Below are 57,671 nucleotides of genomic sequence, written 5' to 3' on the forward strand. Positions count from 1 at the left end.
CCGAGAGAAACTCCTCCTTGATCCCGCCAAAACCGTCTCCTTCCAGAGAACCCAATTCTACTTGGTCCACTGTCCGGAAACTTCGAAGCACCTCAGACTGACCTGCGACAACAGCATGTCGACCTTGCTGTCGCTGATGTACAGGTAGTAACTGAACGACATCGCGCCCCCTTCGACGGGCCAATCGTACGCACCGGGTGAAGCCACCACCGATGTGTTGGTGTCTATGGTCGAAAGGGTGACGACCCCTGTCGCCTTCCACGCCGCCGACGGCTGTCCGCTGCACGCCGCGGTCTTGGGCAGCGGCCCGCCCGTCGTCCTGATGCACGGCGGCGGACCTGACCACGAGAGCCTGATCCCCTTGGCCCGGGCCCTGGCGGACGCCTACACGGTCGTCCTGCCCGATGTGCGCGGCTACGGGAGATCCGTCTGCGTCGACCCGACGCGCCACACCTGGAACACCTACGCCGACGACGTCGTCGCGCTGCTCGACCACCTCGACCTCGCCACGGCCGTGGTCGGCGGCACCGGACTCGGCTCCAGCATCACCCTGCGCACCTGCGCCCGCCACCCGTCCAGGGTCCGCGCCGCGCTCCTGCTCAGCGTGGAGAACGTCGAGGACGACAAGACGAAGGCCGCCGAGATCGCGTACCTCGACGCCTTCGCCGCCCGCGTCCGGCTCTCCGGCATCGAGGCCGCGTGGGCGTCGCTCCGCCCCCACCTGGCACCCGTCATCACGACCCTCGTCACCGAGGCGATCCCCCGTTCCACGCCCGCCAGCATCGCCGCCGCGGCCGCCATCGGCCACGACCGGCTGCTCACCAGCATCGACGAACTGGCGGCCGTCGACACGCCCGCGCTGATCGTCCCGGGCATCGACCACCGCCACCCGCCCTCGGTGGCCCGGGCCATGGCCGCCGCCCTCCCCCGCTCGACCCTGGCCGACGCGCTGACGACGACCGTGCGCACCGCGGCGGACCTGGCCACCGCCTTCGCCCCGCCCATCAAGGCTTTCCTCGCCGAGGTACCGACCCCATGACCGATATCCACGACCTCCCGGTGTCCCGTTGGGGGCACATGAGCGCGGAGGGGACGGTGGTGGAGGTGCGGGTCGTGTGCGCCCACCACTTCGGTCTCGGCGTCCAACTGACCACCAACGGCGCCTACGGGCACATCGACGTCCCTCGCGTCTCGGATGGCCGAGTCACGACCGAGGACCTGATCGACCACATCGGACAGATCAGGCGCGCCCTCGTGCTGATGGTGGACCCGGGTAGGCAACCGAAGCTGACGATCCGCCGGTCCGATGTGCCGGAAACCTCCTAGGCCCCTTCGGAATCAGGCTGGCGCCGGGCGGCGGCGGTGTGGTGTCATCTCGGGGTTCGACGCTGGGGATGGGGGCTGGTATGTCCGTTTCGACCTTGCTCACGTGGACGCTCATCGCCGCGCTCGGGGTGATCACGCCGGGGATCGACACCATGCTGGTGCTGCGGCACACGCTGCTCGGCGGTCGCGCCGCGGGCCTGGCGACCGTCGGCGGGATCGCGGCCGGGTGCGTGGTGTGGGGTGCCGCGAGCCTGGCCGGGCTCACCGCGCTGCTGGCGGCCTCCCGCGCGGCCTACGACGCGGTCCGGATCGCGGGCGCGGTGTACCTGGTCTGGTTGGGTGGTCGGGCGATCTGGAGTTCGTTGCCGCGCAACCGAAAGCCGGGTACCGATCTTCCCGCCCCCAGGTCCACCCGTCCCCTCGCCGCGCTGCGGGCGGGCATGGTCACCAACCTGCTCAACCCCAAGGTCGGTGTCTTCTACATCAGCATCCTCCCCCAGTTCCTCCCCACCGGCCCCGCCTCCGCCGCGTGGGGCGCCCTGCTGGTCGCCATCCACATCGGCGTCTCGTTCGTCTGGTTCCCGGTGCTGATCCTGCTGGCCACCAAGGCGAGGGCGCTCCTGCTCCGCGACCGCGTCCGCGCGTGGCTGGACCGCGTCACCGCGACCGTCCTCATCGGAGTGGGAGTCAAGCTCGCGACCGACGCCTGATGCCGGTCGTCCGCTACAACGCCCTCGCCCGCGAAGCCCTCGGTGACCACATCGAGGTCCCCCTGTCCCCAGCGCTCCGGCGACGCCTTCGGGAAGGGGTCGTCCACCTCGGCGACACCACCGTCCTCACCCGCCACCACGGGACTGCCGCCCCGGACCCGGACGACTTGACCGGCTGGGAGTGCTCCGCCAACAGCTTCCACCTCGAGGACCACGTCCCCGTCGAGGTCAGGCGCACCGAGCACTACGAACCCCGGATCTCCGAGGCGGACCAGCTCACCCTCCTCCGCCAGGGCCTGACCTTCGCCATCGAACTCACCCGGCTCATCCACGCCCGGCCGGATCCACCCCCCACCCGGTGCGTCGTCAGCACCAACCACACCTGCGGCACCTTCCGCCTCCACCGGCTCCGCCCACACAACCCGTGGCTGGCCGACGACCTCGATACCTACGTCGAGGAGCGGCTCGTTGTCGTCGACGAGGCCCGGTAGCGGGACAGGTGTGAAACCAGGGCGACAAGGGTGCTGACCAGCACTTTCACCTCCACACCGAGCCACCATGGGCACATGACGACGAACGCCGTGGCAGTCGAGGAGTGGACGATGTTCGACGACGACCTGATGTCGACCCTGTACGACGTCTACGACAACGCCGTGTCGTTCCAGTCGGGGTTCCGCTGGAACAGCCCCGACGGCCGCCCCGTGGGCGACCTCCCCGGCTGGCAGTCGGCCGCCCTCGGCACCCTCCTCGACCGCGGCCTGGTCGCCGTCGAGCCCGGTGACCACCTCGTCCGCCTCACCGACCGGGGCGTCGTCGCCCTCTACAACTCCCCCGAGGTCCCGCTCGCCGCGTGAATCCGGTTGGCGGGGTCTCGCCGGTGCGTGACAATCCTGGGCAGGGCCACCCGGGTGAGGAGCGCCGTGCGGAACGCCGAGGAGCCACCGGTACCGACCGTGGTCAACCAGGTCACCGCCACCACGATCGGGTCGCTCGTCCAGGCCGGTGTCATCACCACCGGTGACGTCCACCTGCACCTGTCCGCCCCCACCCCGCTCCCCCGGCAGCTCCCCTCGAACCCGCGCCAGTTCACCGGCCGCGCCGACGAGCTGGCCCAGCTCGACGCGGCCATGACCGCCGGGACCGGCACCGTCGTGATCTCCGCGCTGGCCGGCGCGGGCGGGATCGGCAAGACCTGGCTCGCCCTGCGCTGGGCGCACCGCAACCTCGACCGGTTCCCCGACGGCCAGCTCTTCGTCGACCTGCGCGGCTTCAGCCCCGACGGCGACGCCATGCCACCCGCCGTCGCGATCCGGGGGTTCATCGACGCCTTCGGGGCCGACGCCGAGCGCGTGCCGATCCACCCGCACGCGCAAGCCGCCCTCTACCGCAGCCTGGTCGCGGGCAAGCGGCTTCTCGTGGTGCTGGACAACGCCGTCGACACCGCCCAGGTCGTCCCGCTGCTGCCGGGCGACGCCTCCTGCACCGTCCTGGTGACCAGCCGGAACCGGCTCCCCGGCCTGGTCGTCGGGCACGGTGCCGCGCACGTCGCGGTCGACGTCATGCCGCCGGACGACGCCCGCGCCCTGCTCGTGTCCCGGATCGGGCCGGGCCGCGCGCACGCGGAGCCCGCCGCCGTCGACGACCTGCTCGGCAGCTGCGGCGGCTACCCGCTGGCGCTGAGCGTCGTCGCGGGCCGCGCCTGCCTGGAGCCGAAGCGGACGCTGACCGGGCTCGCGGCCGAGCTGCGGGAGGCGCGGCTGGACGGCCTCGACGAGGAGGACGCCGCCGCGAGCCTGCCCGCCGTCCTGTCGTGGTCCTACGCCGCGCTGACCACCGAGCAGGCCCGCCTGTTCGCGTTGCTGGGTGTCGCGCCGGGCCCGGACATCGGGCTGCGCGCCGCCGCGAGCCTCGCCGGTACCCCGGTCGCGCGGACCCGGTGGCTGCTGCGCGGGCTGGCTCGCGCGTCGCTGCTCGACGACGGCGGCGACCAGTACCGGATGCACGACCTGGTCCGCCACTACGCGGGCGACCAGGCCTCGCCGTCCGACCGCGAGGACGCGCTCCGTCGCGTGATCGACCACTACCTGCACACGGCAGCCGCGGGTGACCACATCCTCAACCCGCTGCGGCGCCGGATCAGCCTCGCCGCACCGGATCCCGCGTCCTGCGCGGCCCCGCTGGTCGACCCCGCCGAAACGCGCACCTGGTTCGACCGCAACAGGTTCAACCTGTCCGCCGCGCAGGAGTCCGCGGCGGACCTCGGTCTGGACCGCGCCGCGTGGCAGTTGGCGCGGGCGGTGGACACGTTCCACCAGATCCGGGGTCACATGGGCGACAACATCGCGGTCTGGACCGTCGGTCTGGCCGCCGCGACGCGCCTCGGCGACCTCGCCACCCAGGCCAGGGCGCACCGCTCGATCGGCCGGTCGTACTCGGTCTTCGGCGAGCACCGCCCCGCCCTCGACCACCTCCAGCAGGCGTTGCGGATGGCGTATGCGGCAGACGACACGGTCGGCGCCGCCAACACCCACTACCTGCTCGGCGGCGCCTGGATGCGCCTGTCCGACCACGACCGCGCCGCCGGTGAGGTCACCGCGGCACTGGGGATCTACCGCGAGACCGGTGCCGAGTCCGGTATCGCCAACGCCCTGGGCACCCTCGGCCTGATCCACACCAGACGCGGCGACCACGACCAGGCCGAGCGGTTCTGCGCGGCGGCCCTTCCCCTGCACCAGGCCCAGGACCAGAAGGACGGCGAAGCCGATGTCCTCGACTGTCTCGCGCTGATCGCCCACCGCACCGGCGACCACCGCACTGCGATCACCCGGTACGACGAGGCACTGGCGCTGTACCGGTCACTCGACCACACCGTCAGCATCGCGTCCACACTGGACGGAATCGGCCATCCCCACCTGGCGCTGGGCCACCACGACCAAGCCCGCGAAGCCTGGACGGAGTCTCTGCGGACCTACCAACTCCTGAACCGCGCCGCCGACGCCACCCGCGTCGAACTCCAACTGGCCGCCCTGCCCGAGTAGCGGGTCATTCCCGAGCGCGTGGTGGAGCGAGGCTCAGCAGTCCGCACCCGTAGGACTTGGCGCGACCGACCCCCGCCACCACGGCCTCGGCGAACGCCGTCGCGTCGGTCACCACCAGGTGCCCGTCGAACCGCACCGGCTGAACGGTGATCCGCCGCGCCGACTTCCGGCCGACCAGCAGCGGCACGGCGACCGCGACCACGTCCGGATCGCCGTTCCCCGTCACGGGGATGACGAACCCGTGCCGCGCGCCCTGGGCCGCCAGCCACGCGACCGGCTCGCGGTGCGGGACGCGTTTGCGCGCGCCGCGGTCGGCGACGGGCCGGACGCAGCGGGTCGGGTTGGCCAGCAGCCGGAAGGCGAACCGCCTGCCGGGCGCGATCGACTCCAGCACCGGGTCCAACGGCCGGACCTGGGCGGGCGCCAGCAGGTGCCCGTCCGGCAACCCGGTCCATTCCGGACGGGTGCGGCTCTGTACATATTGGACTACCCCGGTCCGGCCTGCCTCCAGCCGCCACAGCACGCCGTGGGACTGCCGGTAGGTCTCCGTCTCGGGCAGCTCCGGGTAGGCAGACATCACGGTGCGGTGCATGTTGTGCACGTCCGCGGCGTCGCGGCGGAACGCCGTCGAGCGCGGGTCGATGGTGAGCTTGGTCAGGAACACGGCTTGCCTCCGGTGATCATGTCGTCGGTCAGCGGCACCGAGCCGACGCGCACGGTCCGCGGGGCGAACCGCCGGTCGCCGTGGGCGAAGCTGATCGGGTGGTCGTGCCGGGTCTCCGCGTTCGGGTCCCCGGGCGGGCACTCGACCACCGTGCGCAGCTCCGCGGGCGCGAGCCGGGTCCGGGACTCCAGCCACCGGTGGTCGGCCAGGACCTCGGCCGCGGCGCGGTCGACGGGCCCGGTGTCGATCAGCAGCGGACTGGCCGGGACGTAGGCGCGGCGGCCGAAGAACAGCGGCCAGCGCGGCTCCTCGACCGCGGCGGCGACCCGGTCCAGCACCGCGGCCCGGCCCTCCAGCACCACCAGGAACAGCGCGTCGGCGAGGTAGTAGCGCTCGCTGACCACCGTCCGGCGACCGGTCCCCTGGGTCGTCGGCACGTTCCCCGCGGTGTGGTAGTCGCGTTCGAGCACGCCTTCGCGGTCGACCCGGACGGCCAGCGCCAGCCGGGCCAGTTCGGCGATGCGCTCGCGGTCGTCGCGCTCGTAGCCGAGCGCCGCGGCCAGCACACCGACCACACCGGACTTGGTGGGCTCCGCGGTGGTGTCCCGGATGATCCCGCGCGAGCGGACACCCCAGGACTGCATCGGCGCGTCGAAGCGCAGCGCCAGCGCCGCCGTGCGCTCGGCCACGCCTCACACCCCCGCGCCCGCGAGCACGGTCGAGGTGAACTCGTCGATCGACGTCACGACCCGGACGCCCGCGGGCTCCCCGAGGTCACCGGACACGGACGCGGCGGTCGCCGAGCGGATCTGGCCCGCGCCGTAGAAACCGCGCAGCTTGCCGAAGTGCTCGACCAACCGCGCGGTCGACGCGGCCATGACGTCGTGGTCCGCCACCGGCCGCAGGAACGCGTTGGCCAGGTTCCACGCGCCGCGCTCGCGCACGACGCCCAGCAGCGTGTCGGGCATCGTGCGGGCGGCCGTGGAGTTCTGCTTCCCACTGGGCACGGCGTTGACGAACGCCGACAACCACGCGGCGGCGGCCCGGCCCGCCAGGTCGACGTCGTCGCCGAGGTTCTCGGTGAGCCGCTTCAGGTCGACGTTGGCGTAGCGGTAGTAGCAGGCGGCGTTGAAGTCGACCGTGCCGATCATGTCCGCCCCCGACTCGCCCCGCGGCTTCAGGTCGTCGACGGCGGTGTAGAAGTCGAACTCGTTGACCACGACGTGCGTGGAGATCGCGTGCGCCACCTGGGATGCGGCGTCGACGTTGAGGTCTTTGATGTCGGCGATCATCCGCCCGAACAACGCGATGTCCGCGGCCCGGGTCGCGTCCAGGATCCGCTGCGTCTCGGCCTGCCCCGCTCTGTCCAGTTTGGCCTTGGTCGATTTACCGGCCCCCTTGGTGGCACCGAGCGCCTTGAGGGCGTCCCAGTTCTCCCGGCAGTACGCGGTGAGGTGCCCGATCGCGGCCTGGCTGACGAACAGCAGGTACTGGGTCAGCCCCTTCTCGTCGACCCCGAACCCGAGCTGCGACAGCGCGGTCCGCACCACGGCCTTGGCCTCGTCCTCGTCCCGTTGCTCGCGGACCAAGGCGTCGGTTGTCTTGTCCAACAAGCGTTTGGTGCGCACCGCCGTCTCCGAGCGGTCAAGCCCGTACTCGGTGAACAGGTCCCGCGCCGCGCGCTTGATGCTCTGGCTCGACACCCGCCCGCGCAGGTGGCCGCCGAACGTGGCGGTCTTGGGCTGACCGGTGTCGTCGCGGTTCAGGTTGCTGACCGGGAACGACTGGAGCAGGTGCAACTCGATGATCACTGGGTGGTCTCCGGGGTGTCGGTGGTCGGTGCCACGTGGTACTCGCGGGCCCACCGCAACCGGATGGCACCCGCCCGGTCGCCGAGGTGGTCCCGACCGAGCAGCACGGTGAGGTCGTCGAGCAGGCGGTGGTAGTTGACCGGGGTGCTGTGCGCGGAAAGCAGCCGAACGGCCTGGCGCAGGTGGTGCGGCAACCCGGCCCGGTCACGGGCGAGGAGCTGAGCGAACCGCCTGCCGACGGACGACCCATCGCCGATCTTCTTGGCCAACTGGCCCATCGAGGCGCCGAGCGTCCCGCGCGCCCCCTTGGTGAGCGGGTGCAGGGCGTACAGAGCACCTACCAGCAACCACACCTCCTGCTCCACCTCGTCATCGGGCGCACCGTTGCGGAACACGATCTCATAGGCCGCGAACTGCCTGCCCGGCACGAAACTGTTGCGCAACAAGGCCAAGTCCCGACGCGACCGCGCGACCAACGTCGAGTTCCGCGATGTCAGACAGTTGCCGAGGCCGTACAGGTGGTTGACGTAACTCTCGCGGGGCTTGGTCACCGCTCCTCCCCTTCGCCTTTGATGAACGCCGCGGCGTCGGCCCGGAACCGCTGCTTCGCGGCGGTGAGGCGGTCGCGGAACTGCTTGTCGTGCCTGCCGAGCACCACCAGCTTCGTCGGCTCGGTCTGCGTTCCCCGCAACCAGCGGTCTGCCGTCTCGGTCGCGGCTTCGGTGACCACGTGGACCCATTGATCGGCCACGGGCGTGTCCGCGCGGCGGTTCACCTCGGCTTCGGCGAGGCCTCGGAGGAAGGTGTCGAACGGTCGGCCCAGGCGCGGCCAGAACGACAGGTCGATCGGGTTCGCCTGGCTGCCACGCAGCTCGCTGCGGAACTCGGACTGCAACGCGCGCAACGCGGAACCGGCGTCGTCGGCCACCATGATGGCCGCCCCCATGAACCCGCTGAACCGCTCGCTTCGCGTCGCGCGCATGAGGGCGACGGGCGCTGACACCTCGTCCTCCAGCCACGCCTCCACGACTGACGCCTTCGAGTCGAGCCGCTGTCCGAAGACCCGCAGGGTGTAGACGGCGCTCCGGTAGATCGCCCCCCGCTCGACCAGAGTGTCGATCTGGTCGAGCGCGGGCGGCCGTTGCCTGCTACGACCTTCCTGCCAGTTGTCCACGGTGAAGAGTTCGACGCTGTGCCGCCAGATCCGGCGCACCGCGTCCAACCGAACCGCGTACATCGGCGCGTCCTGTTTGGGCTTTCCCCTGGGGCCGCGCGGCTTCCGGTACGCCGCCATCTTCTCCTCGTCGGGCCCGCTCGCGGAGAGCCGCGTTCCGGGCGTGAGGACCACGCCATCCACCTTCAACTCCCCGTCAACGCGTGTGGTGGAGAGCAGGACTCTTCGCGACGGCCAAGTGAGCAGGTCCGTCCAGCCTCGTGGTGTGCGTCGGTCGGGGGTCGGTGCCGGGCCAGTCGCCGATTCCCAGACCGGGTGGTCCTCAGCGGTGGTCATCGGTGGAAGCTCGTCAAGGGGCCGGTAGACGATGGCGTTGAGCAGCAACGTCTCCTTCAGCGTCGCCCCTTCCACGAGTACCACACCGAACCCGTTGCAGGGCGCCCGCTCCGACGACTTGTCCTTCTCGTACGGGGTCTTCATCCCCCCGGGGTCGAACGCCTGGGTCGTGACGAGCCACCGCGCGGCTTCCGCCGGTGTGAGCAGCAAGCGGTCGGTGGCCGTTGTGTGGTCGAAGAGCGTCACGTTGTTGCCGACGGCACGGTAGGGGACGAGTTTTCCCGGCGTGGCGGGAGGGAGGCTCGCGAGCGCCGCACACTGCATGAAGGGCAGCTTCGGGTGGAACAGGTCGAACTCGTGCCGCCGCAGGTAATCCCGCACCGGCTCCTCCGCGAACGCGTCGGCGGACCACAGCTCAGCCCACGCGTTCTCGCTCGGCGGCCCGTAGACCCGGTGGAACACGGCGAGGATCAGCCGGTGGAGCGCGGCCGTCATCGTCGGGGCCTCGGCGGCGATCCGGCGGAGTTCGTGCGCGCGAAGGATGACGTCCTCGATGCCGACGAACTCTTGGTCACCGTCGACGGTGACCACCGGGATCCACGGTTCACGCCCCAGGTCGAATCCGGGTTCACTCTCCGGCTCCGCCCCGACTTCCACCACGCGGATCCCGGACACGGGGTCGTAGACCAGCACATGCCCATCGACCGCACACCGGCCGTCCCGCAGAACCAGCACCTTGTGCCGGTGCAGCCACGGAGATCGGCGGAACAACTCCGGCGTCGGGCTGTCCTCGATCGCCCAGACCACCTCGTCCGGCAAATCCACATCGGACACCAACCGCACGGCCGCGGCCAGCAGCTCGGCGACGATGGTGGCATCGGGCGGCCCGGGGTCGGTGAGCACGACCTCGGCGGCCCCACCCACGGGTGTCGCCCAGCCGTCGCGCCCCGTTCGCACCAGCACGACGTCGACGTGCGGATCGGAGTCGTCTCCGCTGCCGGAGTTCATGACTTCCTACCGTTCTCCCTGGTGCGGCTCGTGCTCTTGCTGTTCTTGGTCAGCTCGCTGAGGTGGTTCACGGCATGCGGGAGCGGCAGGTACATCAGTCTTCCGCTGTGCTTTGACCTATCCCGTGCCCGCACCAGCCGCGCCTCGGCCTCCCGCCAGCGCTCCTCCCACCCGACAGGGCACGCGACCGCGTCGTCGTCCCCGTAGAGCGCGTCGACCAGTGCGGGCACCTCGCCGGGCAGGGACAGCGATTCGCGTTCCCGCAGCAACGCCCAGGTGCGCATCATGACCATGGGCTCGTAGACACCGCCGAGGTAGCTGGGGAACCGCGGCCCGTCCGCGGTGTCCTCCACCCCGGCGACGGCCAGCTCGGGCACCCCGCGCACGGCGTGGCGGTGCAGGCGCCCCGCGCGCTGGATGATCCAGTCGATCGGGGCGAGGTCGGTCAGCATCGCGTCGAAGTCCAGATCAAGGCCCTGTTCGAGCACCTGGGTGCCGATCACGATCGCCCGTGGCCTGGTGCCATCCGCACCGAACTTGGCCTTCAACTCGTCCTCAACCACCCGGCGCGCACCCGCGGGGAGCCGCCCGGTGATCACGATCAGCTCCGGCCTCTCGCCCGCGGGCATCGCCTTGACCCGCTCGGCCAACGCGTCGCACGTCTGCTCGACCCGACGGACCAGGTTGTGCACCACCACGGCGCTTCCCCCGTCGGCGACACGGTCCAACGCCCAGTCCACGACCTCGTCGTCCGCCACCCGCTTGAGCTTGATCGTCCGGCCGCTGTTCAGCGCCGACACGCCACTGCCCCGCGACACCACCGCGACCCGGTCCACACGGGTGACGCGCGGGGAGTCGCCACCGTCCGGGATCGGCGGAACTTCGGCGGGTAGGCACCGCGACAACCCGGCCTGCCAAGCCGCTACCAGATCGCGTCGCCGCCCCGCGGGCAAGGTGGCCGACTGGACCACAACCGAGACCCCCAGTCTGCCCAACCAGATCAGCAGCCGATCGAGCAAAGTGGACATATAGGTGTCGTAGGCGTGGGCTTCATCGATCACCACGACCTTGTTGGTCAACGCGGCCAGCCGCACGAACACGTGCCCGGACCGAATGGCCCCCTTCAGCGCCTGGTCAATGGTGCCGACTCCGATCGTCGTCAGCAGGTTCCGCTTCCGGGTGAACCACTCCAGCGCCGCCAGGTCGCCGTCTCCGGGTTCGTCCACACCGACGCCCCTGGGCTCGGTCATGAGTTCGGCGAGGACTTCCTCGGCCCCCGAGTGCGCCAACTGGACGGGGACCGGCCCGGCCAACTCCGCCACTTCCTCCCAGGTCTGCTTGCTGGTCGCCTTGGTCGGCAGGGCGACGTAGATGCCCGAGAGCGCCAACCTCCGCACCATCGCGGCCGCGGCCTGCAACCCGGCTCTGGTCTTGCCCTCGCCGGTGGGTGCCTCGATGAGCAGCATGGTGGGACCGTCGACAGCCCGGGTCAGTTCCTCGACCACCGCCTGCACCGGCCGCGGCTTCGGCGCCCCGGGGAACAGTTCGGCGAAGGTCACCGGTGGCCGCCACGCGGTCAGCCCGAGCCGTTCCACCGTCTTGGCCGCCAACGCCCCGGTGGAGTCGGCGTAGGTCTGGATGTCCGTGGTGTCGTTGTACGGGAAGTTCGAAACATCGGACGCGATCCAGTCGCTGATCGTCGTCACCGCGGCGAGCACCACGGCCGCCACCGGCGAGACACGGACATCCCGCCACGGCACCGTTTCCGGGTGGGGGAGACCGCGCAACCGCACGACATCCCGGACGAGCCCGTCACGCCAGCCCCGCCAAGTCGACTCGCCGTGGTTGTTCACCTCCCTGCGGGCTTGCCGCACGGCCGCGGCGTCCGGGAAGTACCCGTGATGCCCGCCGAGTGCCACCGCGATGTAGTCGGCGGTGCCGAAGTCGGCACCCCACTCGATCAGCGACTCCCGCACCGCCATCGCCGTCACCAACCCGTGCGGCGTATCCCGCCGAGCGACCCCCTTCTGCTTGGCCACCCGCCGAAGATCTTTCTCCGCACCCGCACCGAACCGCGCACCAGCGAGATCCGCGTTGACCGCCTGGAACGCGGGCGAGTACTTGCCGATGTCGTGCAGCCCGCACAGGAGAGCCACCCACCCCTCGGCGTCGCCCAACGGCGCGAACGTGGCGAGCAGTTCATTGCGCGCCTGCGGACCGAGGACGTGAACGAGCACCGCCCCCGCGACGGCCGCCGTATCAAGGACGTGGCAGACAAGAGGATGACACTTCCCAGCGCCCGCTTTACCCCACGCCACCCACACCGGTGGACACCCAGTCATCCGACATTCTCCCGAAACAAGCTCGCATTTCCTCAACCCCGCGTGCGCGGGGAAGACAACCGGCGCCCACGTACCAGCGATAGCGGACCAACTCCGCCCAAGTCGGAGAGCCTTCGAGCCAATCGAGCCGAAACGTAGCGTGTACCGATCAGTTGTGGCAAGGTTCGCTACGAACTAGCGATAGTTTGAAGGAAACACCAAAGAAGCGAGGTCGCCGACGGTGAGTGGACACCCGAAGAGGCCCATGTCGCAGCGGCCCGCGGTGGCGGCCGAGGCGCCTCTACGAAAATCCGTCGAACCGCAGTCAGAACCGCCGAAGGCCGAGAAAAACGACAGCCCTGAGCGCAAACGCTTCGTGCCTTGGGCACTGGTCGGGTTCGGCGTGATGGCACTCGTACTCGCGGGCCGTCATTTCGACACCCTGGTCCGCGAGCCGCTTGGGCTGTGGAGCCGCTGGTTGACGGGCGAGCAGTTGGGCGGTGAGCGGCTGTGGGGCTGGCCGTTGCTCGCTTGGGGACGAACGGGGAAGGCGCTCCAGTTCGTGGCGGGTCTGACCGTCGTACTCGACCTGGTCGGCCCCGACCGCTTGCGCGCGTTCGGCGCCGAGCTGCGCGGGCAGTCGTGGCGGCGGCTCGCCGACAAGCTCGAGGTGCCGGTCATGATGGTCACCGCGGTGACCCTGGTGATGTACTACCTGCTGGTCTTCCTGACCATCTTCGCCCGCGAGGCCATGGCCGGTATCGGTGTCACCCCCGCGCTGCTGTCGGGCCCCGTCGGTGCCGTCCTGGCGTTGCTGGTCGTGCTCGGGGTGGGGTTCCTGCTCTTGAGAGTCGTTCGCAAGCAGGGCGGACAGACCCGCCGCGGCATCATGGCGCACGCCGAGAGGTTGCCCCTGTACCTGGTCGGCGCGGCCCCCATAGCCCTCTGGATCACCGCGACCCGATTCCTGCTGCTGCCTGCCGTCAACGGCCTGGCCAGGGCGTTCGACCGCACCCACCCCGGCTACCCGCTCCGCTGGGCCGCGTTCGCGTTGTTCGTCGTCGGCTTCCAGTTCGATCTGCTCGCGTCGTGAACAACACCCGCCAGGACCTGGTGCGCGAGGATGGCGGGAACACCGGACCCGAGGAGACCACCGTGGCGATCCAGCGGATGGACAACGTGCTCATCGTCGTGGACGACCTGGACGCGGTGGTCTCGTTCTTCGTCGACCTCGGCATGGAGCTGCTGGGCAAGGGCCCGATCGAGGGCCGCTGGGCGGAGCGCGTCATCGGGCTCGACGACGTCCGCCAAGACGTCGCCATGCTGCGCACCCCCGACGGCCACGGCCGCATCGAGCTGGCCAAGTTCCACACCCCGACCGCGATCGCCCCCGAGCCGCGCGTCGCCCCGACGAACACCCTGGGCATCCGGCGCGTCATGTTCGCCGTCGACGACGTCGAGGACACCGTGGCCCGGCTCCGCGCGCACGGCGCCGAGCTCGTCGGGGAGTTGGTGCGGTTCGAGGACAGTTTCCTGCTCTGCTACGTCCGCGGCCCCGAGGGCATCGTCGTCGGACTCGCCGAAGAGCTCGGCTGAGCGGGCGGCACCCGACCCGATCAGCCAATTCGCCACCGACCGGATACGGATACCGCGGGCGCGCGAACTCCGCCGGTCAACGGAAGATCGAAATCTCGCTACCCGCGATCGTGGAGTTCCGCGAACCCAAAACTGAAACCCGCTCACTTCACGCAAGGTCGCGGGAGTCTCGACAACCCCCATCGCAGGTCAGGCACCGACAATGGGTACAGACCATTGGGTAGGCCGCTTTGTTCCCACACCCCATGGAAAGTGGCGACCGCACGGTACTGAATGTTTGTCACGTTGTCACTCTTTTGGCAACTTTCCACTCGAAGGACAACCTCTATAACGATCCGCGCCGTTGTTCGTCACTTTGTCGGGATGACGCCCCACGGTTGTAACGATGGACGCCGAACGGACGATCTTCGCGGTACTCGGTGCTCGGACAAGGGGGCATCCGGTTCTGATGTCAACACCGGAGTGTGGATTGGCGCGGCCCATGTCATCTCGCGAAAACAGGACACGACGACCGATCCGGTGGCTGCTCGCGGTGCTCGTCGCGACCGCGGTCCCGTTGGTCTCCGCCGCGGGCACCGCGGCGCAGGAACCACCGGCCACCGTGCCGGATCTCCGGGTCATCGTCCTGGTCGACGAGTCGGGCAGCATCGGGGACGCGGACCTGGTCGCGGAGCAGGAGGCGGCGCGCACCATCGCGGCCAGCGCGCTGTCGCCGGGGTCGGTCGTCTCGGTCGTCGGGTTCGGCAGTTCCGAGAAGCCGGGGCAGAGCGCGGTGGACGTGGTGTGCCCGCCGACCAAGGTGGATTCGGGCCAGAACCGCGACCTGCTCGCGAAATGCGTGTCGGGGCTGCGCAAGCGCGCCGACTCCGAGGGGGACGGGACCGACCACGTCGCCGCGCTGCAGCAGGCGCTCGACTTCGTGCGCGCCGACGGCCCGGAGAAGAAGGTCGTGTTCCTGCTGACCGACGGGAAGCTGGACGTCTCGTCCAGCCCGTCCTGGGGCAACACCCCGGAGCGGCGCAACCGCGCCGCCGCGGACAAGGTGGGCGACGTGCTCAGCGAGCTCGACCGGGCCGGGGCGCAGGTGTGGCCGCTCGGCTTCGGTTCGGTCGACCTCGGCGCGCTGGCCGGGTTCGCCAAGGGCAAGAGCTGCGCGCCCGCGGTGCCCGACCCGAGGGAACAGGTCGTGTCCGGCCCCGAGGCGATCCAGTCGGCGATCAAGCAGGCGTTCTCGTCGGCCACCTGCGGCAAGTACAACACCTCCGAACGCGGTGACGTGCCCAAGGGCGGCAGCCTCGACCTCACCGTGGACATCCCCGCCGTCGCCAGCGACGCGTCGATCATCGTCTCCAAGCGCGACGCCCGCGTGCAGGTCGAGTACTGGGCGCCCGGCGCGGGCAAACCCGCGCCGCAGGAGGGCGCGGCCAACTTCGTCTTCTCCGGTCAGAGCACCGAAACCGAGTCCGTGCAGATCACCGACCCGAAGCCGGGGCGCTGGACGATCCGGCTGTCCTCGGCCGAGGTCGACGCCCGGGACGTCGTCGCGGCGGTGTTCTTCCAGGCCGCGGTGAAGGCCTACCTCACGGTCACTCCCACCCAGCCCACGGCGGGGCAGACCGTCGAGGCCACGATGCAGGTGCGGGCCCGCGAGGCGGCCATCAACGACCCCGAGGTGTTGCGCGGCCTGGCTTTCGTCGTCACCCTCACCGGGCACGGCTTCCAGCCCGCGCAGATCGCCCTGTCCGACCCCGACGGTGACGGGGCCTTCACGGGGAAGCTCGACGTGCCCGCCGGGGCGGACGGCGAACTCACCTACACCGGCCAGGTCTCCGGCGTCGGCGTCGGCGGCGACACGCGGACGCTGTCCACGAGGGTCCGCGCGGAAGCGGCCCCCGTGCAGGCGCAGATCCTCTACGACGACAACCGCGCCACGGTCGTCCCCGGCGGATCGGTCACCGGGTCCGTCTCGGTCGCCAACAACTCCGGCAAGGTGGCCCAGCTGCGGCTCGAGGTCGTCGACGTCACCGCGGGCACCACGCTCACCGTCGACCCGGCGCAGGTGCGGGCCGACCCGGGCGCAGGCAGGACCGCGTTCACCCTGCGCTTCGGGGCCGACAGCCCGCTCGGCGGCGCCGGTGCCAAGCTGCGCCTGGTCGACACCGCCGACGGCACGGTCGTCACCGAGCGGCTGTTCAGCGCCGAGATCACGCCGGAACCCAGCGCGTTCGAGGAGTTCTTCTGGATCTGGATCCTGCTCGCCGCGCTCGCGCTCGCCGGTCTGGTGTGGGTGTTGCTGCGGCTGCGGGCCAGGGCGGAGGCGAACAGGGTCACCGGTCTGCGGGCGCAACTGCACAAGAACGACTTCCTCGCCGCGGAACTGCCCGCGCCCGACGGCGCAGGCCGCGACTTCGGGTTCATCGTGCACGACGACTTCACCGGGCCGCAGCTGCAACCCGCGGGCCCCGACGAGGCCAACGCGTACTGGGTCCGCCGCGTGGGCGACCGGCTGGAGCTGCGCGGGCCCACCCTGCCCCCGGCGGTGATCCCCGCCGGTGTGCCGCGGCACATCACCCAGGACACGGCCATCGTCATCCTCGACGACCGCGCCGCCGCGGTCATCGCGGCCCCGCCCGCCGACCCGTTCGGCTCCCCCGCGACGGCGTCGTTCGGCGCCCCCGCCGGGTTCACCGGCCCGCCCGCGGACCCGTTCGCCCAGACCGCGACCGTCGCCGCCCCCACGGCCCAGTACCCGACCGCCCCCAGCACGACCAACCCGGACCCGTTCGGCGACCCCTTCGGCACGCCTTCCTACCCGTCCGGTCCCGGCCCCCAACCGGGCCCGGCCGCCGCGCCCGAGCGCGGCCCGCAGATCGACCCGTACAACCCGTTCGCCTGACGGGAAAGGCCCAGTCCGATGGGAGGACCCCGACGAGTGCACCGGTTCGGCCGCACCGATCGCGCGAGTTCGTCGGACGAGATCGGCAACATCCCGCACCAGCGAGACCTGCGCCGTTCGGCGCACCTGTTCGGTGTGGTGACGTCCGTGGTCGTCACGGCCTCGGTGGTGTTCGGGAACCGGATCTCCCCGATCTGGCTGGTGCTCGTCCTGATCGGCTGCTCGGCGATGATCGTTCTCGCGAACCGGCTGGTCGTCGACGGGCTCGACCACACCGACGGGCCGCCCGCGATGCCGATGCCGCGCAGGCTGTTGAGCGTGGTGCTGGGGGCGGTCGTGGCCTACTCGGTGCTGTTCTGGGTGTTCGGTTCCCGCGTCGACGCCGTGCGCTACGACCCGGCCCCGGACCGCTGGGGTGTCGAACAGCACCGTCTGGACGTCGAACAGGCCGAGCAAGAGGAGATCTCGCGGACCCCCGAGACCGCGCCGGAGATGGACCCGGAAGTCCTGCGACTGCGCAAGCAACTGGACGACACGGCCGCGGCCGAGCGCAAGGCGACGGAGACGGCGTTGTGCGAGTTCGACGGAACCTGCGGCACGCGCCACAAGGGCGACGGCGACGCCTACCGGATGCGGGTGGCGGACCGCGACGAGCTGACGCGGAAGGTGGCCGCCATCACCGCCCAACTCGACCAGGCGAAGGCCGCGGCCCGCAGCCGCGCGGACAACCTCGCCCAGGCCAAGAAGAGCGCCAGGTCCCGTCTCGCGGCGATCGACCGGGAACGGCGCGAACTCGGACCACGGCCCGCCAATCCGACCACGTGGTGGTCGGCGGTGATCGCCGTCGGGTCGCGCTACTGGGGCGGTGTCAGCGCGGTGTCGGTCGGCGCGCTCCTCGGCTACCTCGCCGTGGATTGGTGGGCGTTCCTGTGCCACCTGCGCCGGATCTGCAAAGGGGAGTGACGACCGTGGCGAGTGGTGTGGACGTCGACCTGGTCACGGTCAAGGACGCCGCCCGGAAGCTCAATTCCCGGGTGGAGTCGGAGTGGCGGCTCGCGCGCGGCAAGGCGGTGCAGTCCACCTGCGACGTCGTCAAGCTGGTCGCCGACTTCCTCGACCGTTCCCTCACCGACGGCAAGTCCGCGGAGCTCGTCCGCTTCCTCCGGCAGGACAAGGCCTACACCGAGTTGGCCGCGGACGTCGGCGACACGCTCGACACCATCGACAACTGCCTGAACGCCTTGGACCGGGGTGGGTCTGCGACCTCTCTCGCCAAGCTGCTGGGCGACTTCGCCAACCAGCTCTGCGATCTGGTCGAGCAGGCCATCAGCGCGTACCTGGAGGTGGCCAAGAAAGCGGTCGCCGACGACATCAGGTTGGCGGAGGCCAGGGACCACGCCACCGTCATCGCGGGTGCGGCCAGGAAGGCGATCTACACCTGGCGCCTGATGGCCGAACCGCCCCCGACACGCGCCGCCGACAAGGCGGCCCGCGAGATCAGCCACTACTACGACGACCACGCCAAGCGGGAGACCAGCCACGCCAATCGGTTGCGGTTCATCGCGGGCAGCCTGCTGGCGCTCATCGCGGTAGGCGCCCTGGTGATCACGCTGTGGTTGGACGGCAGCCCGCTGGGCGAGGAGCTGGTGCGGCTCTCGGCCACCGTCCCCATCGCCGTGCTCGCGGGCTACCTGGCCAGGGAATCGGCGCGGCACCGGGCGTCGGCGCGGTGGGCCGGTGAGTTGGCGATCGCCATGTCCACCCTCGCCGACTACACCGAACCCCTGGGCGAGCAGGGCATCGAACTCCGTCGCGTGCTCGGCATGCGCATGTTCGGCCAGACCGAGCCGGAGCGAAGACCGGACGGCCTCTACGACGACGTGACCGCCCTGGTCGACCGGCTCAACGAGGCGCTGCGAACCCTGCTCGACTCCCTGGACCGGCTGCGCAAGTGACACCCCAACTCCCTGCCCGTGAGGACGTGCCGCGATGAGGATCTACCAACCGATGTTGTTCGTCGGGCTCGGCGGCACCGGCTGCAAGGTCGGTGCCGAGCTGGAGAAGCGGCTGCGCGAGGAGTTGTGCGGCCCCGACGGGACCCGGCTGCTCGGTGACATCCAGAACCCGAACTTCCTGCCCTACCAGCTCCCGTCGTGCCTGCAATTCGTCTACGCGGACCTGAGCACGACCGAGCTGCACCGGGTGCGCCGCGAGGTCGTGCCCGGCCGCGAGCACGAGCAGGCCGCGCAGCGGACCATGCACCAGATCGCGGACCTGGTGCCCGCCAAGCTCGCCAACTCCGCCGACGTGGCGCAGAGCCTGCGGATCAACACCGACGAGGACACCATCCAGTGGCTGCCCGGCCGGGAGAGCGACCCGCGGATCGGGCCGCTGGTGCGCGGGGCGGGCCAGCTGCCGACGGTCGGGCGCGCGGTGCTCTTCGAAACCCTGCGGCGCAACCGGGACACCGCCCTGCTGGGGGTGAAGAAGGCGCTGGCCGACATCAACGAGTCCGCGGGCGAGCTGCTCGTGGTCAGCGGCAAGCGCACCCAGCGGGTCGACCCGGTGATCGTGTTCGTGGTGTTCTCCGTGGCGGGCGGCACCGGCAGCGGCATCTTCTACGACTACCTGCACCTGATCGGCGACCTGATGCGCGAGGGCGGCAAGGTGGCGGAGATCTACCCGCTGGTCCTGATGCCCTCGGCGTTCGACGACGGTCAGGGCGGCGGCAGGCCCGCCGAGCTCAACGCCGGTTCGGCGCTGGTCGACCTGTTCCGGCTCATAGACGACCAGAACGCCCAGGGGTCCCCGGACGCGCTCGACGCCAGGGGCACGCACGGCGCCGTGTCGGTGCGCTACCCCGGCCTCGGGCAGGTGCAGCTGCAGCCGAACGTGGTGCAGACGGCGTTCCTGTTCGGCAGGCCGGTCGGCGGCGTGCGGCGCGACGACCTCAACCGCTCCATGGTGTCGCTGATGGTGTCCCTGATCGGTGCGGGCCCCACGGACCAGGACGACGACGAGGGCCGGGCGACCCGGCCGTACCAGTCGTTCGCGGACGGGTTCATCAACAGCAAGGTCGACCGGCACGCCACCGCGGACACCGGCGTCGGTCGACGCGGCGTCACCACGAGCGCCGTCGCCGCGCTGACCACCCCGCTGCTCGAACTCACCGACGTGGTCTCCTCCCACCTGCTCGCCAACGCCGTGAACGAGCTCCTGGTCCCGCCGGGCGCGATGGAGACCAACAAGCAGTACATCCGCCAGTTCGTCACCGCCGCGGGCCTGGACCGGCTGCTGGAGGCCACACCGGGTCGGATCCCGCCCCAGGGCAGCCCGGTCGGGTACGGACCGGTCGTGGCGGCGCTGACCGAACGCGCGAACGCCATGGGCACCGCCATCGACCGCGGCCAGGAGGCACTCGCGGCACCGGTCGCCGCGCTCGCGCAGAACTTCGACCCGACGGCGGCGGCGGGCGCCGTGCTGCGGCACATCGACCTGTTCCAGTTGTGGCGCACGGTGTTCGGCCACCGCGACCTGGTCGACCCCCTGGACGTGGGCGGTTTCCGGGCGCTGCTGGAGGGGTGGCGCTCCCCGCCGCCCGCGCCGCCGGGGCTCAACGCCGCCGTCCCGCCCATGCCGACGAACCTGCCCAAGCGCCTCATGCAGCGGATGCGGATGGCCGACGAGCCGGTGCGGGCCGTGCTGCGCGCGCAGGACACCTGGTACCACTGGCAGACCAGGCGGATCTGGAACGCGGCGTGGAACGACAGCCACCGGCTGTGGAGCAGGCCGTGGCACGCCTTCCTCGAGGAGTTCAAGGCGATCCACGACCAGTTCGTCGCGCACGCCCACAACGACCCGCACCAGTTCGACCAGCGCTCCAAGGACCTCTACAAGTCCCGGGTCGGCGTCACCTACCTGCTGCCGCCCGAGGACCGCGGCCTGGAGGGCTTCTACCAGGGGGTGCTCGCCCGGCTGAAGCAGGACTACTCCCAGCACCTGGGGCCCAACGCGCACGAGGGGCACCTGCTGAACCTGCTGCTCGGCCAGGAGGGCTGGGTCGCGGCGTTCACCAAGGGGCGCAAGGACCCGGAGGCCGCGGTCGCCGACGTGCGGCAGCGGATCAAGGAGGCGGTCACCGAGCGCGTCCGCCCCGGCGACCGGGGCAAGCCCGCGCTGGTGCCGAGGATGGACGACCTGCTGGCCAACGCCGTGCAGCGGCGCGACAACAGCGTCACCGACGTGGACCTCAACCGGTTCCGGCAGAAGCTCGCCGAGCTGGTGCCCGGCGGGTTCGCACCGGACGGTCACGCGCCGCTGAAGGTGCTGTTCACCTACCCGGCCGCGCAGGAGGACGTCGAGGTCGAGCGGTTCCTGCGGCACGAGGTCTCGCTCCCGGTCGACATGGTCGGCGAACCGGAGTTCCGCGCGGTGCAGGCCGACTCGATGGTCGTGGTGCTCAACCGCAGCTCGATGGGCATCACCGAGGTGCCGGAACTGCGCCGGGTGGTCAAGCAGTGGGCGAGCGCGCAGCGGGACCCGCAACCGATGGACACCCTGCCGTGGCGGCGCAGGCTCGGCCAGGAGGGCAACTACCTGCTGATGGACGAACGCGACCGGGTGCAGGTGCTGCACCGGCTGCTCTGCGCCGCCTGGGACGGCAAGATCACCGTCGTCGGGTCCCCCGCCAGCCCGGACCGGATCACCGTCGCGCTCGGCAGCCGCGAGGCCGTGTGGATGGAGCTGGACCTGGAGCCGCTGGGCGCGCTGTCGTCGTGGGCCAGCGCCCTGCAGTCCTACGAGCGGTGGATCCTCACCGACGACAGCCAGACCCGCCGCAGCCTGGCCGCGCGGCTGATGTCGGCCGTCCCGGCCCGGGCCGACCGCTCGCCGTCGCTGCCCGCCAAGGAGTACACCGTCCTGGTCGACCTGGCCGAGCACGAGCTGGCCAAGGTCGCCGAGGCCGAGCGCAACCGCGTGCTCAGCACCGACCCGCAGCTCGGTGTGTGCCGGGAGTTCTGGTCGCGCGCGCTGCCGAGCGCGCTGGCCCAGCCGGTCGGCGCGACCGCCAAGAACCTGGTCGACCTGCGCGAGCAGGCCGAGGCGGCGCGCGGGCTCGGTGGTGAGGACCTGGCATGAGCACTTCCGACGTGGTCGTGGTCGACCTGCGCGGCGGCGGCGTGGCCCCCGCGGACCCGGCGGGCGGGGTGGTGGTGGTCGACGACGCCGCCGACCTGGTCGCGCACGCCGAGACGTACATGTCCCTGGTGGGCGCGGACATGGTCACCGCGGTGGTGTGCCTCGCGGTGGGGGAAGCCGCCACCGGCGACCCGCTCGACGGTGTCGTCCTCACCCTCCCACCCGCGTTGCGGCACGCCACCGTGCTGTGGATCGGCAACCCGACCGGGGTCGAGTGGGCCCCGGACAGCGCGGCGCCGAGACCCGCGGCGCACCGGGGCGACACGCTCGACTCGCTCGTCGCGGCCCTGCGCGACCCGCACCTGTTCGACCGCGTCATCGCCGCCGCCGAGGAACTCCCGGCGTCGGCGGCCAACCCCGGCGTCCGGCTGGTCTCGCACTCGGCCGACCTCGCCGAGCTGGCCGAGGCGCGGGCGGCGGCCGTCCGCTCGCTGTGCGCGGGCGACCAGCCCGCCACGCACGACCTGTCGGCGGGGCTCGGCCGCACGCCGCTGCTCAGCGGTCAGATCGGGGTGGTGCTGTCCGGCCCGGTGCAGGCGGCCCGCGCGGACGCGGTGCGCAGGCTCGCCGAGGTCGAGCGGCTGGCTGGGGTGCTCGGCACGGTCAAGGCCCTGCTGGGCACGGCCCGGTCGACGGCGGGCCTGTCGGACCAGGTGGTCTGGGCCGGGCAGGCGGCGGAGAACTACCGCGCGGGCGTGGTCGAGTTGCTGAACCGGGTGGACGGGCACCTGCAGGTGGGCGACCCGTCGGTGGAGTCGGTGCGGGAGATGGGGGTGCCCGCTCCGCGCGAAGCCGATCCGGCCGAGGTCACCCGGCACCTGCGGACGGTCGTCGACGAGCGGCTCCGCGCGGGCGCCGCGTTGCCGGCGGTGGCCCGCGAACTGCGGCAGTTGGTGGCCACGAGCCGCCCCCAGGGCTGCATGGCCGCCCTCGACGAGGCCCGGGCGATCGGGCCGCTTTCCCTGACCGCGCCGGGGTTCCGCCGCTGGCCGCTCGGTCTGGGGGCGCTGCCGGTCGTCTTCCTCAGCTGCGCGGCGATGGTGTACCTGCTCGGGCCGGGGTGGTCCGGCTGGCTCGCGGGTGTCCTGCTCGCCGCGGCGTGGACCGGCGCGGGGTGGCTGCTGCTCGCCCGCAGGCCCGGCGTGGACAGCTTCTCCGCGACGGCCCCGCCCGCGTTCGGCGTCTACGGGTCGACCGCGCTCGGTGGGGCGGTCCTGGCCGGGATCGGTCTGGTCTTCACCACGCCGAAGCGGATGCCACCGCTGGTGGCGGACATCGTCGCGGTGGCGCTGGTGCTGGTCTGCTTCGCCGTGGTCGCCACGAGCTGGAAGGCCGCCGCGCGCCGGTGGCAGGCCGCGCTGCGGGTCGCGCCGGTGCGGGACGCGATCTCGCAGCTGACCCGGATCGCCGAGGACACCGCGAGCCAGGCGTGGCTGCCCGTCGAGCGCAAGCGCGCCATCGCCGCCGCGGCCACGGCCGTCGCCGACGGGGTCCACGAGGTCGCGAACGCCCTCGCCGACGCGGGCAACCGGCTGTTCCTCGCCCCCGACACCGCCTCCGGTGGCGGTGCGGAGCAGATGGCCCGCCCGGTGCCGCGCGAGCTGTACACCGTGGTGCGCGGCGACCTGCTCGACGTGTGCCGCGCCGCGCTCGACCCGGCGTGGCCCGCCGCCGAGGCCGCGACGCGCACCGCGGCGGGCGTCTACGCGCAACGGCTGGAACGGCTGCTCGGCGAATACGGCGCCGAGGTCCGCGGCCGGGGCCTGCTGTCCGCGACCGGCTTCAGCAGCGACCAGGCCACCCGCGACGAGCTGCTCGTCCGCACCTGGCAGGAGTCACCCGCGGCGCTGGCCGCCCTGCGCACCCGCGTCGACGACGACATGACGCAGCTGTGCGCGGGCGGCCACCTGCGCTACCTCAACCGGACGGCGAGTCCCCAACTGGTCCGGTTCGCCCCGGCCCGGCTGCGCGTCGCGCTCGGCCGCGACAGTGTCCACAGTGGAGTGTCCAATGACCCCGGCATCGCCTGGAGCGGCGCCGGGGAGTTCGTCGGCGCGTTGCGGCTGCTGCCGCTGCGGTCGGAGTCGGTGCGGCACGCACCGGGTGGGAGCGACAAGTGAACCCAGGCCCGCAGACCGTGCGCTGCCGGACCGTGGCAGGCGTGTGGCAGCAGATCGTCGTGGAGCACGTGAACGAGTTCCAGACGCCCGGCTCGGCGCTGCCGCAGGCCCTCGTCCGGGTCAACAACCAGCTCTACGTGCGCAAGTGCGTGCCGCCGCAGCGCGGTGCGCGGTCGCCGGGGCTCTACGACCTGCTGGACAACGAGATCCGGGCGGGGTGCAGGCTCGGCCAGGTCTACGGCGCCCGGTTCCCGCAGGAGCTGGCGAACCTGGTCGGCTACGACATCGACGCGGAGGAGCCGTTCGCGCTGCTGCGCGCCTACCGCGGCGAACCGGTCGGCTCGAACCCGCGCTTCGAGGAGGCCGACGCGTGGCGGTTCCAGCACGGTGTGCTGCGGGCGCTGCAGCTGACCTCCGCCGCCGGGGTCGTGCACGGCGACGTCACCGCCCGGGCCCTGCGCTGGGACCACAGCCAGGTCCAGCTGGTCGACTTCGAGTCCGCCGAGCGCGTCGGCGACCGGCGCCGCCGCGGCACCGCGGCCACCCGCTCCCCGGAGCAGGCCGCGGGCACCGGCACCGTCGACCCCCGCGACGACGTGTGGGCCGCGAGCCAGCTCATCCGGGCGACGCAGTTGCAGGTCCCGTTCGACGAACAGCTGCCCGACCACAAGCTCGACCCGGACGGCCTGCGCGCGCTGCTCGCGCCGGTATTCGGCAACGCCGTGGAGCAGCGCCCGACGCCCACCGACCTCCTGGGCCGCATGCGCGGCAGCGCCACCCCGCTCGTCCCGGACGACCCCGACCGGCACCTCGCGGTGGGCCACGAGATGTTCGAACAGGCCAGCCGGGCCAAACGCGGTACCCCCGTCAGCCCAGCCGCCAACGGCGGCAAACCGGCCCGCCGGGGCAAGCGCGCCTTCCCCTTCCTCGGCACCACGCTGCTGGTCGCCGGGATGATCATCGGAACGGTGGTGGCCCTGTGACCGACCCCAACCCGTCTCCCCCCCGCCGCGTGCGCTGCCCCATCTGCGCCGACGACATCCCGTGGGCCGAGGAGCGCTTCATCTCGGTCTACAACGCGGGGAAGAACCAGTACGAGCACATCGACGTGTCGAGGATGCCGGAGTCGAAACGGGCCGACCTGGCGCGCAACGGGTTCCGGCAGTGCCCCAACCCGTCGGAGGACACCAGCAGGCACTTCCTGCCCGCCACCTACGGCGACTACGGCAGCCCGCTGGTGGTCGGCCTGATCGGCGCCCCGGACTGCGGCAAGACGCACCTGCTGACGGCCATGATCCGCGAGGCGTACCTCAACGGGCTCGCACCGTACGGGATCACCGTGAAGGCACTGGACTTCGTGCGGCACGAGAAGTTCCACAAGGACTTCATCCAGCGGTTGGAGAAGGGGGAGGCGCTACCCGGTACCGAGACCGGCATCGCCGACGCCGCCGACATCCTCCTGCTGCGCGGACCGGCGGGCACCCGCCCGGTGACCTTCTTCGACGTCGCGGGCGAGGACTGGCAGAACACCGACGCGCGCAACCGATCCACCCGATTCCTCGTCGGCGCCACGGCCGCGATCTTCGTGCACGCCAGCGAGGACCCACCGGACGCGGGCAAACCCCCGTTGACCGGGGAGAACCGCTCCTTCGACCTGGCCGTCGAACGCCTGCGCGCCGCCCGCCTGCCCGCCGTGGTCGCGGTGACCAAAGCCGACCGCCTGCGGTACCTCTCCCCCGTCGACCGCTGGCTGAGCCGCGGCAACGAGACCACGGTGGACCCGACCCGGATCCGCCAGGAGAGCAAGGACGTCTACGCGCACCTGCACAACACCGGCGCGGTGGGTTCCCTGGAGCCCTACCACGCCTTCCCCCGGTGCGCACTGCACTTCGTCTCGGCCAGCGGCGGCGACGCGGTCGGGAGACGCCCCGACGGCAGCGGCAAAGCCCACTTCCCGCGCGGGTTCCGACCCACCAGGGTCCTGGAGCCCCTGGTTTCGCTGCTCGCCATGACCGGCATGATCAACACTCCCGAGGCCGCCCAGGTAGGTGCACCGTGACCGAAGAAGGCGCCCACCAGGTGTACTTCGGGTTCTCGCTCGACAGCAACAGCAACAAGCACACCATGATCGCCAGGTCGTTCGAAGGCACCAACGCGGCGGACTCCTGGGAGGAGAACCTGCGTGACCACGTGCGGCTCATGGGGATGGGACACCTGACCGCGCCGAAATCGGCGTTGTCCTACCTGCGATTCGACGGCGGGTTGGCCGCGATCCTCCGCCGGTTCAGCACGGGGTACAGCGAGGGCAGGAACAACGTGCACGCCTTGGTGGGCAACGAACGCGTGCTCACTCCGACGGTCGCCGTCGGACTCGCGGACTGGCCGAAGTGGAGCACGCAGGCGCCGAGCACCCGCCTGCGCCCCATCACCGCGGGCCAACTCAACAGCGCTGTCCGGCTACCCAGTCCCGATCTGCTCCAACACGCCCGGAACGAGATCCTGACCGTGCTCACCGCGATGCTCGCGGAGCCCGCGGACAGGCCGGTCAGCGTGCTCGGCTGTCCGGAGAACTCGAAGTTGCTCCTGCAGTGGGGTTTGTACCTGGCCGCGCGGGAGTTGATGCCGGAGCGGCTGTGGTCGTTCTCCACCTACGAGCACCGCCACGTCGATGGCATCCCCAACCTGCCGGAGGTCGTGTTCCTCCCGATGAACCCGAGTTCCGGAATCGCGACTCGCACGATCGTGGACCTCACCGCACCCGCGCCGCACCCGCACCAAACCGCTGTCGACTGCGTCGACGCGATCTTGGACGACCGGCGGCGGCGCCCGACCCCCCGGCCCTCCGCACAAGGCCATGAGAACCAGCCGGTCAAAGCCCGGGAACCGCGGGTGAACCAAGGCCTCCGCACCGAGCGGCTCGACTCCGTCGAGGCCCTGCTCCGGGCGCGCACCGCGACCGAGCTGTCCAACGCGCTCGACGCGGCCGCCAGGGAACCGGACCGCGAACGGCTGCGCAGAGAGCTCGGTCCGACCGAGGTGGACCAGGTCAGCGCCAGTGTGGAGATCTACGTCCGGCATGAACTACTGGCCAAGCTCTGCCAGGCCAGGTACGGGCCGGACCTGGCCGACCTCGCCCACCCCGACGTGCTGACGGAGGCCGCCAAGCTCATCGAGCAGTGCCAGTCCGAACAGCTGGGCAGGCTGCTGGTCAGATCACGCCCTTCGGAATTGGCGTGGGCGATGGCGAACCGCTGGCCCACACCCGCGCCCGCACCGCGGGTCGAGCCCGCACCGCAAGCGGCTCCCACGCCGGTCGCGCAGGTCGCGCAGGTCGTGCCGGCTGTCCGAGTGGTCCGGTGGAACGGCTGGGTGCGCAGACTGGCCCCCACCGTGGCCGTCCTGGCGGTGTTGAGCGTTGTCTTCCTGCTCGGAGTCCTGGTGGGTCGACCCGAGGCGGCCTCAGGCGCGTCGTCCCCCACGGCGACTTCCACACCTCCCCCACCGACCACAACTCCCACGACACCAACTCAGTCCGCGACCCAGCAGGCGAATCCTCGGCCGGAGACCCCCGATCCGAAGACCGCGAACGGCATCGCCACCGCTGTGGTCCCCCAGGGATTCGTCCTCTTCGGATTCGTGAGGACCGAGCGCGGCTACTATCCCCAGGCGGCCTGCGACCTCGACTCTCCCCCGAACGGATGGGTCTGCACCCGCGAGATCCAGGTCGAAGGGAAATACAGCGCGGAGGACAAGTTCGTGGGTCACCTCGTCCCGCTGGAGGAGGTGAACACCCTGGTGATACCGAACGCGCCCGATCCGCTGCCATTGGCCAAGTTGCCGAAACCCATCCCGCTGGCCAAGGCATAACGGTGACAGGCGATGCGAAGACGGTCAGTTCCGCAGAACCCGCCCTGGTGGCCATCGCCTTCTTCCTGTTGCCCACCATGGTGGACGACTCAGGCGACACCCACAGCGGGGCGTGGGTCGCCTCCTCCGGCGGGTGGCTGACGCTGCTGTGGCTGGTACCCGTCGCCGCGATAGCCATGTGCGTACTCCGGACCAGAACCGTCGTCGTGGGTTCGATCGCCGCCGCCTGCGCCCTCGGCTACATCGCGGGACTCGAAGGGATCACCCACCCCTCCGGCACACTGACCCTCCTCGACGAAGGGATACCCCCATCAGCGGGAATCGGCTGGGGCCTCCCGCTGATCGTGGGTTGCCTCGTAGTCACACTCGCGCGATGCGCACTCAGGTTCGGCAGCCCCTACCGGAGCGGCACCCTCGCCGGTGTCGCCCTGGGCACCGCCGTCTCGTTGGTACTGCTAGTAGTCACCTACGAGGACGGTCGAGGCCGAGCCATCCTCCTGCCCTCGGAACCGGGCCTGCCGAGCTTCCAGCGAGGCACCTCGATCCCCGGTGACACCCAGTCCCTCTACCTCGTCCCCGCGAAGTGCGACCTGACCCAACCCACCATGACACCCGTTGCCCTGCGCACCGACACCAGAGTCACCGCCGCCAGCTCCTACCAGGCCGTCCTGCAAGCGGGCACCCCCGTCCTGGTCGACCGCCGCGGCATCCCCCGGTTCCGCTGCTCCGACGGCCTCTCCCTCGAACCCCCTCGCGGAGAGACCAAGGGATACGTGACCACACCGTGGGCGGACCTCACCGCGGTGGAGGTCACGCCCGCCGAGCAGGACATCGCCGCGTTCCTCCTGATGGGCAACGGAAACCTCGTCCGCAGAACCGCCGGGACCTCCGACAGCTTCCCCCTGGTCCGCGGAACCGCGATCCCCCAGGGGAACTACCGAACCGTCGGCGCGATAAGCACCTGCATAGCCGCCAACTGCGCCAAGTCCCAAATAGCGATCTTCACCCTCGCCACGACCGGCTGCCCGAACACCTGCCGGATCCAGGTGATCGACTGGACCGAGGGCTCCCGCCTCCGGAAGACAGGAGACACCTGGTCCTCAACCGACCCTCTCATAAGACCACCGGTCTGCAACGGCACCCCCATGACGGCGACCCTGACGACAACGGTCAACGTCAACACCGGCACACTCGTCGCCAACACCTGGGCAGCCAACGACGTGGAGGGCGACATCACGCTCGACGCGCGCGGCGCCAACTGCGACGACATGAAGGTCACCTGGCACTACACGGGCAACCTCAAGCCGTAGACCGCACCGACCAGCCCGTAGAAGCGGACCGCGCTATCGGAAACCCCAAGCACGCGGTGGGTCCAGCCGCCCGCACACCCGGATGCGCCAACCGACACGCTTCTGGAGGCCACCTCCCGGTCTGGCGCGGTGGGTGCATCCCGTGCCACCGAATGGATCACTCACGGTAATTGGACACCGCAGTGGCCAGGACCACACTCGAACGCGGCGCGTAGCCGAGATATCCCTTACTCCATTGGAGATCATCGCACGCCGGAACCGGCGGCCAGGACAGCGCGCGTCGATCGAGGTAACGGAGCGTGTGTGCCGGCTACCGGCAAACAGTCCATTTGGGTCTTCGGCCACCGGTTAACGTCGGAGACGCCACACGGCAACACAGGCATGCTCGTGGCACGAAGCCCTCGCGACCTCGAAGACTGGAGAACACCATGTCCGCAGGTACTCGCATGTCGACAGCGTCCCGAATCGCCCTCACCGCCACTGCGGGTATCGCCGCCGCGCTCGTGCTGGCCACCCCCGCCTCCGCCACCCCCACCACCTACATCACCACCTTCCCGACGCTGACCCAGTGCACGGCCGTGGGCGACCAGGCCGTGGCGGAGCACGTCTTCACCTCCTACACCTGCCGCAACGGTGTCGCCGGGTACGACCTGCTCGGCGAGCCCAGCGCCGCCACCTTCACCGACGTCTACATCGCCACCTTCGGCACCCAGGCCGCCTGCGACACCGCGGGCACCAACGGTGAGACCTCCCCCGCCGCGTGGACCAGCCACAAGTGCCGGTCCGGCTTCACCGGCTGGGACCTGCTCGTCACCAAGTAACCCCACGCCGAGGGCGGCACCGCGCCGCCCTCGGCAGCCCGCCCTATGTCCACATAGGACCAGAACCGCGTGCTCACTCGCCGGTCACGGCCCCGTGGACGCGGTCGACCACCACTCGATACCCTTCCCGGACAGCGCCAAGCGCTGATCGCCGCACCCCGCTTGACGCGGCGACAGCGCTAGCAGGGACGCTGAGTCACGCGCGGAGGGGACGAAGTGACCACCGGGGACCAGGCGCCGCACCACCCACGGGAAGACAACGCCCCGGCCGCCGTCGAAGACAAGGTCGGCGCGAAGGCCAAAGCGCTGCTGGACAACGCCCGCGAGTTCGCCGAGCGGGCCACCGCCCTGCTGGCCGCTCCGGAAGCGCTGCGGGAGAGCGCGCGCCTGCAGATCGACGTACTCGCGGATCAGGAGACCCAAGCGGCGCTGGCCGCCCGCCCGATCACCGACCTGCGCCGCCTCGCGGGCAAGGGCGCTCGACTGGGCGCCCTCGCCGACGCGGGTTACCGCACGGTCGCGCACGTCGTCGGCACGACTCCGACCAGCTTGCAGGCCGTGCCGGGCATTGGCCCGCAGTCGGCCCAGCAGATCTCCGCCGCCGCGCACCGGCTCGCGCGCGATGTCCGGCAGGAGATCCGCGTCCGGTTCGACCCCGACCAGCGGCGCACGGGCGAGACGCAACTCCTCGCCACCCTCGCCGCCGCCCGAAACGCCGACAGCGTCCGAGGTTCTCTGCAAGAAGAGCTGCGGCAGTTCACCGCACATGCCGGGCACCTGGTCCGGGAAGCGCGACCGACCGCGGGCCGTATCCGCATGTGGTTCACGTTCGGCAAGCGGAAGCGGTCCGCGCTCGCCGCCCTTGCCCAACTCGACGCACTGCTGGCGGCTCCCCGAACCTCGGGATTGCGCCACACCGTCGACGAGCAGGAGCGGGCGGTCGACCCGGCCTCCCACCCGCCCGAGCAGCTGTGGCGGGAGTACTCCCAGGACGCCGCGGACTTCAACGCGCTGCTCTCCACGCTCGGCGGGCACGGCGACAGCGACGACGGCGAGGCGGCGCAGGGGTTCCTCCCCGAGGAGCTGCGGCAGCAGATCACCGCCGTCCCGCTGGACACCGGCCTGCTCAAGGCGACCCTGCGCGGCTACCAGGTGTTCGGGGCGCAGTACGCGATCCACCGGGAGCACTCGATCCTCGGCGACGAGATGGGGCTCGGCAAGACCGTCCAGGCCCTCGCCGCGATGACGCACCTGGCGACGATGGGACAGGCCCGCTTCCTCGTGGTCTGCCCCGCGAGCGTGCAGATCAACTGGCTCAACGAGATCCGCAAGCACACGGCGCTCACCGGGCACAGCCTGCACGGCGCGGACCGCGCGACCGCCGCGGACCGCTGGCGGCGCACCGGGGGTGTCGCGGTCACCACCTTCACCACCCTCGGCCGCCTCGACCGCGTCGCCGACGCCGGGATCGCGCTGCTCGTGGTGGACGAGGCCCACTACGTGAAGAACCCAGAAGCGCAACGCTCGCAGCACGTCGCCGCGATCGTGGCCAAGGCGCAGCGGGCGTTGTTCCTCACCGGAACCCCGATGGAGAACCGGGTCGAGGAGTTCCGCACCCTCGTCCACTACCTGCAGCCCCGGGTCGCCCGCGGCCTGGACGCCGCCGACGCCGTGGCCGGGGCGAAGCGGTTCCGCCGCGCGGTCGCCCCGGTCTACCTGCGCCGCAACCAGGAGGACGTGCTCACCGAACTGCCCGACAAGATCGAGGTCGAGGACTGGGTGCGCTTCTCGCAGGCCGACGCCACCGCCTACGCCACGGCCGTGCGCGCCAAGAACCTCATGCGGATGCGCCAAGCGGCGTTCCACTCCCCCGACTCCGCCAAACTCGGACGCCTCGCCGAGATCGTCGACGAGGCCCGCGAGGACGGTCGCAAGGTCGTGGTGTTCTCGAACTTCCTCGACGTGCTCCAGACAATCCACAACAGACTCGGCAAGTCCGTGACCGGTGCCCTGACCGGCTCGGTCCAGCCCGAGGCCCGCCAACGACTCGTGGACACCTTCTCCCGGCACGAGGGCCACGCCGTGCTGCTCAGCCAGATCGAGGCGGGCGGGGTAGGGCTGAACATCCAGGCGGCGTCCGTGGTCGTGATCGCCGAACCGCAGTGGAAGCCCAGCACCGAGGAGCAGGCCATCGCCCGCGCCCACCGGATGGGCCAGGTCCGCAAGGTCCAGGTCCACCGACTGCTGGCCAAGGACAGCGTCGACGAGCGCCTCCGCGAGGTCCAGGAGCGCAAGAGCCTGCTGTTCGCCGAGTTCGCCCGCAAGAGCGACGCCAAGGACGCGGACCGCCGATCGGTCGACACCGGCGAACACCGACCGGACTTCCTCGACGACGACGCCATCCCGGTGCCGCAACGCATCATCCGCGCCGAGCAACTCCGCCTCGGCATCGATTCCTGAGGGGACAACGAGAAAGCACATGGTTCTGGCCAAGGAGACGAAGCTCCAAGAGTTGCTCGAGGGGTCGAAGCAGTACCAGGTCCCGCTCTACCAGCGGACGTACTCGTGGTCGACGGACCAGCTCAAGCAGCTGTGGGAGGACATCACCCAGCTGGCCGAGGACCGCGTCGACGACCACCGGGCCACACACTTCATCGGCTCGGTGGTGCTCACGCCCAGCCCGGCCAACGGGCCGACCGGGGTCCAGGAGTTCCTGCTGATCGATGGCCAGCAGCGGCTCACCAGCCTGTCCATCCTGCTGTGCGCCATCCGCGAGCACCGGGCCGCGCGGGACGGCGCGCTGCACCGCGAGCGGATCAACGAGCAGTACCTGATCAACAAGTGGGAGTCCGGGCGGCAGCGCCTGAAGCTCGTGCCGACGCAGGCCGACCGGGCCGCGTACCTCGCCTGCCTGGACTCCACCCCGCAGGCGGGTGGTGTCGACCGGGTCGGCGCCGCCTACCGGTTCTTCTCGGCCCGGCTCGCCGCCGCGGACGACCCCGACGACCCGCGCGACATCGCGCGGATCGAGGACGCGGTGATCTCGGGCCTCGCCCTGGTCTCGGTCATCTCGCAGCAGGGCGACAACCCGCACCGCATCTTCGAGTCGCTCAACAACACCGGTCTGCGCCTGACCCAGGCCGACCTGCTGCGCAACTACCTGTTCATGCGGCTGCCCACCCGCGGCGACGTCGTCTACGAGTCGCGGTGGCTGCCGCTGCAGCAGGCGCTGGACCGCGACCAGTTGGAACTGCTGTTCTGGCTCGACCTGGTGCAGCGCGATCCGCGGGTCAAGCAGGCCGACATCTACACCGGACAGCAGCGCCGCCTGGAGCGGATGCGCACGGAGGACGACATCGAGGCCGAGGTCGCCCGGTTGGGCGGGCTCGGGCAGCTCCTGCGGACGATCCTCGACCCGTCCCGCGAGCCGGATCAGGCGGTGCGCCACCGCCTGACCCGGCTCGGCGCGTGGGGCACCACGACCGTCTACCCGGTTCTGCTGCACCTGCTGGAGCGGCGGGCGAACGGCACAGCGGACTCCGCCGAGATCGCCTCGGCGATGCTGTACCTGGAGAGCTACTTCGTCCGGCGCCTGCTCATCGGTCGCGCCACCGCGGGCATCAACCGGACGTTGCTGTCGATCGTGACCGAGATCGACGCCACCGCGCCCGCCGACGAGGCCATCCGGCGCTACCTGTCGACCGGCCGCAAGTACTTCGCGGGCGACCGCGAGATCCGCGCGGCGGCGCGGTCGGTGCCGTACTACCTCAACGGCCGCCCGCACCAGCGAACCCTGGTGCTGCGCTGGTTGGAGGAGACCTACGGCAGCAAGGAGCCGGTCGACCCGACCTCCCTGACGATCGAGCACGTACTGCCCCAAACACCGACCCCGGCCTGGCGGGAATCGCTGACCGCGGACCTGGCGGCGGACGAGGAGTTCGGGCAGGCGCACGAGGCGCTGGTGCACACCCTCGGCAACCTGACCCTCACCGGGTACAACTCGACGCTGAGCAACAGCCCGTTCCCGATCAAGCGCCCGCAGTTGGCGGGCAGCGGCGTACTCATGAACCAGGAGATCGCCCAGCAGGAGCGCTGGGGTCGGCCGCAGATCCACGAGCGCGCGGACGCGCTCGCCGAGCGGATGATCGCCGAGTGGCCGGGCCCGGCCGACCGCGACCAGGCCACGGCGCCGGGAACGGCGTGGGAGGTGATGAACCAGGCCCTCGCCGAACTGCCGCCCGGGTCGTGGACGACCTACGGCGACCTCGCCGCGCTGATCGGCAGCCACGCCCAGGCCATCGGGCAACGCCTCGCCACCACGCCCGCCCCGAACGCGCACCGCGTGCTGCAGTCCCAGGGCACGGTCTCACCGAACTTCGCCTGGCTCGACCCGACGCGGACCGACGACCCGCGGACCCTGCTCGCGGCGGAGGGAGTCGTGTTCGACCACCTCGGCCGGGCCGACCAGACCCAGCGCGTCACCACGGAAGGGCTCGCCCTCCTGCTCGGCGCCGACGTCCCGGACCTGCGCCCCGCACCCGAACCGGGCCAGGACCCGGGTTCGGACGCGCGGTTCCTCGGCCAGCTCGCGGAACGGCAGGGCCACGACATCGCCGAGGCCGTGGTCGCGGTGACCTTGGCGTGGACCGCGATCGGCGGCTACGTCGCCCACGGCAGCGGGCAGGAGACGTCCCGATTCCTGCTGTCCCGCGAGAAGTCCCACCCGGCGGGTCGGATCTGGCCCGTGGTCATCTACCCGAGCGGCACCGTCGAGGTCGTGTTCCAGCACCTGCGCGGGCGCCCCCCGTTCGACGACCCAGCCCGGCGCGAGGAGTTCCGCACGCGGCTCAACGGTGTGGACGGGATCCACCTGCCCGCGGGGAAGATCGACCTACGCCCCGGCTTCGACCTCGGTGTGCTGCTCGACGCGTCGGCGCGGGAGAAGTTCGTCCAGGCCCTCGACTGGTTCCACGCGGTCGTCCGCGACAACGAACCACCCGGAAGCGACGTTCCATGACGGTGGGACACGGTCCAGCGCAGTTTCCTGTCGCTCCCGAGGAGCATCGAATCATCCCAGGAGATCGACGAGAAGACCCGGCAGCGCGAGCGCGGCCGCATGGCGCCGAGCCGGTGGGGGCACGCCGCCGGTCAATCCACTGTGGACTTAACCCAGCCTGTGCCCGTCCAAGGGGACGACCCCCATGCGGCACGGCGCGCCGTGGTGGCTGCTGCCCTGCTCGTGCTGCTGGTGCTCGCGTGGCGGCTGGTGCGCGCACGGCGGCGGTGAGGTCAGAACAGCCAGGCGGCACCGAAGGAGAAGCGCGGTACGAGGTTCGTGAAGCCGAGGTGCACCTCGCCCGCGGGGTCGATGTCGAGGGGGTCGCGGGGCGAGGTGAGGTCGTCGACCTCGTTCGGGAACAGGCCGTCGATCCGCCACACCCCACGGGGAACGCGACCGGCGCCGAAGCGGACGTGCAGGTCGAATCGCGCGCACGGGTACCGGGGCGTGCAGAGGTAGTAGGGCGACATGGTGACGCGGTCGGCGAAGGTGAACCGCAGCTTGTACTCGTGTTCGGTGTTGGGGGCGAGCTCCTTCGGCAGGACCAGCCGGTAGCCCACGCGGGACCGGGAGTGCCGCAGGTAGGTGCGCAGGGTGCCGCCGAACAACACCTCGACGACCGGGTTGTCCGGCGACGGGCCGGGACCGGTGCCGCCGATGGGCACCGAGTACTCGAGGTCGAGCCCGGTCGCCGGGGCCCCGGTGACCGCCACCCGCCGTGTCTCGTACACCTGCGGTGTCGGCTGGTCCATGACCACGGCGCAGGACAACGCCGTGGTGCGCCAAGGGGTCCCGGCCCGCTCGTCGTCCGGCACCGGCCGCCACCGGGCGATCGCGGCCTCGGCGATGAGCAGCAACCCCTCGTCCACGCGCCGGACAACCGTGCGGGTGTCCCGCTCTAGTTCCCGCTCCACCAGGTCGAGGCGCTCCTTGAGGGTGGGCAGCCTGGTGTGCTCGGTCAGCGCGTAGGCGGCGAGCACGGCCAGCCGGAGGTCGGGCGGGAGGTGCGCGGCGAGTTCGCGCAGCCGGTCGGCCAGCTCCACGGCGGCGCCGCTTTCCCCGTCCAGCGCGAAGACCACGCGGACCTGCGCGGTGATCTGCGCCGCGGCGCGCGGGCCATCGAGACCGCGCCCCTTGCGCAGCGGCTTCAGGTCTCTGACGAGGTCTTCCGCAGTGGTCATCGCGCCGGTCCTTCCCGGGCGCCAGCCGGGAACTGGCGGCGCCCCGCGGACCATCCTGGCCCGCACGCGGTACAGGACCATGCCGTTCGCGGGGGCGTGTCACGACTGGGCGACCACACTTCACCCGACCGCCGCAGCGCCGTTCACACGACCGGACCTACCCGGGCCTGCGGAAGCGGAGGACCCCGAGGGCCAGGAACCTCGGCATGGCGCGGATGGCGTTGTGCAGCACCGTCATCTCCAGCGCCTGCTCGGCGATCCACCCAAGGCTCTCGCGCCACGGCACCGGTCGGGGGTGCCCGCCTCCGCCGTGTGCCCAAGCCGTACGCGGCGAGACCGAGACCGAACCGGGTCGTGCGGCACTTCCAGCGCCCGGTGCGGCTGCCTGGTCATCAACCGGGTCCTGGTGTGCCGCACGTGCGGCTCGCGGGTCCGCGGGTCGTCCTGTCCGAACCAGGCATCGGACTCGGCGGCGAGCACGTCCAGGCGGTCTTCCGCGGTGCTGCACACGCCCACATCTCGCGGTAGCGACCATGAACCACTCGGGCCGCGACACCTCGGAGGTGGGCCTGGCCCGTCCACCTCGGCGACCAACTCGGCCGTGATCCGATCCCCTTGCTCGAGGTCAACGTCCCGGAACACCCGAACCCCCGACCCGCCCGGTGAACAACGCGTCGGACTCGGTATCGCGGACGCGCGCCACTGACCTCCCAGAGCCACGTGGTGCCCCAACTCCAGCCCCGGCGACCCGGACCTGCTGCCCGGCAGCCACCACGACGCGTTCGCCACTCCCGAAGGACACCCATGGCGACGGCCGAACTGCCGGCAGCGGTTCTGGCGACGGCCCCGGGATGACGTGAACCCCGATGCGCCCACCGCGGCGGATCCCATCCCGGCGATCCTGCCGTGGTTCACCCTCCACCAAAGCCGCCACGGCTGACCGAGGACGGCGCCCCAGAGGTCACCCGTCGGACGCGATCGAGGCAGAGGATGAAGGGGATCGGCCGCACCTACGACCATATGACCGAGGCCACGCACAAGCAGATCCTCGAAGAATCCCGCCGTCTCCCAATCACTGAAGCCCCGCCCCCTCATGAGGGGGCGGGGCTTGTGACCAGTGTAGATAACTGGTGGGCGATACTGGGATTGAACCAGTGACCCCTACCGTGTCAAGGTAGTGCTCTCCCACTGAGCTAATCGCCCGAGGCGGAGGCGGGAATCGAACCCGCGTACAGGGCTTTGCAGGCCCTTGCCTAAGCCACTCGGCCACTCCGCCGGAACCCGAAGGCTGGGCCCACGGGGGGCCGGCACTGTGGCCGAACCGCTTCCGAGCGGACGACGGGATTCGAACCCGCGACCCTCACCTTGGCAAGGTGATGCGCTACCAGCTGCGCTACGTCCGCAAGCCACTGGATCTTGGCTCACAGGGGATAGTATCCGGGATTGCCGGACTTTCCCACCGCGTTCCGTTCTCCGTGGTGCGAGTGGAACTCTATCCGACGCCCGTTCGTGGTTCCAAATCGGGGGTCGGATGTCGGTGTTTGCTCAGGTCAGGTCGGTGGAGATCAAGTGGGTGAGCGCCTCGTCGACGTCGACCCACAGGTGCTCGTTGCCGGGGACGACCACGTCGTAGGTGCGGTCGAGGAAGTCGGCGAGTTCCTGGGCGGAGGCCTCGAACACCGCGTGCCCGGACGGGGAGCTGAGCTCGATCACCACGACCTCGGGGTCGTCGACGGCGGGGCGGATGCGGACGTCGCCATCCCCCGCCTCGGCGATCAGGCCGTCGGCGAGCAGGTCGCGGGCGAACACCCACTCGACCCACCCGGCGCGGCCGGTGCGGAACGCCGCGACCACCGCGTACGGGTCACGCGTGTCGTAGCGCAGCTCGACCTTCACCGGGACCGCGGGGGTCCTCGGCGCAAGCAGGTCGAACACCGCGGTCGACCGCAGCGTGACGTGATCGTTTCGCATCGTCGCTACCCTTCTGCTCCCCTCCCAGCCAAACGACTGAGTCCCTTCTATGTGACGCCACCACGCCGGGTCCGGGACGCGGAACCGGGGGACATCACCCGTCCGGTCCACTCCCCGTAGCGCAGGGCAGTCACGCCGCTTCGCAGAGTGACGAACCTGCTAGCGACTTCTCCATACTGGCTGGTTTTCGGCCGGGGTGGTAGCGGCATGAGCACGAATGTTCGTTCCCGGTTTTCCTCATCGGCGGGCGATGCCGCGCTGACCTGGGAAGGCAGCTCCCGGCTGTGGCAGGAGCCACCTTCCCGCAGGTCACAGCTGGGTTAAGGCCGTTGGCCGTGCCGCACCCGAGCGGGCGCAGCACAATGGAGGAAGACCCACGGGGAGGGTGGTGCGCAGGTGGCCGGAGAGACGTACGAGAAAGGCGCGATGCGTCCGGCGTGGGCCAACCGGAACAACGCGACCCGCACCGTCTGGCGCGTCGGCGTTGGACTGGTCGGTGGACTGGTCCTGGTCGGCGGGATAGTGATGATCCCCTACCCAGGCCCCGGCTGGGTCGTGGTCTTCCTGGGCCTGGCCATCCTCGCCGTCGAGTTCGCCTGGGCCCACCGAGCCCTCACCTACGCCCGCGGCAAATACGACGCGTGGACGGAGTGGCTCAAGCGGCAGAGCCTCGCCGTCCGCCTCTTGGTCTTCGCCCTGACGGGCCTCATCGTCGTCGCCACCATCTGGATCCTCAACGGATTCGCCCTGGTCGGAGGCTGGTTCGGCATCCACTGGCCCTGGCTGACCTCCCCCCTTTTCACCTAACCAAGACCATCCTGCTAAGCTTCCCCACGTCGCTGCGGCACCAGCCGCAACGGGCGATTAGCTCAGCGGGAGAGCACTTCGTTCACACCGAAGGGGTCACTGGTTCGATCCCAGTATCGCCCACTGGTTATACATGCAGGTCAACGCCCTGCCAACGGATCACGTTGGTGGGGCGTTGATCGTTTCGGGGAGCACGTGGGGAGCAGCGTGATCTGACCCCAATCGCCATACCGAAGGGGTCAGGCCGTTTTCGTTGGCACAGCGTCGTTTTCAGGCCGATCCGGCTTCACGCTCTGCTCCCCGAGAATGATCACGCTCCTGACCAGCGTTTTCTCGACCTGTTGCGGGTGGGATGGACGTGGTTGGTGTCGCCCTCGACAGCTGGTGAGGCACTCGCAGGACACAGGGTGGCCTATGACGCATGTCACTGAAGTGAACGCGCGTCGCCAAACAACTGCGCCGGCGCAAGTACTGGGGCGGGTGTCACATCGTGTCCACCTTCTAAGGTTGCCGTTTACAGGACCAACTCGATAGCTTCGCCGACCGCCTCGGCGTGACCGGGCCCGAGTCCGACCGATTGGTCGAGACCGGGGCGTTCGCGCAACAGATCACGCGCAACCTCACCGCGGCCGAGAACGACCCCGCGCTGCGACGGACGGATCAACAAGGCAGCCGCTTCGGCACACCCACCGTGGTGGTGAACGGCAAGGTGGTCGACTGGCAACAACCGGGCTGGCTCGACAGCGCCTTCGCGAAGACCTGAGCACCTGGACACGTCCGAACCACGTGGTGCGGCAGTGTTGCAGGACACTGCCGCACCACGCTCGCCCCGGACGGTGACCACGTGGTCCGCGAACCACGTGCCATCGAGTGTGCGGACTCTGTGTTGCGGCGGGTCGCGCGGTCGCATTGCGTTCGGATGACGGTGGTGAACACCTTCACACCACCGGCCTGTAACGGCATCCACGCGCCGACCAGGGTCAGTGTTCCCGACCGCGGTGCAGCAGGGACACGAGCCCGCGGACGTGTTCCGGCCGACCGCGGACCACCATGGTGTGCTCGCGCAGCGCCGCGCGCATCGTGGTGTGGCCGAGCCAGACCCCGACGAGCGCGGTCACCGTCGTGGTAAGGCGGACACCGGTGTCCGCCCTCGGTTCTCCCTTGTGCGCGAAGGCTTTCCCCCGCTCGGGGCCGATCGACCAATGCCTGTGCTCGCCTGCGTCCACGATGTCGATCCACAGCGGGACATCGATGTCGTTCCCCGGCGCGCCTTGGGCGATCTCGTGGATCAGCGCGGTCACCTCCACCTGCGCGGAGGTGGGCCTGGGCAACCAGCGCCTGCCCCAAGCGCCGAGACCTTCGACCAGCGGGCGCAGCTCCTCACCGGACGCGGTCAGCCGGTACTGGTCGCGAGATCGTGACCGTTCCACGACTCCGGCTTGGAGCAGCGCCCGCAGTCGCTTCCTCACAACGGCTTTCGACAGGTAGGGGAAACATCCAACCAGCTGCGCACTGCTCGTCCTGCCGCGGAACAGTTCCCGCAGGATCGCCAGGGTCCACCTCTCGCCCAGCAGGGTACCCGCGCGATGGCGGCGTCGTGGTGTCCGTTCGTCGCGCCCAAGGCACCGTCCGATCCTCTGCGGATTCACGCCTGCGGGAGGGACTCGTCGTCGGAGGACTCGGCCGCCGACGCACTCGTGCCCGCCGTGCGCGCGCGGTGCTCGCGGATGCGCTCGTCGAGCTCTCGGGCCCTGTCCATCAGTTCGTTCAACGACCGCAGCAGGTGGTCGTCGGCTTCTGTCGGCGGTGGTCCGTCGTCGGCGGAGGTCATCAGAGGAATTCCCTGGGTTGTTCAGGCAGCGTGGGACTCGTGGGACCGCGGATCACCCGTGGTCCTCGCGGTGGCGACCAGCGTCGACCAGATGTCGGCGACGGAGAGGTAGGTGCGGTCGGGGAGCAGGCCGAGGGCGGCGAACACCTCGGTGGAGGCGCCGAGTTCGTGCGCGGCGTCGACCAGGGTGTCGCGGGGGACGGGTGTGCCGGTGAAGGCGTTCTGCACGGCCGAGGCGACTTCGGCGCGGCGGATGGTGAAGCGGACGAAGGGCCGTCTCATCTCCATCACGCCTCCTTGTCTCCGCCAGCGCGGCCGTCGGTCCGGGCGAGGCTCGACCAGACGTCGGCGAGGCTGGTGTAGCGCCGTTCCGGCAGCCGGTTGATGGTGGCGAACACCTCCGGGCGGGCGGCGCACCCGAGGGCGGCGTTGAGCATGTCGGACTTGGTCGCCGGGCGGTGCAGGAAGACGTCACCCACGCAGTCGCGCAGTTCGGCGAGGGTGGGTTCCGCGCAGTGGTCGCGCCGGTGCGGGATCGAGGGCGCGCTCCGCGGGGTGGGCACCGTGTGGGGTTCGCCGAGGATGTTGTTCACCTGTTCCTCCACTGGTCGGCGCCGCGGGGTCGAGTGCTCGTCCTCGGGCCGCCTGGCTTGCGGTCAGCGCCATCCTCGGGGGCCGTTGTTGCGCTCGTCCGGGACACTGTTTTGCGATCGTGTGACGATCGACCGCGAAATCGCCGTGCTCACCGTTGCTCCGGGTGTGGAAGGCAGCACCGCAGCCGCGCGACGTGGAAGACGGGCGAGCAGGCGGATGAGTCTCATCCGGTCAGACCGGGCGTTCGACGGCTGCTATGCCCACACAGCCTCGCCCAAGGTCTGTGAAGTAACGCCGACCGACCGACCGACCGGACTTCGAGGGCTGCGCGCGCCTCATCCGCCTGCCACCGGGAGTTTTATCGGATGACCGGACCAGATCACCAGCCCGAAGCAGGATGTGCCGGCTTTTGTCATCAACTCGTCAAGTTGTCGACGGGGGCACCGCCTCGGTTCTTTACGTTTTCGCGAAGGGTCTTCGGTGCGGCCCGAACGGGCCGCGATCGCGTTTATCGTCAAGTCACGGAATCGAGTCGCCCAGCGGAGGTGTGGAGTGGATATCGACACGGGCGCTGCGGCGGCCATCCGGACGCTGACCGATGCCGCGGGGGTCGGTCAGCGTGGCGGTCTTCGGATCACGTGGCGGGGACCCGCGCGTCCCAAGTACGACATGGCCGTGGTGGACGAACCGTCGGCGGACGACCTGGTCGTCCTGGGCCGCGACGGTGTCCGGGTCTTCCTGGACGCCGAGTCCGCCCAGGAGTTGGACGGGAAGGTTCTGGACGTGATCGACACGGGTACGCATTTCCGGTTCGGGGCCCGTCCGCCGCGGTGACCCGGCGCTGAGGCGACCGGTTGCGCCCGGGGTGGGTATGGGGCAGATTGCTCGGTGGAGCGCCGGGAAGTCTGGTCGGCACGCCCGGCACGCCGTGTCGGGCGGTTCGCCGTGCGATGGGGTGATTCGTGGCGCTGGTGCTGGCCTTCGGCTTGGTCCTGCTGCTGAGTGTGTCGTTGTCCGGGCTCGCGGCGCGCACGGTGCTGTCCACGGCGCTGATGTTCCTGGTGGCGGGAGCGCTGCTGGGCAGCGGTGGTTTCGGCGTGGTGAACATCCCCTCCGACGGCGGGTTCGTGACCGCCTTGGCCGATGTCGCGCTGTTCACGGTGCTGTTCACCGACGGGCAGCGCGCGAGCCTGCCCGCCCTGCGCGACGGGTGGCGGGTGTCTGGTCGAGCCTTGGGCCTGGGCATGCCGTTGACCATGATCGGCATCGCCGTTCCCGCGCACTTCCTCGCCGGTCTGGACTGGCCGACCGCGTTGCTGGTGGGTGCGATCCTGTCACCGACCGACCCGGTGTTCGCCTCCGCGATCGTCGGCCGCGACGACGTCCCGGTGCGGCTGCGGCGACTGCTCAACGTCGAGTCCGGGCTCAACGACGGACTCGCCCTGCCGTTCGTGCTGATCTTCCTCGCCACCGCCTCCGGGAACGAGTCGCACCTGGGCGTCGTGGCCCTGGAGTTGGTCGGCGGACTGGCGGTGGGGGTGGTGATCCCGGCCGCGATCGCGCTGGCGTGGCGGACCCGGCTGCTCACCGCCGAGCCCCGGTTGCAGGCGCTGGGGCCGTTGGCGATCGCCGTGGTGCTCTACGCGACCTGCCACCTCACCCACGCCAACCCCTACCTGGCCGCGTTCGCCGCCGGGTCCACCCTGGCCACACTCGATCCCCAGGTGGCCCAACGGTTCGAGCACTTCGGTGACCTGGTTTTTAGGCCGCAGCGGGCTCGTACTCGTTGATCAATCCTTCGAGTACCGGTCGGCGGCGTATCGAGGTCGTGCCAGGTATGGATACCGAGCGGTCTGGTCGTGGTGGAGCGAGTAGGAGCCCTTGGTGGGGACGTCGGTGGTTGTAGTGCCGGGCGTAGCGGTTCAACACTGATCTCAGGTGGCGTTCGTTGACGATCAGGAGTCTGTCGGTGAGTTCTCGCCGGATGGTGCCGACGAACCGCTCGGCGTGACCGTTCGCCCGGGGGCAGCGGGGTGGGATCTTCAGGACTTCGATGCCAGGGTCGGCGAGGACGGTGTCGAAGGCCGCGGTGAATTGCCCGCCGCGGTCGCGGATCAGGAATCGAAAAGCCTCGGATTTCCCACCGAGTTCCATGAGCAGATTTCGGGCTTGCTGGGTTGTCCACGGCCCGTCGGGGTTGGTGGTCGTACCGAGGATGTGGACATAGCGGGTACCGACTTCGAGTACGAAGAACACGTAGATCCGCTTCAGTGTGACGGCGCAGTCGATGTGGAAGAAGTCACACGCCAACAGGCTCCCCGCTTGAGCGCGTAAAAACCTCCGCCAGGACAGGTCGTCGACGCGCCTGGGTGCGGGCGGTATCCGCAGTCGCTTGAGCACTCGGCGGATGGTCGACGCCGCGACGCGATGCCCCAGCTTGAGCAACTCACCCTGGATCCGGCGATAGCCCCAGCCCGCGTTCTCCCGCGCCATCCGCTCGATCAACCCCACAACCGCTTCGTCCGCACGCGGGCGGCCCGTCCCGCGTGTTTGGGTCCACTTCGTGGCCACCAGGCGCCGATGCCATCGCAGCAACGTCCCAGGCGTCACCAACCGACACTCACGCAGAGACCGCGGCAACCAGCGAGTCAACGCGGCGAACACAGCACGATCCGTCCAACTCAACCGAGGCCGCGGAACCGCCCTGCGCAACACGGCAACCTCGTGGCGCAGCACCAGCAGCTCCACGTCCTTCGACGCCGACGATCGCCCCATCAGGACCAGCCACCCCACCAAGCCGAAGAAACACCACATACACCAACCGAAACATCACGACCCGAGATCCTGCCCGACGACCGCCAACGGGCGGCCACCGCCGCTCAGCAACTCCGCGCGACCTCTGGCACCTCGTAGGCCCAGGAGCCGTACGGTCGGTGAGCACCTAGTTGTCCACCTTGGTCTCAACCGCTTCGGCCAGCCCCATGGCCAGCGATCATGCCGTGCCGCCATATGTCATCGTCGCAGGTCAGATGCGTGGGCCGACTTCTGGAACCCCACAGGGTGTCACCCGGCCCGTAGCGCTCCGCCACCCAGCTGGAAAACTGGCCAGATGAGCCGATCGAAACGGGCGACGATCGATGCCCTGATCGCCGAGGCGACCGTCGACTGCTACAACGACAGTGAGTGCGTCACCGGCTTCTACACGATGTTGGAGAACAAGCTGATGGTGCCGTTCCACACCGAAGTTCTGGGTGTGGACGTCGCTGTCACCGGCGTCGTTCTAGGTGAAGACGACCAGGTCACCGCTGTCTGCACGCGCGGCCGGGCGAAACAGCGCATCCCGATTCTCGATCTGCCGCTGCCCACACCGCCGCCGGAGGGCGCGGAGTGTATCGACGCCTACCGCTACTGGCTACGAGGTGCATGAATGCAGAACAACGACAAACCCCAGGAATGGCCGACCGAGCAGGAAGCGTTGGCCAATCTCCAGGCGGTGCTCGAATTGTGCGCCGCCGGCCAGGTGAAGTGCAGCGAGAAGACCCACCGCCCGTCGGCGGCGACCATCCGCACCGTCACCGCGCACCTCGCGCACGGCGACTTCTATCCCGACGAACCCATCGCGGCGTTCGCTTGGCCTCTGCTGCTCCAGGCCGGCGGGCTCGCCGGCCTGGACGGCACCCGCCTTCGGTTGACCCCGAAGGGCCGGGCCGCGCTCGGCAACCCACCGGCCGAGACCATCCGCGGACTGTGGCAGCGCTGGCTCACCCACGCGGTGATCGACGAGTTCAGCCGGATCGACCAGATCAAGGGCCAGGGCATCCGCAACGTGCTCACCGCGGCCAAACCCCGTCGTCAGACGGTCGCCAAGGCGCTGGCGACCTGCCCGCCCGGCGAGTGGATCGAGATCGACACCCTGTTCACGATCATGCGCCGCGGCAACATGAGCCCCACCATCGCCCGCACCGACAGAGCGCTGTGGCGGCTCTGCCTCCAAGACCCGGAGTACGGCAGCCTCGGCTATGACGGCTTCCACGACTGGACGCTCCTGGAAGGCCGCTACACCCTCGCCGTGCTGTTCGAGTACGCCGGCACCCTCGGACTGATCGATCTGGACTTCGTCCACCCCGACGGCGCGCGCGACGACTTCCGCGACAACTGGGGCGGCGACGACCTGGACGCGCTCAGCCGCTATGACGGTCTGCTGGCGATCCGGCTCAACGCGCTGGGCACCTACGCCCTCGGACTGACCGACACCTACCACCCGACCGCTCCGGCCGCGGCCGGAGCTCCACCGTTGAAGGTGCTGCCCAACCTCGACGTCGTCGCCACCGGCGAACTCCCCGCCGCCGACCGGCTACTGCTGTCCGCCTACGCCGAGCAGACCGCCGACCGCGTCTGGACCGTCTCCTCGACGACCCTGCTCACCGCCATCGGCACCGGCCGCGACCTCACCGAGTTCACCACCTTCCTGACCCAACGGGCCGAACACGACCTGCCCGGCACGCTGACCACCCTGGTCAAGGACGTCCGTCGACGCGCCGCACAGCTCACCGACCTCGGCCGCTTGCGCGTGATCGAGTGCGCCGATCCGGCGCTGGCCGCGCTCATTACCCACGATCGCGGTCTGCGCGCGCTGTGCCGCCCCATCGGCGACCGACACCTGGCCATCGCACCCGGCCAGGAGCCGAAATTCCGCAAAACCCTGCTCCGGCTCGGCTACGTGCTGCCGTCCTAGACTCGACCGGCGGACTCGACCCGCCCCACATCGATCAGGAAGCCGCCACCGTTGATGGATTTCGAGGGCCTCGACCATCTGCGTCGCAACGAGCCGGCGTGGCGGTTGTTGCGCGCCGACAACGCGCCGCTCGTGCTCGGTTTTCTTGGCAAGGTCTTCGTCGACGACAACGTCCGGTCGATCTCGGCCACCGAGTTGATCAGCAGGCTGGACGACGAGTTGTACGCCCTCAACGAGCGGCTCGGCGACGGCTCCTTCCCCAAGTCCGCGAAGGCCTACCTCGACGACTGGGCGGCACCGGCGAACGGCTGGCTGCGCAAGTACTATCCGGCCGGCTCCGACGAGGTGCACTTCGACGCGACCGTGGCCGTGGAGAAGGCCCTGACCTGGGTGGACTCGCTTCGGGAACGCTCGTTCGTGGGCACCGAGTCGCGCCTGAACACGATCTTCGAGCTGCTGCGGCAGATGGCGTACGGCGCCGAGACCGACCCGGACACGCGACTGGCCGAACTGCGCCGGCGACGGTCCGAGATCGACGCGGAGATCAACCGGGTCGCGGGCGGGGAGTTCGCCGTCCTCGACGTCTCGGCCCAGCGGGATCGCTACCAGCAGTTCGCCGCGACCGCCCGCGAACTGCTGGCCGACTTCCGCGAGGTCGAGGCCAACTTCCGCGGCCTGGACCGGGCGCTTCGCGAGCGCATAGCCGGCTGGCAGGGCAGCAAGGGCCAGCTGCTCGACGAGGTGGTCGGCAACCGCACCACCATCGCCGACTCCGACCAGGGCCGCAGCTTCCAGGCGTTCTACGACTTCCTCCTCTCCCACGAGCGCCAGCTGGAGCTCGCCGAGCTGCTCGCGAAGGTGCAGTCTCTGGAGGCCGTCGGCGAGCCCGACCCCCGCATGCGCCATGTCCACCACGACTGGCTCGACGCGGCTGAACGCACCCAGGCGACGGTGCGGCTGCTGTCGGAGCAACTGCGGCGATTCCTCGACGACCAGGTGTGGCTGGAGAACCGCCGGGTGATGGACATCCTGCATAGCATCGAGTCCTCCGCGCTCAAACTGCGTGAACACCCGACGCCGACGATCACCTGTGACCTCGACGGCACGGCCCCGACCGTGGCGCTGCCCATGGAACGGCCGCTCTACACGCCCAAGGTGAAGGTTCCCCTGGACAGCGGGGGCATCACCGCGGCCGACGAGGACCTCGACGCCTCGCCGCTGTTCGAACAGGTCTACGTGGACCGTGAGCGGCTGTCCGGGATCGTGCGCGGCGAGCTGCGGGAACGTGCCCAGGTCGGGCTGGGCGAGGTGCTGGCGCGCCGGCCGCTGGAGCAGGGCATGGCCGAGCTGGTCGGCTACCTCTCGCTGGGTGACCCGGCGTTCCAGGTCGTCTTCGACGAGACCGCGCGCGAGCAGGTGGAATGGGTCGACGAGACCGGTACGGCCCGGGTCGCCACCATTCCCCGGGTGACCTTCACGCGGGTCGCCGGCCGCGGTCTTGTCGGTGGTGCTGCCTAGCATGGGGGCGTGACCACGTCGATACGCCGGGACGAACTCGACCTGCCGCTGGTCGTCACCCACCTGATGAAGGGGGTGGTCTACGCGGACAGCCACGAGAAGGTGTGGCGCCATCTGCTGCCGCTCCAGGCCCAGGTGCGTGACTACGTCGGAGTCATGGGGCTGACCGTTGTGATCGACGAGGCCGAGGGTTACGCCTTCCTGCGGTCGAAGTTGGACGACGAGGAGGACGGGCCGCTGCCGCGGCTGATCCCACGACGTGCTCTGTCCTTCCACGTGAGCCTGGTGTTGGCGCTGCTGCGTAAGAAGCTGGCGGAGTTCGACGCCTCCGGCGCGGAGACACGACTGGTCCTCACCCGGGAGCAGCTGGTCGAGATGGTGCGCATGTTCCTGCCCGAGAGCAGCAACGAGGCGCGGCTGGTCGATCAGATCGACACCCACCTCACCAAGATCGTCGAGCTCGGGTTCCTGCGGCGGATCACCGGGCAGGAGGTCGCGTACGAGGTGCGGCGCATCCTCAAGGCGTTCGTCGACGGACAGTGGCTGTCCGAGTTCGACCAGCGGCTCGCCGACTACACCGCACTGCTAGACGGGGAGGGCGAGGACTGATGGCGGGTCCGTCCACTGTGCCCAGTCTCGACGCCGAGGGGGCCGACCTCGCCGGCTATCGCCTCGACCGCTTGGAGGTGTACAACTGGGGCACCTTCGACCAGCGGGTGTGGACATTCCACCCGGAGGGCCGCAACAGCCTGCTGACGGGCGACATCGGCTCCGGCAAGTCCACCATCGTGGACGCGATCACCACGCTGCTGCTGCCCGCCCACCGCATCTCCTACAACAAGGCAGCCGGCGCCGAGGCGAAGGAGCGACACCTGCGGTCCTACGTCCTGGGCTACTACAAGGCCGAGCGCAACGAGGCGACCGGCGCCTCCCGGCCGGTCGGACTGCGGGACCGGCGTGCGTTCTCGGTTGTCCTCGGCGTCTTTGTCAATCGCGGCTACGACTCGACGGTGACGCTGGCGCAGGTGTTCTGGTTCCGCGACGCCTCCGTCGGCCAGCCCGACCGCTTCTTCGCCACCGCGGAGCGCGGCCTCACCATCGCGGGTGACTTCACCGAGTTCGGCGGGGACATCGCGGCGCTCAAGCGCAGGCTGCGTAAGCAGGGCGTCCGCGTCCACGACCATTTCCCCGCCTACAGCAAGGACTTCTGCCGGCGGCTGGGCGTCGACTCCGAGCAGGCGATGGAGCTGTTCCACCAGACGGTGTCGATGAAGTCGGTCGGCAACCTCAACGACTTCGTCCGCTCGCACATGCTGGAGCCGTTCGACGCCGCCGACTGGACCGACCGGCTGGTCCGCCACTTCGAGGACCTGACCCGAGCGCACGAGGCGGTGCTCAAGGCCCGTACCCAGCTCACCCAGCTCGAACCGCTGCTCGCCGACTGCGACGCATACGACGAGTTCGACCGGCGGATCGGGGCGGTCAAGGCCGAACGCGACGCACTGCGGTTCTACTGCGCCGACCGGAAGGCGACGTTGCTCGACGCCCGGGTCGCCGCGCTCACCATCGAGATCGGCGCACATCAGACCGAACTGGATTCGACGAAAGGCGAACTCGATCGGTTGCGCCGTAAGGAAACGGACCTCACCGTGCGACGCGCGGGCTCCGGTGGCGACCGCATCGCCCAACTCGAAGCCGACATCGCGACCGAGGAGCAGGAACGCGACCGCCGGCAGGTACGGCACGCCCGTTACCACGAGTTGCTGGCGTCGGCGGCGTTGCCCGCCGTGACCGAGCCCGCCCAGTTCACCGCCCGGCAGCGCGACATCGCGGACCTGGCAGGCTCCCTGGACCAGGCGCAGGCCGAGCTCCAGAACCAGCTCACCGATCTCACGGTCGAGCGGAGGGAACTCGACGGTGAGACCAGGGAGCTGGACGCGGAGCTGCTCAGCCTGCGCGAACGGCGCAGCAACATCCCCAAACGCAGTCTGGACGTGCGGGAGATGCTGTGCGCGGAGCTGAACGTCGACCCGGCCGCGCTCCCGTTCACCGGCGAGCTCATCCAGGTGCGCGCCGACTGCGCGGAGTGGGAAGGCGCGGCCGAGCGGCTGCTGCACGGCTTCGGCCTGTCCATGCTGGTGGGCAGCGATCACTACGACGCGGTGTCCGACTGGATTAACGACCGCCACCTCGGCATCAAACTCGTCTACTACCGGGTGCCCCGACGTCAGGGCCCGACCGCGCCCTCCCCGCTGACCGAGCGGTCCCTGCGCACCAAGCTGGAGATCAAGGAGTCGCCGTTCTCGGACTGGCTGGACCGCGAACTGGCCCACCGCGCCGACTACGAGTGCGTGGACACCATGCTTGAGTTCCGGCGCGCCCCGAAGGCGATCACCAAAGCCGGGCAGATCAAAGGCGCTCGCGGCCGGCACGAGAAGGACGACGCCCGTCGCATCGACGACCGCCGTCACTACGTGCTCGGCTGGGACAACCAGGCCAAGATGGACACGCTGCTCGACCAGGCCAACCGGCTGCAACTCCGGTGGCGTGAGCTGGACGGGCTGGCGGCCAGGGTCGGCAAGGACCTCGAGAGCAGGCGCCGGCTCGCCACCACGCTCACCCTGCTGGCCGAGTTCGGCTCCTTCACCGAGATCGACTGGCAGTCCTCGGTGAACCGCATCGCCGAGCTCGACGGCGAGAAGCGCGGCCTCGAACAGCAGTCGGACGAGCTGAAACAGCTCACCCAGGAGCTGGCGGCCGTCGGCGCACAGATCAAGAAGGCGGAAACCGCCCAGAGTGCGGCGCAGACGCGGCTCGGGAAGCTCAGTGGCCAGCGCGAAGACGCCGAGAGGCAACTGCGCGACACACAGACCATCTTAGACGAACCCGCGTGCGAGTCCGCACGGGCGTCTTTTCCCTTGGTGGACAAGCGAGTCGCAGCCAGAAGCCTGGCCACCCCGGAGGACTGCGACACCTGCCGCGTCGACGTGAACGAGGACATCACCACGGAGATCGATCGACTCACCGGACGGCAGAACAAGGTCGCGAACCGGGCGACCGGAAAGATGAGCGACTTCCGCAAGGCGTATCCGCTGGAGACCGAGGACTTCGACAACTCCGTGCAGTCCGCGGGTGAGTACCGGGCCCTGCACGACCGGATCGCCTCGGATGACCTGCCCCGGTTCGAATCCGAGTTCAAGACCTACCTCAACACCAACACCATCCGCGACATCGCCGGGTTCCACTCCCAGCTGACCAAGCAGGCCGACCTGATCAAGCAGCGGATCGAGACCATCAATGACTCGCTGGTGGACATCGACTACAACCCGGGCCGGTTCATCCGGCTCGAACCGCATCCCACGGTCAGCGTCGAGATCCGCGACTTCCGCAAGGAACTGCGGGATTGCACCAGCGGATCCCTGCACGGCGACGAGTCGGACCAGTACTCCGAGCAGAAGTTCCTCCAGGTCAAGGCGCTCATCGAGCGGTTTCGGGGCCGGGAGGGCCAGACCGAGCCCGACCGGCTGTGGACCCGCCGGGTCACCGACGTGCGCAACTGGTTCACCTTCGCCGCGTCCGAGCGGTGGCGGGCTGACGACACCGAGCACGAGAACTACACCGATTCCGGCGGCAAGTCGGGCGGCCAGAAGGAGAAGCTGGCCTATACGATCCTGGCCGCGTCGCTGGCCTACCAGTTCAAGCTCGACTGGGGCGCGCCGAAGTCGAAGACGTTCCGGTTCGTGGTGATCGACGAGGCGTTCGGCCGGGGCTCGGACGAGTCGACGCGGTTCGCCCTCGACCTGTTCCGGCGCCTCGGCCTGCAACTGCTCATCGTCACGCCGTTGCAGAAGATCCACGTCATCGAGCCCTATGTCGCGGCGGTCGGATTCGTGGACAACCAGACCGGTGACTGCTCACGGGTGCAGACCCTGACTATTGAGGAGTACCAGCGCCGCCAGCTCGCGCACGCCCTCGGGTCCACGTCGGCACGGGGTGACTGATGGCGGCAGCCTCCGCCTGGACCGTGCCCGGTGACGTCGTGAGCAGGCTGCGGCGACGTTGGGACCGGGGCGAGTTGCTGTCCCGGCTCGCGTCGGGTGCCCCGTGGGAGCCGCTGGCAGTCGGCCTGCGCGGGCCGAGCGCACAGGACACCGCCGCGCGCTTCGACGAGGCGCGAGCCTGGATCGACCAGTGGCGCAGGGTCCGGCATCTCCGGGTCGAGACGCGCACGGTCGGCGGCCGTGTCCTGGGCGCGAACGAGCTACCCGCTCGGGCCTGGGTCGACTCCTACGAGCAGTTGTGGGCCGCGCTTGGCGTCCACGCCGAGGTTCGGACCTTCATGGGCCTGCTGGACACGACCCGGCGACGGGCGCCGGCGATCGCCGACTGGATGGTCGTCAAGCCGATGGATGTGCTCGGCCACCAGGGCGGGTGGACCCGACTGGTCGACACCGTGCGGTGGATCGACGCGCACGCCCGTCCCGACATGTATCTGCGGCAGGTCGACGTGCCCGGCGTCGACACCAAGTTCATCGAGCGCCATCGCACGATCCTGGCCGCGTTGCTGGACCGGCAACTCCCGGAGCGCCGGGTCGACCGCACCAGGCCACCGTCCGACTTCGCCGGGCGGTACCAGTTTCGCACCAAACCCGCGTATGTCCGGTTCCGCCGGCTGTCGGACGGCGACGGCTTCAGCGAACTCGCCGTCAGAGTGCCCGAACTGGCCGACCGGCCGCCCACGGCGCGCACCGTGTTCGTCGTCGAGAACGAGGTCAGCTACCTGGCCTTCCCGCCCGTGCCGGACGCTGTCGTGATCTTCGGCGAGGGCTACGCCGCCTCCCGGCTGGAACCATTGCGGTGGCTGGTCGGCAAGAACCTCGTCTACTGGGGCGACATCGACACCCACGGCTTCGCGATCCTCAACCGGGTGCGCCAGATCTTCGGCCACTGCCGGTCGATGCTGATGGACCGGGCCACGCTCCTCGCGCATGAAAGCCACTGGGTCGACGAGCCCAGCCCGGTCAGCGGCTACCTGGACGCGCTGTGGCTGGACGAAGCCGCGCTCTACAACGACCTGGTCGAAGACGTCCTCGGCCGTGCGGTGCGACTCGAACAGGAACGCGTGTCCTACGCCGCCGTCGAACACGCCGCGGCAGCGTACGGCTCCACGCAGGACAGTCCCAAGCGGCCATAGTCGGCACGTGACAACCGCGGTCGGGGAGCAGCGCGGGAGCAAATGGGGAGCAGACTAGCGCGCTCAGCGGCCCTGAACTGCATCCAACGACTCTGAACGGAGCCACGCCGACCTGCGGAAGTTGTGTTTCCGCAGGTCAGCGCACCATGCCGTCCTTGGTTCACACATAAGGGCTCTCTGAGCAGCGCAACGACCTGCAACTGCGTCCAACCGCAGGTCAACGGCACCGTAAGACTGCCGCCCCTGCCCACTCCAACGCCTCGCCCTGGCGAACAAGGTTGAGTCTACAAACTCAACTCTTGGCGCAACCGTGTTCCCCCACTGACCGGAGCAGCACCGACTGGTGGTTTACGGCCATGGTGGAGTCGCCCTGTAACGGTCCGTGCGCAGACTCGATCACTAGTCAAACCGAGAGGAGTCTGCGTTGCGCGTGGGGTTGGTGGCGGGTGCGGACACCGATGAGCTGTGGACGTGGTTTGAGCGGGAGCGGGACCTGCGGCCGCACGTCCGGCTGGATCGCCCGCCCGTGCCCGGCGACGGCATGGGGCCGGAGTACGTCATCGCCGCGGCGGTGCCCGCCCTGGCCATGATCGCGCGGTCGGTGTGCAACTACCTGGCGGTGCGGACGGCGAACCGGGGGGCGAAGCTGATTCTGCGGGTGACATCGGAGACCGGGGCCGTGACGGAGGTCGAGGTCGAGCGAACCACCGACGAGGTGCGGCTCGCGCGGCTGCTGCTGGCCGCGGCCGGGGAGCGCGATGCGCCTGCCGAACGCTGAGCGCTCCCAGGTGGTGTTGATCGGCACGTCATCCTTCGGCGGGGACCTGCACGACCTGCCCGCGGTGGCCAACAACGTCACCGACCTGGTGGACGTCCTCACCGACTCCGAGATCGGCGGGTTCGACCGGTCGAACTGCACGGTCCTGCTCGACGAGCAGGACGCGGACAAGATCCTGGACACCCTGGCCGAGGCCGCCGGGCAGGCGGGCGACGTGCTGCTGGTCTACATCGCCACGCACGCGCTGCCGAAGAAGCCCGCGAGCGGTGAGCTGATGCTGCTCCTGCCCGGCACCGACATGCAGGCGAGCTGGTGGTGGCGCAAGGCGCTGTCCTTCGACGACATCCGCGAGGTAGTGCGGGACAGCCCGGCGCAGAACCGCATCGTCATCGTCGACTGCTGCCACGCGGGCCTGGCCCTGCCCGAGGGGGTGATGGGACCCACAGACGAGCAGTTCGACATCGGCGGCGCCTACACCCTGGCCGCGGCGGACCCGAACAGCCGGGCGGTGGCCAAGCCCGGGGAGCGCAACACGGCGTTCACCGGTGCACTGCTGGAGTTGCTCGACCGGGGCGTCGCGGGGTACGGGGAGCTGCTCTCGCTTTCCCGGGTCTTCCCCCTGCTCAAGCGCAGGCTGGAGGCGGACGGCCTGCCGAGGCCGAGCCACAACCTCAGCGACACCATCGACGGCCTCGCCGTGGTGCGAAACCGGGTGAAGGAACCGCACACGGCCATCTCGGACGACGTGTTGGCGCTGATGGCCAGCTCCACCAACACCGAGCGCTTGGAGGCGTTGCGCAGGTTGGCGGCGCTGCACCACACCGGTGGCCAGGTCGTGCACGACCAGGTCCGGTTCCACGTGAGCAAGCTCGCCACCGACGACAGCAAGATCGTGTCCGAGGAAGCCCTGCGCCTGCTGAAGCTCTTCCAGGGGACGGGGACGGGCGGCAACACGATCGCACCGAAGCGACCGCGCAGGGACTTCCCGTGGGCCGATCGGTGGTGGTGGACCGCCGCCGCGGTGATACTCGTGGCCGGGACGCTCGTGCTGTGGTCGACCGGGTCACCGCTCTGGGAAGCGGCGGCGACCGCGCTCCCCAGTTCCGTCCTGGGCTACCTCACAGCGGTGACGACCGCGCGGTGGGCCCGGTGAAGCGCCTCCTCCCGCTGCTGGCCGCGGCGGCCGTGGGCGCGGGTTCCCTCGTGGCGGTGACGCAGGTGGTCGACTCGCCCGCGCGCTACCTGTCCGGCACCGTCGTGATCGGCATCAACGGCACCCTGCCCGGGTGGAGCGAACCCAAGGACCACCCGACCGGTTTCGACGCCGCCTTGGCGACCTTCCTCGCCGAGAAGTACCACTTCGACATCTCCTGGTACCCACTGGCACCGAACGAGCGCGAAAACGCCCTCGTCGACGGGGTGGTGGACCTGGTCATCGCCAACTTCTCGATGTCCGGTGAGAGCGCGCGGAACCCGGGCCAGCAGCGCGACCAGACCATCGACTTCGCAGGCCCCTACTTCCGGGACCGCTCTGGCGTACTCGTAGACAGCACCAAGCGCGCCAAGGTCACCGGGGGAAAACCGGGCATCCCGGCGGAGAACCTGTGCGTGGGCAGCGGCACGACCGGAGAGGAGAACTCCAACCACCAGGCCCGGCGGATGCCGCAGGCGGAGTGCTTCGCCGCCTTCTCCGACGTGAACACCGACACCATCGGCGTGATGACGGACCAGGGCATCCTCACCGAGTACGCGGCCGCGCGCTCCGGCGGCAAGGTGGTCCCCGCGTTCTGGGAGGACGACGATCACCCGATCAACGACAAGGAGTTCTACGGCATCGGCATCCCCGACGGCAGCACCGCCCTGTGCCAGGAACTCACCCGGGCCATCAACGAATTCTTGACGAACGGGAGGTGGGGCAGCGCCTTCTCCACACACCTCACGCACTTGGGTGAGAAGGACTTCCACAAGCCCGACGAGTCAGACCCCTCCCGCTGCGTGTGACGGGCGAACCGGTCATGGGCTCCCCTCCCGCGAACGGGTCGGAGCGGGCGGCGGGGCGTGCCGGGAGGTCCCGCCACGTCGACCGTGAACGGCCAGTCGGTGCGCGGCATGCGGTCGGCCGCGGTGAGGTCCTGCGGCCGCAACGCGTAGCCGCGGCGGTTGTCCCTGCCCGGACCGTACGCCATCGAGTCGGTCAACGCCCGCATCCGTCGAGCGGTCAAGGCCCTGTGGGGTTCCAAAACCCGACTCGATGACTCTGACCCGCGAAATGAGTCGCAGCGTGCTCGTACTCGGTGATCAATCCTCCTAGTACTGGTCGGCGGCGAATCGAGGTCGTGCCAGGCATCGATACCGAGCCGTCTGGTCGTGGCGGAGCGAGTAGGAGCCCCTGGGGGCTCCAGAACGCGACTGAACGGCCCAAACTGCGGTTTGGGTCACAGCGGAGTTCGTTGACGATTAGGAGCGGTCGGGGAGTGCCCGCTGGATAATGCCGACAAACGGCTCGACGCGACCATTCGCTGGCGTGCAGTGCGGTGGATTCTTGCGACCCGATACTGGAGTCGGGGAGGACGGCGTCGAACGCCGCGGTATCGAAACCCGGCTCAACCCCGCAGCGCTCTCGGCCGTCAAGAGACACGGCCGACAGTTGCACCGTACTCGCACCAGGGAGCACTGCGGGGAGCAAACGGGGAGCAGAACTGCTTCCCGAACAGCTCCGAACTGCATTGAACGTCTCTAAATAAGCAGGCGTTGACCTGCGGAGATTCTATTTCCGCAGGTCAACGCGATATGCCGTACATAGTTCACACCGAAGGGGTCACTGGTTCGATCCCAGTATCGCCCACTGGTTATACTTGCAGGTCAGCGCCCTGCCAGCGGATCACGTTGGTGGGGCGTTGATCGTTTCGGGGTGCACGTGGGGAGCAGCGTGATCCGACCCCAATCGCCATGCCGAAGGGGTCGGGCTGTTTTCGTTGGTACAGCGCCGTTTCCGGGCCAGGTCTTGGTCGCACCTCGCTCCCAGTGATGATCACGTGCACGACCAGCGTTTTCTCGATCCAGCGACCATGACATCGGTCAGCCGGATCGTGACGCCGGTCATGGACTTCGTAGGACTTCGGCTCGTCGTGACCACTCAGGTGGTCGTACTCGGTGCCGCGGGTGTCGATGATCCGGTCGAACGTGTGGGCCGGGGGCAGCTACTGGGGCTGGTACGCGGCCTGCACGGCGAGCAGGGGGTCGACTAAGGCGCGGGATGCAATCGGGGCTGTGGCCGTTGTCCATGTGATCTCGCTCGGCCCGTCTGCACCGTGGTGGCGCTCAGGGCGTGGCGGTCGATGCGGTCAGTGTCATGCCAGTCTAGGCAGAGGACCTCGATTCGGCGCTCGTTCTTACGGGCAGAGCGCCGACTCCTTCGGCTCCGCGCCCAGCCTGCCCGGGCATGGGACGTGGAAGTCCGCGGACGACGCCGGGAATGCTCCCGGTCCTTATCGAAAGACCGCTGATCACCCGGAAACCCGCGCCCGCCGCGCGGCGGGCACCACGGGCAGATAGCTCATCGGGTCTGAGGCGTCTCCCCATGGCGGGACGGTCGTCAAGCCTCGTACCAGGTTCCGCGACTGATAGCGAGAAGTGCGTCGCCGAGCACGGCCAAGGCTGGTGTGTCGCGTTGACCGCCGTTGTCGATTTGGCAGGCGGTCGAACGACTGGCGGTGTCGCCAGGTGAACCAGGGGTTGCCGTCGAGATCGAGGAAGATCATGTGGACGCGGTCGTCGTCGACGATGAGGACGACCTCCGCGTCCGG

The 57,671-nt window shown here is 69.9% G+C and carries 50 protein-coding genes and 4 tRNA genes (1 of these 54 running past the window's edge); 35 read left to right on the plus strand and 19 right to left on the minus strand.

Going from position 1 to position 57,671, the window contains the following annotated elements; all coding sequences use genetic code 11:
• Nucleotides 1-57 precede the first annotated feature (57 nt).
• Nucleotides 58-162: a DUF7019 family protein gene (locus tag CLV40_RS40905; RefSeq protein ID WP_374066568.1), complete on the minus strand. Its 105-nt coding sequence runs from the start codon at nucleotides 160-162 to the stop codon at nucleotides 58-60.
• 76 nt (nucleotides 163-238) lie between these two features.
• Here CLV40_RS40905 and CLV40_RS30020 point away from each other — a divergent pair, with 76 nt between their 5' ends.
• The 6 genes from CLV40_RS30020 to CLV40_RS30045 all read left to right on the plus strand — a co-directional run bounded on the left by CLV40_RS30020 (nucleotide 239) and on the right by CLV40_RS30045 (nucleotide 5,074).
• Nucleotides 239-1,039, plus strand: a complete 801-nt coding sequence (locus tag CLV40_RS30020) for an alpha/beta fold hydrolase (protein ID WP_245931656.1) — start codon at nucleotides 239-241, stop codon at nucleotides 1,037-1,039.
• Nucleotides 1,036-1,326 (plus strand): hypothetical protein, encoded by a 291-nt coding sequence (locus CLV40_RS30025; protein WP_146108291.1) that lies wholly within the window; start codon nucleotides 1,036-1,038, stop codon nucleotides 1,324-1,326. Before CLV40_RS30020 ends, CLV40_RS30025 begins: the two co-directional genes overlap by 4 nt.
• 80 nt (nucleotides 1,327-1,406) lie before the next feature.
• Nucleotides 1,407-2,036, plus strand: a complete 630-nt coding sequence (locus tag CLV40_RS30030) for a LysE family translocator (protein ID WP_104482389.1) — start codon at nucleotides 1,407-1,409, stop codon at nucleotides 2,034-2,036.
• Nucleotides 2,036-2,527, plus strand: a complete 492-nt coding sequence (locus CLV40_RS30035; protein WP_104482390.1) for a hypothetical protein — start codon at nucleotides 2,036-2,038, stop codon at nucleotides 2,525-2,527. Before CLV40_RS30030 ends, CLV40_RS30035 begins: the two co-directional genes overlap by 1 nt.
• A 75-nt stretch (nucleotides 2,528-2,602) precedes the next feature.
• Nucleotides 2,603-2,890, plus strand: a complete 288-nt coding sequence (locus CLV40_RS30040) for a hypothetical protein (RefSeq protein ID WP_146108292.1) — start codon at nucleotides 2,603-2,605, stop codon at nucleotides 2,888-2,890.
• Nucleotides 2,891-2,956: 66 nt separating this feature from the next.
• Entirely contained in the window at nucleotides 2,957-5,074 is a 2,118-nt protein-coding gene (locus CLV40_RS30045) for an ATP-binding protein (RefSeq protein WP_104482392.1), read from the plus strand.
• Between the two features lie 4 nt (nucleotides 5,075-5,078).
• Here the strand turns inward: CLV40_RS30045 and cas6e are convergent, their stop codons facing one another.
• From cas6e to CLV40_RS30075, 6 genes are read right to left on the minus strand one after another with little or no spacing between them, the layout of a single operon-like run.
• Entirely contained in the window at nucleotides 5,079-5,738 is a 660-nt protein-coding gene (cas6e, locus tag CLV40_RS30050) for a type I-E CRISPR-associated protein Cas6/Cse3/CasE (RefSeq protein WP_104482393.1), read from the minus strand.
• A complete protein-coding gene (gene cas5e / locus CLV40_RS30055; RefSeq protein ID WP_245931657.1) occupies nucleotides 5,729-6,427 on the minus strand; it encodes a type I-E CRISPR-associated protein Cas5/CasD in 699 nt (232 codons plus the stop codon). The genes cas6e and cas5e overlap by 10 nt, the downstream gene beginning before the upstream one ends.
• Before the next feature lie 3 nt (nucleotides 6,428-6,430).
• Entirely contained in the window at nucleotides 6,431-7,549 is a 1,119-nt protein-coding gene (cas7e, locus tag CLV40_RS30060; protein ID WP_104482394.1) for a type I-E CRISPR-associated protein Cas7/Cse4/CasC, read from the minus strand.
• Nucleotides 7,546-8,100 (minus strand): type I-E CRISPR-associated protein Cse2/CasB, encoded by a 555-nt coding sequence (casB, locus tag CLV40_RS30065; RefSeq protein ID WP_181043823.1) that lies wholly within the window; start codon nucleotides 8,098-8,100, stop codon nucleotides 7,546-7,548. Before casB ends, cas7e begins: the two co-directional genes overlap by 4 nt.
• On the minus strand, nucleotides 8,097-10,067 hold the full coding sequence (casA, locus tag CLV40_RS30070) for a type I-E CRISPR-associated protein Cse1/CasA (protein ID WP_104482396.1): 1,971 nt from the start codon (nucleotides 10,065-10,067) through the stop codon (nucleotides 8,097-8,099). Before casA ends, casB begins: the two co-directional genes overlap by 4 nt.
• Nucleotides 10,064-12,409, minus strand: a complete 2,346-nt coding sequence (locus CLV40_RS30075; RefSeq protein WP_104482397.1) for a CRISPR-associated helicase/endonuclease Cas3 — start codon at nucleotides 12,407-12,409, stop codon at nucleotides 10,064-10,066. The genes casA and CLV40_RS30075 overlap by 4 nt, the downstream gene beginning before the upstream one ends.
• 385 nt (nucleotides 12,410-12,794) lie before the next feature.
• On the opposite strand from CLV40_RS30075, the gene CLV40_RS30080 reads away from it, so the two are divergent.
• The 14 genes from CLV40_RS30080 to CLV40_RS30145 all read left to right on the plus strand — a co-directional run bounded on the left by CLV40_RS30080 (nucleotide 12,795) and on the right by CLV40_RS30145 (nucleotide 35,214).
• Nucleotides 12,795-13,481, plus strand: coding sequence for a hypothetical protein (locus CLV40_RS30080; RefSeq protein ID WP_104482398.1), 687 nt, complete (start codon nucleotides 12,795-12,797; stop codon nucleotides 13,479-13,481).
• Between the two features lie 62 nt (nucleotides 13,482-13,543).
• Nucleotides 13,544-13,984 carry a VOC family protein gene (locus CLV40_RS30085; RefSeq protein WP_104482469.1) on the plus strand — a complete coding sequence of 147 codons (441 nt, stop codon included), beginning with the start codon at nucleotides 13,544-13,546 and terminating at the stop codon, nucleotides 13,982-13,984.
• Between the two features lie 481 nt (nucleotides 13,985-14,465).
• Entirely contained in the window at nucleotides 14,466-16,880 is a 2,415-nt protein-coding gene (locus CLV40_RS30090) for a vWA domain-containing protein (protein ID WP_181043824.1), read from the plus strand.
• Between the two features lie 36 nt (nucleotides 16,881-16,916).
• Nucleotides 16,917-17,843: a DUF4407 domain-containing protein gene (locus CLV40_RS30095; protein WP_181043825.1), complete on the plus strand. Its 927-nt coding sequence runs from the start codon at nucleotides 16,917-16,919 to the stop codon at nucleotides 17,841-17,843.
• A 5-nt stretch (nucleotides 17,844-17,848) separates the two neighbouring features.
• Nucleotides 17,849-18,835, plus strand: coding sequence for a hypothetical protein (locus tag CLV40_RS30100; protein ID WP_146108293.1), 987 nt, complete (start codon nucleotides 17,849-17,851; stop codon nucleotides 18,833-18,835).
• A 34-nt stretch (nucleotides 18,836-18,869) separates the two neighbouring features.
• A complete protein-coding gene (locus tag CLV40_RS30105; RefSeq protein ID WP_104482402.1) occupies nucleotides 18,870-22,019 on the plus strand; it encodes a tubulin-like doman-containing protein in 3,150 nt (1,049 codons plus the stop codon).
• Nucleotides 22,016-24,199: a hypothetical protein gene (locus tag CLV40_RS30110; RefSeq protein ID WP_104482403.1), complete on the plus strand. Its 2,184-nt coding sequence runs from the start codon at nucleotides 22,016-22,018 to the stop codon at nucleotides 24,197-24,199. The genes CLV40_RS30105 and CLV40_RS30110 overlap by 4 nt, the downstream gene beginning before the upstream one ends.
• Nucleotides 24,196-25,182: a serine/threonine-protein kinase gene (locus CLV40_RS30115; RefSeq protein ID WP_146108294.1), complete on the plus strand. Its 987-nt coding sequence runs from the start codon at nucleotides 24,196-24,198 to the stop codon at nucleotides 25,180-25,182. The genes CLV40_RS30110 and CLV40_RS30115 overlap by 4 nt, the downstream gene beginning before the upstream one ends.
• On the plus strand, nucleotides 25,179-26,258 hold the full coding sequence (locus CLV40_RS30120) for a GTPase domain-containing protein (protein WP_104482405.1): 1,080 nt from the start codon (nucleotides 25,179-25,181) through the stop codon (nucleotides 26,256-26,258). Before CLV40_RS30115 ends, CLV40_RS30120 begins: the two co-directional genes overlap by 4 nt.
• Entirely contained in the window at nucleotides 26,255-28,066 is a 1,812-nt protein-coding gene (locus tag CLV40_RS30125; protein ID WP_104482406.1) for a hypothetical protein, read from the plus strand. Before CLV40_RS30120 ends, CLV40_RS30125 begins: the two co-directional genes overlap by 4 nt.
• Nucleotides 28,067-28,068: 2 nt before the next feature.
• On the plus strand, nucleotides 28,069-29,376 hold the full coding sequence (locus CLV40_RS30130) for a DUF6777 domain-containing protein (protein ID WP_146108295.1): 1,308 nt from the start codon (nucleotides 28,069-28,071) through the stop codon (nucleotides 29,374-29,376).
• Between the two features lie 446 nt (nucleotides 29,377-29,822).
• Complete coding sequence (locus CLV40_RS30135) at nucleotides 29,823-30,197, plus strand: hypothetical protein (protein WP_104482408.1); 375 nt, start codon at nucleotides 29,823-29,825, stop codon at nucleotides 30,195-30,197.
• A gap of 216 nt (nucleotides 30,198-30,413) precedes the next feature.
• Nucleotides 30,414-32,657 (plus strand): DEAD/DEAH box helicase, encoded by a 2,244-nt coding sequence (locus tag CLV40_RS30140; RefSeq protein ID WP_104482409.1) that lies wholly within the window; start codon nucleotides 30,414-30,416, stop codon nucleotides 32,655-32,657.
• Nucleotides 32,658-32,676: 19 nt separating this feature from the next.
• Nucleotides 32,677-35,214, plus strand: a complete 2,538-nt coding sequence (locus CLV40_RS30145) for a GmrSD restriction endonuclease domain-containing protein (RefSeq protein ID WP_104482410.1) — start codon at nucleotides 32,677-32,679, stop codon at nucleotides 35,212-35,214.
• Between the two features lie 272 nt (nucleotides 35,215-35,486).
• On the opposite strand, the gene CLV40_RS30150 is transcribed toward CLV40_RS30145, so the two are convergent.
• From CLV40_RS30150 to CLV40_RS30170, 6 genes are all read right to left on the minus strand, one after another.
• On the minus strand, nucleotides 35,487-36,437 hold the full coding sequence (locus CLV40_RS30150) for a hypothetical protein (RefSeq protein WP_104482411.1): 951 nt from the start codon (nucleotides 36,435-36,437) through the stop codon (nucleotides 35,487-35,489).
• Between the two features lie 157 nt (nucleotides 36,438-36,594).
• Nucleotides 36,595-36,723 carry a hypothetical protein gene (locus tag CLV40_RS40435; RefSeq protein WP_281261696.1) on the minus strand — a complete coding sequence of 43 codons (129 nt, stop codon included), beginning with the start codon at nucleotides 36,721-36,723 and terminating at the stop codon, nucleotides 36,595-36,597.
• An 842-nt stretch (nucleotides 36,724-37,565) separates the two neighbouring features.
• A tRNA-Val gene (locus CLV40_RS30155) sits at nucleotides 37,566-37,640 on the minus strand.
• Nucleotide 37,641: 1 nt separating this feature from the next.
• Nucleotides 37,642-37,713: transfer RNA gene (locus CLV40_RS30160), tRNA-Cys, on the minus strand.
• 54 nt (nucleotides 37,714-37,767) lie between these two features.
• Nucleotides 37,768-37,840, minus strand: a tRNA-Gly gene (locus CLV40_RS30165).
• A gap of 142 nt (nucleotides 37,841-37,982) precedes the next feature.
• Nucleotides 37,983-38,408: an SsgA family sporulation/cell division regulator gene (locus CLV40_RS30170; RefSeq protein WP_018687187.1), complete on the minus strand. Its 426-nt coding sequence runs from the start codon at nucleotides 38,406-38,408 to the stop codon at nucleotides 37,983-37,985.
• A 396-nt stretch (nucleotides 38,409-38,804) separates the two neighbouring features.
• Here CLV40_RS30170 and CLV40_RS30175 point away from each other — a divergent pair, with 396 nt between their 5' ends.
• The 3 genes from CLV40_RS30175 to CLV40_RS30185 all read left to right on the plus strand — a co-directional run bounded on the left by CLV40_RS30175 (nucleotide 38,805) and on the right by CLV40_RS30185 (nucleotide 39,978).
• On the plus strand, nucleotides 38,805-39,215 hold the full coding sequence (locus CLV40_RS30175) for a TIGR02611 family protein (protein ID WP_104482412.1): 411 nt from the start codon (nucleotides 38,805-38,807) through the stop codon (nucleotides 39,213-39,215).
• 51 nt (nucleotides 39,216-39,266) lie between these two features.
• Nucleotides 39,267-39,338 (plus strand) — tRNA-Val (locus CLV40_RS30180).
• A 430-nt stretch (nucleotides 39,339-39,768) separates the two neighbouring features.
• Nucleotides 39,769-39,978, plus strand: a complete 210-nt coding sequence (locus CLV40_RS30185; RefSeq protein WP_104482413.1) for a DsbA family protein — start codon at nucleotides 39,769-39,771, stop codon at nucleotides 39,976-39,978.
• A 217-nt stretch (nucleotides 39,979-40,195) separates the two neighbouring features.
• On the opposite strand, the gene CLV40_RS30190 is transcribed toward CLV40_RS30185, so the two are convergent.
• The 4 genes from CLV40_RS30190 to CLV40_RS30200 are packed head-to-tail and all read right to left on the minus strand — an operon-like array spanning nucleotide 40,196 to nucleotide 41,639.
• Nucleotides 40,196-40,864, minus strand: a complete 669-nt coding sequence (locus CLV40_RS30190; protein WP_181043826.1) for a winged helix-turn-helix transcriptional regulator — start codon at nucleotides 40,862-40,864, stop codon at nucleotides 40,196-40,198.
• The gene (locus tag CLV40_RS38445) at nucleotides 40,861-41,046 is read right to left on the minus strand and encodes a hypothetical protein (protein WP_181043827.1); all 186 of its coding nucleotides are present in this window, start codon (nucleotides 41,044-41,046) and stop codon (nucleotides 40,861-40,863) included. Before CLV40_RS38445 ends, CLV40_RS30190 begins: the two co-directional genes overlap by 4 nt.
• 21 nt (nucleotides 41,047-41,067) lie before the next feature.
• Nucleotides 41,068-41,334 carry a DUF2795 domain-containing protein gene (locus tag CLV40_RS30195; RefSeq protein WP_219824149.1) on the minus strand — a complete coding sequence of 89 codons (267 nt, stop codon included), beginning with the start codon at nucleotides 41,332-41,334 and terminating at the stop codon, nucleotides 41,068-41,070.
• Nucleotides 41,334-41,639 carry a DUF2795 domain-containing protein gene (locus CLV40_RS30200; RefSeq protein WP_146108296.1) on the minus strand — a complete coding sequence of 102 codons (306 nt, stop codon included), beginning with the start codon at nucleotides 41,637-41,639 and terminating at the stop codon, nucleotides 41,334-41,336. Before CLV40_RS30200 ends, CLV40_RS30195 begins: the two co-directional genes overlap by 1 nt.
• Before the next feature lie 553 nt (nucleotides 41,640-42,192).
• On the opposite strand from CLV40_RS30200, the gene CLV40_RS30205 reads away from it, so the two are divergent.
• Entirely contained in the window at nucleotides 42,193-42,474 is a 282-nt protein-coding gene (locus tag CLV40_RS30205) for an iron-sulfur cluster assembly accessory protein (RefSeq protein ID WP_104482416.1), read from the plus strand.
• Nucleotides 42,475-42,602: 128 nt separating this feature from the next.
• Nucleotides 42,603-43,430 (plus strand): cation:proton antiporter domain-containing protein, encoded by an 828-nt coding sequence (locus CLV40_RS30210; protein WP_245931658.1) that lies wholly within the window; start codon nucleotides 42,603-42,605, stop codon nucleotides 43,428-43,430.
• Here CLV40_RS30210 and CLV40_RS39930 read toward each other — a convergent pair.
• Nucleotides 43,402-44,388 carry an integrase core domain-containing protein gene (locus tag CLV40_RS39930; RefSeq protein ID WP_245931659.1) on the minus strand — a complete coding sequence of 329 codons (987 nt, stop codon included), beginning with the start codon at nucleotides 44,386-44,388 and terminating at the stop codon, nucleotides 43,402-43,404. The genes CLV40_RS30210 and CLV40_RS39930 overlap by 29 nt on opposite strands.
• 361 nt (nucleotides 44,389-44,749) lie before the next feature.
• Between CLV40_RS39930 and CLV40_RS30220 the strand changes: the two genes are divergently transcribed.
• From CLV40_RS30220 to CLV40_RS30265, 10 genes are all read left to right on the plus strand, one after another.
• A complete protein-coding gene (locus CLV40_RS30220) occupies nucleotides 44,750-45,067 on the plus strand; it encodes a calcium-binding protein (RefSeq protein WP_104482417.1) in 318 nt (105 codons plus the stop codon).
• Entirely contained in the window at nucleotides 45,068-46,375 is a 1,308-nt protein-coding gene (locus CLV40_RS30225) for a helicase-associated domain-containing protein (RefSeq protein WP_104482418.1), read from the plus strand.
• Nucleotides 46,376-46,429: 54 nt separating this feature from the next.
• Entirely contained in the window at nucleotides 46,430-47,893 is a 1,464-nt protein-coding gene (locus CLV40_RS30230) for a DUF3375 domain-containing protein (protein WP_104482419.1), read from the plus strand.
• A 9-nt stretch (nucleotides 47,894-47,902) separates the two neighbouring features.
• A complete protein-coding gene (locus CLV40_RS30235; protein ID WP_219824150.1) occupies nucleotides 47,903-48,502 on the plus strand; it encodes a DUF4194 domain-containing protein in 600 nt (199 codons plus the stop codon).
• Complete coding sequence (locus tag CLV40_RS30240) at nucleotides 48,502-51,894, plus strand: ATP-binding protein (protein ID WP_104482420.1); 3,393 nt, start codon at nucleotides 48,502-48,504, stop codon at nucleotides 51,892-51,894. Before CLV40_RS30235 ends, CLV40_RS30240 begins: the two co-directional genes overlap by 1 nt.
• Nucleotides 51,894-53,087, plus strand: coding sequence for a DUF3322 domain-containing protein (locus CLV40_RS30245; RefSeq protein ID WP_104482421.1), 1,194 nt, complete (start codon nucleotides 51,894-51,896; stop codon nucleotides 53,085-53,087). The genes CLV40_RS30240 and CLV40_RS30245 overlap by 1 nt, the downstream gene beginning before the upstream one ends.
• A gap of 430 nt (nucleotides 53,088-53,517) precedes the next feature.
• The gene (locus CLV40_RS30250; protein ID WP_104482422.1) at nucleotides 53,518-53,865 is read left to right on the plus strand and encodes an effector-associated constant component EACC1; all 348 of its coding nucleotides are present in this window, start codon (nucleotides 53,518-53,520) and stop codon (nucleotides 53,863-53,865) included.
• Nucleotides 53,846-55,018, plus strand: coding sequence for a caspase family protein (locus tag CLV40_RS30255; protein ID WP_104482423.1), 1,173 nt, complete (start codon nucleotides 53,846-53,848; stop codon nucleotides 55,016-55,018). Before CLV40_RS30250 ends, CLV40_RS30255 begins: the two co-directional genes overlap by 20 nt.
• Nucleotides 55,015-55,866 (plus strand): transporter substrate-binding domain-containing protein, encoded by an 852-nt coding sequence (locus CLV40_RS38450; protein ID WP_181043828.1) that lies wholly within the window; start codon nucleotides 55,015-55,017, stop codon nucleotides 55,864-55,866. Before CLV40_RS30255 ends, CLV40_RS38450 begins: the two co-directional genes overlap by 4 nt.
• 1,034 nt (nucleotides 55,867-56,900) lie before the next feature.
• A complete protein-coding gene (locus tag CLV40_RS30265) occupies nucleotides 56,901-57,113 on the plus strand; it encodes a hypothetical protein (RefSeq protein ID WP_104482425.1) in 213 nt (70 codons plus the stop codon).
• Between the two features lie 258 nt (nucleotides 57,114-57,371).
• On the opposite strand, the gene CLV40_RS37515 is transcribed toward CLV40_RS30265, so the two are convergent.
• A protein-coding gene (locus CLV40_RS37515) for a hypothetical protein (RefSeq protein WP_146108298.1) crosses the window boundary here: on the minus strand, nucleotides 57,372-57,671 show its 3' portion. The gene runs 30 nt beyond the window's last position; only the last 300 of its 330 coding nucleotides appear in the window; its start codon lies off the right edge, out of view; its stop codon occupies nucleotides 57,372-57,374.

This window comes from Actinokineospora auranticolor (assembly GCF_002934265.1).
GTDB lineage: Bacteria > Actinomycetota > Actinomycetes > Mycobacteriales > Pseudonocardiaceae > Actinokineospora > Actinokineospora auranticolor.

Bases quoted from the DNA above. Each gene is read 5' to 3' on its own strand.
- CLV40_RS40905 (WP_374066568.1), bottom strand. From the start codon at position 162: ATGTCGTTCAGTTACTACCTGTACATCAGCGACAGCAAGGTCGACATG.
- CLV40_RS30025 (WP_146108291.1), top strand. From the start codon at position 1,036: ATGACCGATATCCACGACCTCCCGGTGTCCCGTTGGGGGCACATGAGC.
- CLV40_RS30030 (WP_104482389.1), top strand. From the start codon at position 1,407: ATGTCCGTTTCGACCTTGCTCACGTGGACGCTCATCGCCGCGCTCGGG.
- CLV40_RS30035 (WP_104482390.1), top strand. From the start codon at position 2,036: ATGCCGGTCGTCCGCTACAACGCCCTCGCCCGCGAAGCCCTCGGTGAC.
- CLV40_RS30040 (WP_146108292.1), top strand. From the start codon at position 2,603: ATGACGACGAACGCCGTGGCAGTCGAGGAGTGGACGATGTTCGACGAC.
- casA (WP_104482396.1), bottom strand. From the start codon at position 10,067: ATGAACTCCGGCAGCGGAGACGACTCCGATCCGCACGTCGACGTCGTG.
- CLV40_RS30075 (WP_104482397.1), bottom strand. From the start codon at position 12,409: ATGACTGGGTGTCCACCGGTGTGGGTGGCGTGGGGTAAAGCGGGCGCT.
- CLV40_RS30080 (WP_104482398.1), top strand. From the start codon at position 12,795: ATGGCACTCGTACTCGCGGGCCGTCATTTCGACACCCTGGTCCGCGAG.
- CLV40_RS30090 (WP_181043824.1), top strand. From the start codon at position 14,466: ATGTCATCTCGCGAAAACAGGACACGACGACCGATCCGGTGGCTGCTC.
- CLV40_RS30105 (WP_104482402.1), top strand. From the start codon at position 18,870: ATGAGGATCTACCAACCGATGTTGTTCGTCGGGCTCGGCGGCACCGGC.
- CLV40_RS30110 (WP_104482403.1), top strand. From the start codon at position 22,016: ATGAGCACTTCCGACGTGGTCGTGGTCGACCTGCGCGGCGGCGGCGTG.
- CLV40_RS30135 (WP_104482408.1), top strand. From the start codon at position 29,823: ATGTCGACAGCGTCCCGAATCGCCCTCACCGCCACTGCGGGTATCGCC.
- CLV40_RS30145 (WP_104482410.1), top strand. From the start codon at position 32,677: ATGGTTCTGGCCAAGGAGACGAAGCTCCAAGAGTTGCTCGAGGGGTCG.
- CLV40_RS30150 (WP_104482411.1), bottom strand. From the start codon at position 36,437: ATGACCACTGCGGAAGACCTCGTCAGAGACCTGAAGCCGCTGCGCAAG.
- CLV40_RS30170 (WP_018687187.1), bottom strand. From the start codon at position 38,408: ATGCGAAACGATCACGTCACGCTGCGGTCGACCGCGGTGTTCGACCTG.
- CLV40_RS38445 (WP_181043827.1), bottom strand. From the start codon at position 41,046: ATGACCTCCGCCGACGACGGACCACCGCCGACAGAAGCCGACGACCAC.
- CLV40_RS30195 (WP_219824149.1), bottom strand. From the start codon at position 41,334: ATGGAGATGAGACGGCCCTTCGTCCGCTTCACCATCCGCCGCGCCGAA.
- CLV40_RS30220 (WP_104482417.1), top strand. From the start codon at position 44,750: ATGAGCCGATCGAAACGGGCGACGATCGATGCCCTGATCGCCGAGGCG.
- CLV40_RS30225 (WP_104482418.1), top strand. From the start codon at position 45,068: ATGCAGAACAACGACAAACCCCAGGAATGGCCGACCGAGCAGGAAGCG.
- CLV40_RS30230 (WP_104482419.1), top strand. From the start codon at position 46,430: ATGGATTTCGAGGGCCTCGACCATCTGCGTCGCAACGAGCCGGCGTGG.
- CLV40_RS30240 (WP_104482420.1), top strand. From the start codon at position 48,502: ATGGCGGGTCCGTCCACTGTGCCCAGTCTCGACGCCGAGGGGGCCGAC.
- CLV40_RS30245 (WP_104482421.1), top strand. From the start codon at position 51,894: ATGGCGGCAGCCTCCGCCTGGACCGTGCCCGGTGACGTCGTGAGCAGG.
- CLV40_RS30255 (WP_104482423.1), top strand. From the start codon at position 53,846: ATGCGCCTGCCGAACGCTGAGCGCTCCCAGGTGGTGTTGATCGGCACG.